Here is a 47,052-nt window from a genome sequence, read left to right as displayed (position 1 = left end):
ATGCTCGACCTGGCTCGACGAACACCAGCAAGCCGATGATCCGCCGGATTACTGCCGCAACCGCGACCTGATCGCACGGCTTCAACACGCAGCCGGCCAACGCTAGAAAGGTCACCACAAATGCGTCTGACGAGTGAACGCAAACGGAACTTATGCCGATAGATTTGCATGCCATGGGACCAGGCAGTTTGGACAATCTATTTCTTCTAGAAGCATTTCTGCTCTTTATTGCGCCCGGGCCAACCAATGCTCTTTTGGTGGCGGGTGCGGCCAAGCGAGATAAGGCGATCGCACTCTTGGTCGCACAGGCCTGTGGATACGGGATCGCAGCAGCCTGCTGGTTTTCGCTGCGACCCTTGCTGCCGTCCGGCGCCATCCAGGTACTCAAGCTGGTCGCAGCCCTATGGCTCGTAATTCTTGGCCTGCGTCTGATAGGCCGCGACCAGATCGACGCATCCGAAGACGGGGATGGCCTTTCTGTTATAGTAACTACTGCCCTCAATCCGAAAGCCTTTATCTATTGTCTGGCAATCGTGCCGGTGGACGCGAGGCCGTACGAACTGGGCTTCTTCTGGATCGTACTCTTGGTGACCACAGCCGCCACCGGGTCAATGTGGCTTTTGCTCGGTAGGCGTCTGAACGGAGCCGGAGAGATGGCAGACAGGGTCGCGGGCGCGGTGCTTATCGCATTCGCCTTGTTGCTGCTTCGACCATTAATAGCGGTAGCTGCGACTTAGGTTCAATGCGGACATTCTTCGAATTCGAATGCTGGGGTCACGCAATGCTGCAGTCCGCAACTAAGAGACAAGCACGACCGACAGCGGCTCCGCGCAGAAAAGGTTATCCTTTACGGCTTTGACGCCGGCGACGTTTTCGGCGGCGACGATGGCTGCCTGGCGTTTGCGTTCATCGAAGATCGCGCCGCTCAGTTCGACGACGCCATTGCCCACCGTGACGCAGATCATTTCCTTGCCGGCCCATTTCTGCGTCGCAAGCTCGGCAATAATTTTCTGACGGATCTGTTCGTCGTCGACGAACGCCGGGCCCGCATCCGGCAGGACGTTGAGCAATGCACGCAGAAGGTCGGTGCGGGTGATGATCCCGACGACTTTTCCCCCATCGACAACCGGAATGCGTTTGACGTGGCGGCGCGTCATGAGTTCGACGATCTCGGCGATCGATGCCCCGGGGGATGCCGTGACGAGATCTTCTGTCATGACCTCCTCGATCCGTCGTCCGTTGGCTTGAACATATTCATCAGCGGCTCGCCCGGGGCTCACAAGAAGCTCCAGCCAACGCGAGCGCTTACGCTTCGTGCCGAGTTCTCCCCGGCGCAAGAAATCACTCTCGCTGACAATGCCCACTAGCGTACCGTCCCTGCGAATGACGGGCAGGCCGCTGATCTTCTTGGAGAGCATCAGCCCGGCCGCTTCGGTGATCGACGCGGACGGCTCTATTCCGACGACCGGTGTCGTCATTATGGCTTCGGCTTGCATACCTGCCTCCTCAAATATCTTCCCCTGATTATCGAGGTCCCTGCGTCGCCTGCCTTGATCTGAGTCACTTTCTGGGTGCAGCAACGTCGGCGGGCCAAACGTCCGGTCTGTCTTATATACGCGCCAGACACATGCAGTGGCGAAGTTTGCATACCAGCGTCATGATCAGCACCTTGGCTCCCGACCAGTTGTCTAGCTGTCGTCCCGATCGATAAGGATCCGCTCGGCGGCTCCGTCGAGATCCTCGTATTGACCGCTCCTCAAGGCCCACAGGAAGCCGGACAGACCCAACGCGCCGAGAAAAAGAGCTACGGGTATGAGATAGACCAGCGTCGTCATGAGGATCGTGCCAATGCGCCGATACTGGGACGTTTGCCGTGCGAACGACCCGTCTCCGGTTGGCTCGCGGCAAAGCCTTGCAGCCTCAGCGCATTGCCAATGACAAGCAGTGACGAAGCCGACATCGCGATTGCCGCGATCAGCGGCGTGACGTGCCCCAGGATGGCGATCGGCACGGCGATGGTGTTGTAGACGATTGCTATGGCGATGTTTTGCCGGATCAGTCGTCCGGCCTTTCGCGAGATGTCGAGGGCAAGGGGTACTGCCGAAAGGCTTTCGCGCAGGAACACGAAATCCGCCGCTTTGCGGCCGACATCGGCCGCCGTGGCTGGAGCGATCGAGACGTGTGCCGCGCCCAGCGCAGGGGTGTCGTTGAGGCCGTCGCCAACCATCAGCACCTTGTGGCCGTCCTTCGACAGCGTTTCGATATACTCGACCTTGCCTGAAGGAAGCAGCGCCGGAACAAAGTGATGGATGCCCAACGTCGCCGCGACCTCGCCGCAGGCAGCTGCGGTATCGCCCGACAGCATTTCCACGGAAATCCGGGCGTTGTTCAATTGCCCGACGGCCGCTCTGGCGTCTGCACGCAGCGCGTCCTCGAAGACAAAGGACGCGACAATGATCCCATCTTTGGTCAGAACCGTTCCGCCGTATCTGCTTTCGCCGCCGGATCGGGCCTTCCACCCGGCCCAGCCGCGCCGGCCAAGCCGCCAGGTGCTGCCAGCGGCGGTGGCTTCGATCCCGAAACCAGGGTGCTCGCTGACGGACTCGAGCTTCGGCTGACCGGCAAAGCCCGCAGAGCCGGCTATGGCCCTTGAGAACGGATGGCGGGAATGCACGGCCATGTCGCCTGCGATGGCCAGCATGGCCGGATCGATGGACGACGCGTTGACGAGCCGGGGCTGTCCGAGCGTAAGCGTTCCTGTCTTGTCGAACACCGCCGTGTCGATCGCCGCCAGGCGCTCCATGGCCGAACCATCCTTGACCATGACGCCGCTTTCGAACAGACGCCGCGCAGCGACCACCTGCACGATCGGCACGGCGAGACCGAGCGCACATGGGCAGGTGATGATGAGAACGGCGATGGCGATCGTTACTGCCTGGTGCCAATCGCCGGTCGCCGCCATCCAGCCAAGGAACGTCACCAAGGCGGTCAGATGGACCACTGGAGCATAGAGCGCTGAAACGCGGTCGGCGATCCTGCGATAATGCGCGCGACCGCCCTCGGCGGCTTCCATCAGCCGGACCATTTCGGCCAGGAAGGAATCCTTTGCGGCGGCTGTTGCTTCGATGGTCAGCGGGCCCGTCAGATTGAGTGTGCCGGCCTGCACGGTTTCCCCTGACGACACGGTTCTGGGTGTGCTTTCACCGGAAACCAGTGAACAGTCGAGATCAGAAAAGCCTCGAATGGTCTTGCCGTCGACGGGAATCCTTTCGCCGGCGGTGACCAGCAGCTGCATGCCCGGTTCGATCTCCTCAACCGGCAGGTAGTCGCGCGAACCATCCTCGCGCAGCACCATGGCGCCCCGCGCCGCCAGCCGTGACAGGCCGTTCACGGCGGTCCGGGCACGCTCGCGCATCACGTGATCCAGCGTGCGGCCGATCAACAGGAAAAACAGCAGCGACACCGACGCATCGAAATAGGCGTGGTCTCCATGGTTGATGGTCTCGTAGAGGCTCATCGCGTAGGCGAGTGAAACGCCAACCGCAATCGGCACGTCCATGTTCATGCGACCGTGACGCAGCGCATTCCATGCCGAGCGGAAATAGATTCCGCCGGCGAAGGCGAGCGCCGGGATGGCGATCAGCGCTGAGACCCAATGGAACAGGTCACGCGTCGCGCCTTCAGCTCCTGACCAGACCGAGACGGAAAGCAGCATGATGTTGCCCGCAGCAAAGCCGGCGACCGCGACGGCGCGGATCAGTTCCGAAAGCGTCTTGTCTTTTTCATGAACCTCGGGGTCGAAAAGATGCGCCGGGTAGCCCAGCAGCTCTAGTGCAGCGACGATGGGAGGAGCCTCGTTCCCACGCCACTGGACCGAGACCCGTTTGGTCGAAAGGTTGACACGAGCGCGCTCGACGCGATCGAGCTTTCCGAGAGCCGTCTCGATCGCCTGGATGCAGGCCGCGCAGTGAACCGTCGGCACCGACAGATCGGTCTGGCGAAGGTCATCGCCAAGCGAGCGGCTTGCCAACCTGATCTCCTGGCTCGATGGCAAGCTGGATGTCGCTCCGCCCAGATCCAGCGCCATTTCAGCGCCCGGCGCACAGCAGCTCATTGCAGTGCTCCCTGAGAAATCATGATCCGGCGAACGTCGCGATAAGGCTCTGCCAGACCGGCATCGGTGTCGACTTCGACGATCCAGACGCCATCCCTTAGCGTGTGCTGCGCGGCAAATTCCTGGCCCGAGGCAGCGGCGAGAGTGACGGCTTTGTCCGCGCCCTCATAGGCAGGATGACGAAACAGCACCTTGACACTACGCAAGGGAACCGGCTTGCCAGCGGCATCGCTGAGACTGTAGCGGACTTCGCCCCAAGAGATCGTCAATTTGCCAATCCAGCCGAGCGCCGCCTGTGCGCGCCCTTCCTCGGCCTTTCGGTTGAATTGCTGGCTGGCCACATAGGTGTTTTCGACGACAAGACCGGTCCAGCTTGTGCTGGCGAATGTCGCCATTGTCAGATTGACTGCGATGACCACACCAAAAAAGGCGAGAATGGTGGCCAGCATATGCCTGCCGGTGAATTCGCGGGTTTTTTGCGTCTTGGCGCTCATCTGGCGATCTCCGGGGCGTTGAAGGTGGCGGTGTATTCGTCCGTTTCGAAACTCGCCTTGTCCTCGACGCGGAATTTGAACGTTTGCGTTGCGCCTCCGACCCGGTCCGCCGGCTGGCGCACGAAAACCTTCAGCATCTTCAGGCGGTCGGGTTCGGCCGCGACGGCGAAGGACCGGTCTGCGGGAAGGTCGATACCAACGACGCTCATTTCGGCTCCCCGCAGGCCCTGCATCGTGACAACGATCGTCCTTTGCTCGGGGATCATGTTGAGCAGCTTTACGGTGTAGCCGTTGCGGATCGAACCGTCGGACAGCGTGACGAATTGCGGGTTGCGGTCGTGCAGAACGTTGACCTCGAGCCGGTCGCGCGTCAGCAGCGAATAGAGCAGCGCAATGCCGACCGCCGACCACGCGCCCATGTAGATGAAGGTGCGCGGCCGGAAGATCTTGCGGATATGGAAATGGGCTAATTTTTCGGAGAATGCGCCGCCGTCGGTCCGGACGAGCGACGGGTTCACCGAGCAAGACCCGCCTGCTATCGCCACCGCCATGTTGGCGTTGTAATCGGACAGCGTCGCATAGGAGATCAGCCCGCGCTCCTTGCCGAGCTTGTCCATGACGCTATCGCAGGCATCGATGCACAGCGCGCAAGTGATGCATTCGAGCTGCTGGCCATCGCGAATGTCGATCCCCATCGGGCAGACGGCGACACAGGCATTGCAATCGACGCAGTCTCCGACCGGCTGCCCCGCGGCCTGGACCTTCTTGGCGTGCCGCGACCGAGGTTCGCCGCGCCAGTCATTATAGGTCACGGTCAGCGAATTTTCGTCGAGCATGGCCGCCTGGATGCGCGGCCACGGGCACATATAGGTGCAGACCTGTTCGCGCATCAGCCCGCCGAATGTGTAGGTGGTTGCCGTCAGCACGCCGATGGTGATGTAGGCGACCGGCGCAGCGGTGCCGGTGAAGACCTCGCCAATCAGCGTTGGCGCATCGGCGAAATAGAAGATCCAGGCACCGCCGGTCGCTGCCGCTATGACCAGCCAGATGGCGTGTTTCGATACACGCAGCACAAACTTGCGCGCAGTCCACGGTCCGGCGTCGAGCTTTATGCGGGCGTTGCGATCTCCCTCGATCGCACGCTCTACAACCAGAAACAGATCGACCCATACGGTCTGCGGGCAGGTATAGCCGCACCAGGCTCTGCCAACTGTGGATGTGATCAGGAAAAGGCCGATGCCGGCCATAACGAGAAGACCGGCCACATAGTAGAATTCCTGCGGCCAAATCTCGATGAAGAAGAAATAGAAGCGGCGGTTAGCAAGATCGATCAGCACGGCCTGATCGGGAGCAAACGGACCTCGATCCCAGCGCAGCCAGGGCGTCAGGTAGTAGATGCCCAGGGTGATCGCCATCACCAGCCATTTGAAGCGGCGAAAGCTGCCCGAGGCGCGCTTGGGGAAGATCTTCTTGCGCGGTGCATACAGCGGCTGGCGGACCTTGGCGGAGTTGACCGCCTCGGCTTCGAGCCGTTCTACCTGCGTATTATCCAGCACCAGTGTCTCCAGTCGCGCAGCTTACGATTTCGGGGCGCGCAGTCGGACTTAGTTGTTTGGCCGGTGCGCGAAATGCCGCGTTGAACTCAAGCTTTGCGGCGGGGCAGCCTGCTGCGCGTTGATGCAAGTCAATCGTCGGACATCGAATGCAATCGAGGCCCGGCGCAAGCCGGGCCTCGTCGCTTGGCTGGCGAAGGGCCGGGAATAGGACCCCCCTCTATTCCCCACCGCCAAGCGAATGGATGTAGACCGCGAGCTCCTTGACCTTGGTCTCACCGAGACGCTCAGCCCAGGCCGGCATCACACCGTGCTTGGGTGCGCGGACCTGCGCGGCGATTGCGGTTTCGTTGGATCCGTAGAGCCAGATCGCATCGGTCAGATCAGGGGCGCCGAGCTCTTTGTTGCCTTTTGCATTGTCGCCGTGGCAGGCCACGCAGTTTTCGGCGAAAACCTTGGCGCCTGGCTCGACCAGTTTTGCATCTTGAACCGGGCCAGACAGGCTGGCGACATAGGTGCTGACCTGTGCGACCTGGTCCCCGGTGATGATCTCGCCAAAAGCCGGCATTTCCGACAGTCGTGTATCCGGGACGGATACGAAGCGTATGCCGTGCGTGATCGTTTGCTGGATCTGCTCGGCCGTGCCGCCCCACAACCAGTCATCGTCATTGAGGTTGGGAAAGCCTTTGGACCCTTGGGCGCCGGAAGCGTGGCACTGCACGCAATTGACCTTGTACGCAGCGCTGCCGGCGGCAACAGCGAATTCGCGCAACGCGTCGTCGCCGGCAATCTCCGAGACGGTTTTCGATTGTATCGCTGCGGCATATTTCGCCTTGGCGATCTCGGCCGCAGCAAGCTCGTTGTTGACGTCGCCGCGGCTCGAATAGCCAAGCACGCCCTTGGTCGCCGAGGTCAGCATCGGCCATGCCGGATAGGCGATGGTGTAGCCGATCGCCCAGACGATGGTGATGTAGAACGTTATGACCCACCAGCGCGGAAGTGGGTTGTTGAGCTCCCTGATACCATCCCACTCGTGGCCGGTGGTAGAGATGCCCGACACTTCGTCGATATGTTCATCGCTCATGATCAGTCGTCCTTCAGAGGAATGCGGGCGGCTTCATCGGCCTGCTTGCCACTCCCGGGACGGAATGCGAAGGCGACCGTTCCGACGAAGAAAAGCGCCATGGCGAGCAGGGCCCAACTGTCGGCGAACTCTCTCATCCAGTGGTAATCCATGGTCCTTCTCCTCAGCGGTAGCCAGCGGCTTCGTCGTAGGTCTTGAAATCGACCAGCGTGCCGAGCATCTGCAGGTAAGCGACCAGGGCATCCATCTCGCTGACCTGTTGCGGATTGCCGTCGAAGTCGCCGAGCTTCGCCTTCGGATAGCGGCCTTCCAGCTCGGATGTGTTGGCATTGGGATCGGCCTGCGCGATCATGTCATCTCTGGCGTGAGCGATCATGTCTTCGGAGTAGGGGACACCGACACGCCTGTTTGCGATAAGGTGCGTCGAGAAGTCCTTCACCTCGATCGCGGTATCCTTCAGGAAGGCATAGCTCGGCATGATCGATTCCGGCACCACCGAACGCGGTTCGATAAGATGCTGAACGTGCCACTCGTTCGAGTAGCGATCTCCGACCCTGGCGAGGTCCGGCCCCGTGCGCTTCGATCCCCACTGGAACGGGTGGTCGTACATCGACTCGGCCGCCAGGCTGTAGTGACCATAGCGCTCGACTTCGTCACGGAACGGCCTGATCATCTGGCTGTGACAGAGGTAGCAGCCCTCACGCACATAGATATTGCGCCCGGCGAGTTCGAGCGGCGAATAGGGCCGCATGCCCTCGACCTTCTCGATCGTGTTGTCGAGATAGAAGAGCGGTGCGATTTCGACGATACCGCCGACTGTCACCACCAGGAGGGAACCAACGAGAAGAAGCGTGGCGTTCTTCTCGATGATCGCGTGTTTGTCCATCAAGCCCATTTTGGCTCCTTATTGTGCGGGCTGAAGGGAGGGGATGGAGGCTGGCATCGGCTCCTCCTCGCGTTGGTAGCCGAGGATAGTCATGGTGATGTTCCAGGTCATGATGACAGCACCGGCGAGATACATCGCGCCACCCACGGCGCGCATGACGTAGTAGGGATGCATGGCGGCCACGGTCTCGGCGAACGAGTAGACCAGGAAGCCCTGCTCATCGTACTCGCGCCACATCAGGCCCTGCATGATGCCGGAAACCCACATCACCGCGGCGTAGACGACGATCCCGAGGGTCGCCAGCCAGAAGTGCCAGGTGACGAGCCGCAGCGAATAGAGCCGTTCACGGTTCCACAGCTTCGGCACCATGTAGTAGATCGCGCCGAACGAGATCATGCCTACCCAGCCGAGCGCGCCCGAATGGACATGCCCGATGGTCCAGTCGGTGTAGTGCGACAGCGAATTGACGGCTTTGATCGACATCATCGGACCTTCAAAGGTCGACATGCCGTAGAAGGCGATGGCCATAACCATCATGCGGATGATCGGGTCGGTGCGGAGCTTGTCCCAAGCGCCGGACAGCGTCATCAGGCCGTTGATCATGCCTCCCCAGGAGGGCATCCAAAGCATGATCGAAAACACCATGCCGAGCGTTTGCGCCCAGTCGGGCAGGGCGGTGTAGTGCAGGTGATGCGGCCCAGCCCAGATATAGAGAAAGATGATCGCCCAGAAGTGGATGATAGACAGCCGGTAGGAATAGACTGGCCGGTTCGCCTGCTTGGGCACGAAATAATACATCATGCCAAGAAAGCCGGCTGTCAGGAAAAAGCCGACGGCATTGTGCCCGTACCACCATTGCGTCAAGGCGTCCTGGACGCCGGAGAAGGCCGAGTAGCTCTTCGAGCCCAGGAGAGACGCCGGCATCGATAGGTTGTTGATCAGGTGCAGCATCGCGATGGTCACGATGAAGGACAGATAGAACCAGTTGGCGACGTAGATATGCGGTTCCTTGCGTTTCAGGATGGTGCCGAGGAACAGGACGAGGTAGGCGACCCACACGATGGTCAGCCATATGTCCACATACCATTCGGGCTCGGCATATTCGCGGCTCTCGGTGATGCCGAGCAGGTAGCCGGTCGCGGCCATGACGATGAAAAGCTGATAACCCCAGAACACGAACCAGCCGAGATTGCCGCCGAACAGCCGGGCGCGGCTGGTGCGCTGCACGACATACATGGACGTGCAGATGAGCGCGTTGCCGCCGAAGGCAAAAACGACGCCGGATGTGTGCAATGGCCGCAGGCGGCCGAAGTTGAACCAGGGCTCGATGTTGAGATCCGGGTAGGCGAGCTGCAGCGCGATGACCACACCCACAAGCATGCCGACAACGCCCCAGAACATGGTGGCGATGGCGCCGTAGCGGATTGGCCCGTCCATGTAGGCAGAAGGATCGACCGATGCGGCCGGCGCAAAGCTGGTGTTGCGCAGGAGGACGATGACAAAGCCAAGCAGCAGGAAGAAAAGCACCCACATGTGCTGGCGAAACGGCTCGTCCACACCGAAGCCGGCGGCCACTAGAGCCACAAACGCGAAAAGGCCCAAAGCGACGATTTCTGTGCCGAACTTCATGACAGTCCCCGATGTCGGATTCCGATGCGCGGACGCCAATCCGCAGCAACACCAATTCCCCGGCTGCATCCTCGCCGCCTTGATCCAAATCAAAGCTGCATGGTTTTGGATTGGGCAGCGTTGGTTTTGCGAACGAGTTGGAGGCGGCCATTGAACGAAGAGAAAGAGCGGGGATCGTCGCTGTTTGAGGCGTGTTATGAGAAATCGACGCTAGCTGGCCAATCCGGCAGAGAGGCAATCCCAAGCGCAGTGATGAAGCGCGCGCACAGGGAGAAACTGCAGCTCTGTGATGCTCTGGAGAAAATCGCGGACGCCTTGCCGAACGTCGATCGCCTGAAGTGCCTTGGCACAGCCAACGCAATCGTCCCATTGTTGCGCAATATTCATCAATATGAAGAAACGATCATCTTCCCAGCCTATGAAGCCGCTACAGGCGGCAATGCCAACCTTGCCTCAACCCGGCGATTGCGCGCCGAACACGTCGAAGATGAATGCTTTGCCGGCGAGGTGACTGAAATCCTGCTGGCGATCGGCCATGGCGAGACAGTCGAGAATGCCGAGGCGGTCGGCTTCATGCTGCGCGGCTTTTTCGAAAGCATGCGCCGTCATATCGCGTTTGAGCGCGAGCATGCCTTGCCGGCGATCGGAATCGTCGATCAGGGCGTAATCTAGGCGCCGGAGCGTCGCTCCAGCCGGCCCAGGCTGTCGATCGTCACATGCCGGTTGTTCTCGATCCGGATCACGCCGTCCGTTCTTAGCCTGGTCAACTGGCGGCTCACCGTCTCGATCGTCAGGCCGAGGAAATCGGCAATGTCGGCGCGTGTCATCGGCAGGTCGAAAGTCGCCGACTTGGCGGTGAGGTCGACCGTGGGATCGATGTTCCTGGCGATCATCAGGAGAAAGCTCGCCACCTTTTCCGAAGCGGTCTTGCGCCCCAGCGTCACCATCCAGTCGCGTGCTTCGTCGAGCTCGTTCAGCGTCTGCTTGAGCAGGCGATGCTCGAGTTCCGGCGATTCCTTCATCATCCGTTCGATGGCGGCCTTCGGAAACGAACACAGGGAAACGGCGGTTGCGGCTTCCGCGTTGATCGCGCTTTCCACCTTGAACGGCCGTCCCAAAAAGTCGGGCGCAAACTGGAGGCCGACGATCTGCTGGCGTCCGTCCGAAAGGCTCTTTGTCAGCTTCACCACACCCGAAAGCACATTCGAAAAGCTGTCGACGGTCTCGGCGTCGCCAATCAGTTCGATCCCCGGCTCGATCTTGTGCCTCGATGAGGTCTTGGCGAGCCCGACCAACTGGTCGGGATCGAGCGCACCGCAGACGCCGCGATGCCGTGCCTCGCAAGACTGGCAAAGCACAGGAATGTCGGCACTGTGAACGTCCTGCCGCACTGTCATCATAATCGTCCCGACGGATCCAAGGTGCCCGTAAGATAGCATCGGCGGCAGAAAATCTATTGCGGCAGTTTGTCCGCGGAGGGCCTTGACCGAAATCAAGGCGACGGTGCGGATCTGCAGCCAGAATTCAGCCTTGCAAGGATGATGGAAGGCGACATGCGACCGGAAATGGCTGCCAGACTTGGCGAGAATGTCCCCCGCTACACCAGTTACCCGACCGCGCCGCATTTTCATTCAGGCGTTGATGCTGCCGTCTATCGTGGTTGGCTGCAGGGGCTCGATGATGGCTGCGAGATCTCGCTGTACCTGCACATCCCCTACTGCGACAAGCTTTGTTGGTTCTGTGCGTGCCACACCAAGCAGACACGCCATTACGAACCGGTGACCACGTATCTGCGCTCACTGCACGCTGAAATAGCTACCGTCGCCAGTCTTGTCGGAGGCAAGGGCCGTGTGGGTGCCGTCCATTTCGGCGGTGGCTCGCCGACGATGCTCAAACCCGAGGATATGGTGGCGCTGGGAACTGTCCTGCGCAACAGTTTCGAGTTTCTTCCCGGCGCCAAGATCAGTGTCGAAATCGAACCCAACGATATGAACGATGCTCGCCTCGGTGCACTCGCCGAAATCGGCATGACGCGGGCGAGCCTCGGCGTCCAGGATTTCGATCTTAAGGTGCAGAAGGCGATCAACCGCGAGCAGAGCTTTCTGCAGACCAAAGCGGTAGTCGAGGGCGTTCGTTCGCGCGGCGTCGAATCAGTCAATCTCGACCTGCTCTACGGCTTGCCGCATCAGACCCGGGACAGCGTCTCCTCCACCGTGGCGCAGGCGCTGACTCTGGAGCCGGACAGGATGGCGCTTTTCGGCTATGCGCATGTGCCCTGGTTCAAGAAGCACCAGACGATGATCGACGAAGCGTGGCTGCCGAATTCGGTCGAACGCTTCGCTCAATCGCAAATTGCCGCTGGCCTTATGCTGAAGGCAGGGTATCAACCCGTGGGGTTCGATCATTTCGCCAGATCCGGTGATGCGCTGGCCGTTGCGGCACGGACCGGAACCTTGCACCGGAACTTCCAGGGCTATACCGAGGATCGCTGTGAGACACTGATCGGGCTTGGTCCTTCATCGATCAGCCAGTTCCGCCAGGGCTATGCACAGAACATGCCGGCGACCGCCGAATACGGACGCATGGTGGACCAGGGAGGTCTGGCTGCCGTGCGCGGCATCGAGTTGTCGGAAGATGACCGCGTGCGCGGCTGGATTATCGAAAGGCTGATGTGCGATTTCGCCTTCTCGGCGATCGATCTGGTCGAACGCTTCGGCGAAATCGGCCAGAAGCTTCTGCTCCAGGCGAGTTCCGTCGCCCTTCGTGATCCTGCTCGGTTGCTGGAACTGAATGGCGACAGTTTCGTAGTGCCGGTGGAAAATCGTCCCTTTGTTCGCAATATAGCGGCCAGGTTCGACAAATATTTCGAAACCGGTAAAGCCAAGCATTCGGTGGCAGTCTGAGCACCGGCCTGATCAGAAATGCTCCCCGGTCTTGAATGGGCCGATTCGGGTGCCAGCCGCGATCAGATAGGCGGTCGACCAGCCAATGAGCAGAAACCCGTTCACCCCCTCGAGCGCCGCCAGCACGCGCCACCCGTGAGCGGGTACGACATCGCCATAGCCGACCGTCGAAAAGGTAACGGTCGAGAAATACAGTGCGGTTTCGAAGTCGGCAAAGATATCGAGCAATCGGTAGAGCCCTGCCCATAGCCAAACCTCAGTGGTTATGATGGCAAACAGCCCCATCACTACACTGATCATCGCGACTATACGGCTGCGGCGACCGTGCATGCGAAACCGTGCCACCAGATGCCCCATCGCATGGGTAACGGCGATCAGACCGAAGGTATGAATCAGGACCGTCATGCTTATGACGATCGTGCCGACGAAGAGATTGAGGGCCATGCGACGAAATTAGGAATCTCTCGGGGTGCGTTCCTTGCGCGAAATCAAAACCGGCCGAGTTTCGCCGAGGCCAGCCTGTTCGCCACAGACGGTCTCGGCGGGAGCGGGACGAAAGAACATCGCCAGCTTCAGGCTTGTCGCGATCCGCTCGGCTCGGTCGACAAACACCGCCGCCAGCTCCGGAGCGAAGAGTTCAGCCGCCGTCTGGCCGAACAGGCCCTGCCAGATCTCGAAATCGGCCTCGGTAACGTCCTTGAGTTTGAGGTGCGCCGGCACCGGGCGTCCGTGATAATCGCCGCTCTTGAGGATGACGGAACACCAGAAGTCCGTCATTTTCTCGAGATGGGGCTCCCAGTCGCCGGTGATCTCGCGCGCGAAAATCGGCCCCAGACGCTCGTCGCTTCTGACTTTTGCGTAGAATTCGCGGACCAGTTTTCCGACAGACTTTCGATCGACGCCAGTATGGTTCAGAGGCTGTTCCGCGATCGGGCGCGCCCGATCCAAAGCTGATTTCAATGTCATCATGCACTCTTGTTTATGCTGTCAGGAGAAGCCCAGGCGTCGAAGGGCAACCTGCACGAGACTGGGCTGGTCGCGGACAAGCCGGAAACCCAGATTGTCGGGCGGCGTGCCGACTGCGCAACCGCCGCTCTTTCCGTCCCGGATGAAGTTCGACATATAGGTGCGGTGGAACCCCTCAACGACGTGCACGCCGCAATTGTCGATCGAACTCGCGGTCCGCTTACCATCAATATCTATCGTGGCGTGGGAATAACATGTCGAGGTCCATTCCCAGACGTTTCCCGCAATATCCGCTAGGCCTTTTGAATTGGTACCGAAGGACCCTTGAGCCCTCGGCTCTGGATCAGGTTTCCGTCCGAGCGAGGCCTCCAGGCGATACTGTGTCAGCCACCGGCGCGCCGGGTTGTTCGGGTCGCTTTCGCCGCCCTCAATGTCACCTCGGAACCGTTCACTGGCCGCATAGGCCCACTCCACGTCTGTCGGCAACCGCCATGTCCCTCCTGTCCGCGCCGAGAACCACCTCGCGTAGGCTTCGGCATCGAGATAGCTCACACCGGTGACCGGAAGGTGTCCGACATTGCGTGCGTCTGCTGGCTTGCAGGCGCCGTCCGCCACACAACGTCCATATTCCGATACACTGACTTGGTATTTCATGATTTCCAGTGGCGCGTCGATGGAGGTTTGCACGACGGGCGCTGCGACAGGATGGTTCTCCTTGAGGAATTCCCCAGCCTGTGGGTGCTCAAACGAGCCGGGTCCCAGGACCACCAGTTCGCTTACGGCGACCGGTTGGGAGAACTTCAGGGGACTCTCGCCGAACGTATGGGCTATGCCCATGCTGATCAGTGTGGCAGCCGCAATTGTCCCGAAGGTGAAGACAGGGTCGAAGGACATGGCATCAAGTCCGGCTGCGAGTACAACCCTTTGGCTCCGCCGCCGGGTTGCACTGAGGATCGGATCTCCCGTCTACGAGGCGATCGCCTTGGGCGGTTCGACCTGCATCATCAGATCGTCGTCCCAGTTTCCCTCGACGGTAAAGTGCGCGGTCGCGCCGAGTTCGACTGCCTCGATCAAATTATGGTTCACATAGGCGTAGATGCCTGGCTGCAGGAACGTGTAGAGCGCCGCGCCGGCCGATCCGCCACGAATGAACCAGGTTTCCAGGTCTTTCGCGGGAGGGTTGGCGAACTTGCCCTGTTCCCAGACAAAGTCGCCATGCCCGCCGATCAGGTGCGGACGCGTGTCGCGGTTCGCCTGCGAATGAACGATCAATATCGTTTCGCCGACCTTTGCCTTCATGGCATTGTCCCCGGTCAAGGAACCGGCCTTGCCGTTGAACACGACATGCGTCGGGATCAGCCCGCGCATGACCCTCATGGTTTCTCCGTAATTGTCGCCGGCCGACTCGTACTTCTTGAATTGCCCTTGCTCGTCGCGCGGGATGTAGAAATCGTTCTCGCCGACGTAATAGATGCGGTCGTAGCGGACCGGCCTGCCCTTGTCGTCCTTGAGGCCGTCGCGCGGCAGCACCATCACCGCCCCGCTCATGCCCGACACCACGTGCCATGGGATCATCGCGCCGCCGGGTGCGCAGTGGTAGACGAACGTTCCACTCCGGGTCGCCTTGAAGCGCAGCGTGACCTGCTCGCCCGGATTGACCAGCGTCAATTCGCCACCGCCAAGCGCGCCGGTAGCGGCGTGGAAATCGATGTTGTGGGCGAGGGTGCTGGTGTCGGGGTTGACGAGCGTGAGCTCGAGATAGTCGCCTTCATGCACGACCATCAGAGGACCGGGAATCGAGCCGTTGTAGGTCATTGCATTGAGCTGCGTGCCGTCGGCGTCGATAACCACCGGCTTTTCCTCGATCGTCATGATGAATTCGACGACCTTTGGACCGCCCTTGGCGACCTGATCATGAGCATGGACGAACGGCGGCGGGACCATGGTTACCTTTTCACGGGGCAGCCCGGCGACATCCTTGGCGCTTGCCACGGCCGGCATTGCACCAACAGTGGCGACCGCGGCTGCGGTAAGAACAGAACCCAACAAAGCTTCGCGTCTCGTAAGCATTTCCATCTCCTTGGTTTCGGCCATTCGATGTCGTCAGAATAGTCTCGGCTCCGGCCAAGTCTTTGCGCTAACGCAAATCCAAAACGTTGATGCAATTTTCTGTGTTTTGGAGACTGCATGTACCAACGTGGACGCCGAACCGGATGGGAAGCCGCGCCTGAGAGAGGGCAACTCCCATCAGATCGGAGGGCATCGGCTCTGCTGCATGAAATCGGGAATGAAATAGGCCGGGCTGGACCTCTCCCCTGGTCCACCCGGCCTTCCCCCGGCCGCCGAACCGGAGGGGATCTGTGAAAAAGGTTAGTTAGAGGCGGTCTTGGTCACTTCGGCGAACAGTTCGGCGAATACTGGTTTGGCTTTTCCGACCTGCTTGACGGCTTCCGCTGCTGCCAGGTTGATAGGCTTACCGACCACGATCAGTGCGACCATGCCCATGCCGTAGTGTGGAGCGCACTTCACGCCATAGACCCCCTCCTGGGTCACGGTCACGGCAATTTCCGCGTTGGGCTTGCCCTTGAAAGCTTCAGCTCCGTCCGGGATCATGCCCTTGATGCTTTCGGCGTTGTGGGACTTGTCGGTCGGCACGAACTTGATCGTGTCTCCAGGCGCCGCCCGAACAAAGGCAGGCTGGTAGACCATTGAGCCCTTCTCTCCCTTGTTCAGCATCTGCACGACATGTTCTTCGGCATTTGCCGCACCGGCGATGGAGAGCAGGGCGATGGCCGCGGCGATCAGTGGCAATTTCATGGGGGATCCTTTCTTTGTTCATCACGGCATCAACCGTTGCGCTCTTCTACGTGACCGAGAGACTTGGAAATTTGCGCTGGCGCAAATTGGCATGCGAAATGTGCATGGGAGAGAGCTGCCTGGTCTAAGGAGCCGGTCGGCCTTCAAACGGCGGTTCTCGGCTGCCTCACTTGCAAACGTGGTCGAATGAGCATCCCGCCGAATAGGCCCGCGTAGCCGATGAAGGATGCGACCCATAGCGCCGCCGAAATGTGGAGAAGCATCGCTTGCGCCGGTGAGAATGCAGCACCGATGCGAAAGAGGGCCGCAAGCGCGATCGCGACAAAGATCACACAAGTGCCGATGCTTGCCCGCAGTTCGCGACCTGTGTGTCCGAGCGTGGCGCGGGTCATGACGGCGAGCGTCATGCAGGCCACCGCTCCGACGCCGAACGCATGAATGCCGGCTACTGCGGGCACTTTCTCGGGCACGAAGACAGCGAGGCCGGCAATCAGGAGGCCGATCGGCACGAAGGCGAACGCGACATGCAGGATCAGCACCAGAGGATCGCGCAGCGCTCGGTCTCCGGCCCACCGGGCAAGCCGAATGGTATTGAGAATCGCCCCCAAGATCAGCATTGCCCCGGTGCCAGCACTGTCTGGAAGAAAGGCCCAGGCCATCAATCCCGCTGCTGAGAGCGTAATCGCTCCCACGTCGAACCTGCCGAACGGGACCGGAAGCCGTCCCGGTCTCTCGCGCGCCAGCCAATTGCGGGTGAAGGAGGGAATAATGCGGCCACCTATGATCATGATGAGGACCACCGCTGCGCCAAGACCGAGGCGGCGGCCGATGTCGGACACGCCTTGATAGTGCGCCTCGGCATGAAACGTCATATTCGCTGCCAGAAGCACCGTCACAGGCAGAAGGACCTTGAGGTTTCGCCAGTTTCGGCCGGCGATGATTTCTGTTGCGACGGCGGCGACAACCGCGAGAAGAAAGGCGCAGTCTATGACGGCGCCGAGCAACCAGCCTGTCTCCGCCGAAAAGAAGACGACGAACCGTCCCGCGCACCAAAGCAATGCGAGCGCCAGCAGGGGAGGGCCCTGCACGGGAAGACGTCCGGTCCAGTTCGGGATTGCAGTTAGCAGGAAACCCGTCACAACAGCCGCCAGATAACCAAACAGCAACTCGTGGATATGCCAGTCCACGGGCGAGAAGAAGCTGGAGGCTTCGAGCTTGCCGTAGAACAAAGGCAGCCAGAACAGGATAGCTGCGCCGGCCTGCAGGGAACCGAGGAGAAAAAATGGCCGGAAACCGTAAGAGAGAACTGCCGGATAGGCGCTTGGCCGCGTGCGTGGAATTGCCATGATATCCCCTGAAATGAAAGCTACGGGCGGACGTGACAGGTCATGTCGACGGCTGCCACTTCGGTCGTTCTATCCTGGCCTGGCAGACGGAATTTGCCGCTGCGCAAACAAGATCGGGAATTTCAGGAAAGGCGCGCGCCTCTTGCCGCCCATCGGTCGCCCATGAGACATTCTCCGACCAGGCGACCTGGATGCGTTGCCGTGGTCAAGTCGGGAGGAACGGAGTTGGGTAGCCTCGATCGCTCGCTGATTGCCGGGTTGTCTGTCTTTGAAGGCATAGCCGCCACGGATCTCGACCGTATTGTCGGCCAGGCCCGGTCACAGAGGATTGCCAAGGACCACCCGGTGTTCCAGCAGGAGCAGGAAGCACATTCGTTTTTCCTGCTGCTCGACGGACATGTGCGCGTCGTGAAATCGACGCCTGACGGCCACGAGGTGACGGTGCGATACATTAGTCCAGGCGAGTTGATGGGCATCGCCCATGCGCTTGGCCGCACCACTTATCCGGCAAATGCGATAACTGCCGTCGATTGCGTAGTTCTTGCCTGGCCGAGCCGCCTGTGGCCGGCATTCGCCGCCGATTTCCCCAGCTTCAGCGCCAACACCTACAAGGCCGTGGGCAGCAGGCTGTAGGATGCCCATACGCGCGTCATCGAGATGTCCACCGAGCAGGTGGATCAGCGCGTCGCCCATGCGCTGCTCAAGCTGATCAAGCAGACGGGCAAAAAGACCGAGGAAGGCATCCTGATCGACTTCCCCATCTCACGTCAGGACATTGCCGAGATGACGGGAACAACGCTCCATACAGTGAGCCGGCTGCTCTCGGCATGGGAAGACCAGGGATTGGTCAAAAGCGGACGCCAGCGGGTGACCGTGGTCGAACCTCACCGACTCCTTCTAATCGCGGAGGGCCGTGAAGAAAAAGGCTAATCCGGGTCGCCGGCGTTCGTCACCGCCAGCAGGTCGCAACGGAGTTCTTCTTCACTCAGATCGTGCTCCCGTGCCGCGTCAGAAACTGTGTGAAACGAAGCAATCGGGCAGCCGACGCAAAGCATGCCGTGCTGGAGCACGACCCGGATGGCCGCCGGCGACCTACTCATGATTTCGTCCATCGTCGCATCGTCGCTGAATTTGTGTTTCATGCTGCTTGTCCGCGCTTTGGAAGCGGACATATTGCATCCGCTTCGCGGGATGCTGGTTGCGCTGAGACAAAGAGGAAGCAGGCCGATGCACCCTCATCACGGTTGAACGGCGCAGATCGTCGACCGCGTCAGGAACCGCTTCTCCCGCCCGTTGTCCAGCGAGAACATGCCGCCGCGGCCAGGCACCACGTCGATAATGAGGTCGGTATGTTTCCAGGCCTCGAATTGCGACGCACCGATGTAGAACGGCGTTTCGCCGATGTGACCGAGCCGCACGTCATGGTCGCTGACGATGAAGCCGGCACGCGGATAGCACATCGGCGAAGAACCGTCGCAGCAGCCGCCGGATTGATGGAACAGCACCGGACCGTGCTCGGCAACGATCTCCGCAATCAGTTCAAGCGCTGCCGGCGTTGCCGTGACCTTGGCATGCATCGCTTTTTTCGATTTCCAGTTTGGGCGCGGCCCCCTGCGGAGCCGCGCCTGTGAGCCAAAAGGCGATCAGAAGAAGCCGAGCTTCTTCGGGCTATAGCTTACCAGCATGTTCTTGGTCTGCTGATAGTGGTCGAGCATCATCTTGTGGGTCTCGCGTCCGATGCCGGACTGCTTGTAGCCGCCGAAAGCTGCATGTGCGGGATAGGCGTGGTAACAATTCGTCCAGACGCGACCAGCCTGGATCGCGCGGCCGAAGCGATAGGCACGGTTGGCATCTCGCGTCCAGACGCCGGCGCCGAGGCCGTAGAGAGTATCGTTGGCTATCGCCAGCGCTTCGTCGTCGTCCTTGAAGGTCGTAACCGAAACCACCGGCCCGAAAATCTCCTCCTGGAAGATTCGCATCTTGTTGTGGCCCTTGAACACCGTCGGCTTGACGTAGTAGCCGCCCGCCAAATCGCCGGGCAGCACATTGCGGGCGCCGCCGGTCAAAACCTCGGCTCCTTCCTGGCGGCCGATGTCGATGTAGGACAGGATCTTTTCCAGTTGCTCGGACGAGGCCTGGGCACCGATCATCGTCGCCGGGTCCAGCGGATCTCCCTGCACGATCGCCTCGACGCGCTTGAGGGCGCGTTCCATGAACGTGTCGTAGATCGATTCGTGAATGAGCGCGCGGCTCGGGCAGGTGCAGACCTCGCCCTGGTTCAGCGCGAACATGACGAAGCCTTCGATCGCCTTGTCGAAGAAATCGTCGTCCTCGGCGACGACATCCCTAAAGAAGATGTTGGGCGACTTGCCGCCCAGTTCTAGCGTGACCGGGATCAGGTTCTGGCTGGCATATTGCATGATCAGCCGGCCCGTCGTGGTCTCGCCGGTAAAGGCGATCTTGGCTATGCGCGGCGAGGATGCGAGCGGCTTGCCGGCCTCGAGGCCGAAGCCATTGACGATGTTGAGCACGCCCGGCGGCAGCAGATCGCCGATAAGATCGGCCCACAGCAAGATGGCGGCCGGCGTCTGCTCGGCAGGCTTCAGAACCACGCAGTTTCCGGCAGCGAGCGCGGGAGCAAGTTTCCAGCATGCCATCAGCAGCGGAAAGTTCCAGGGGATGATCTGGCCGACCACGCCGAGCGGCTCATGGAAATGATAGGCGACGGTATCGTCGTCGATCTGGGAAAGGCTGCCTTCCTGGCCACGCAAGGCGCCGGCGAAATAGCGGAAATGGTCGATGGCCAAAGGCAGGTCAGCCGCGGTCGTTTCACGGATCGGCTTGCCGTTGTCCCAAGTTTCGGCGCGAGCGAGGAGATCGAGGTTTTCCTCCATGCGGTCGGCAATGCGGTTGAGGACGAGCGAGCGCTCGGCCACGCTTGCGCGCCACCAGGCATCCTTGGCCGCGTGCGCCGCATCCAGAGCCGCCTCGATGTCGTGGGCATCCGAACGCGCCACCTCGCACAGCAGCTGGCCGTTCACCGGCGAGAAGTTCTCGAAGTAGCGGCCGGAGTGCGGCTCGGCCCATTTGCCGCCGATGAAATTGCCGTAGCGCTTGTCGAAGGGCGCCTTGACCGAGCGTGAGAATTCAACCTTGTTCATGTGTATTCCTCCCAAAGCTGACGTCGCGGGATGCGACGCTTCGGAAGAGAGACTTGCGATTTCCGCCGCGATTGTCACCGTGTCGACGACAGTGGCCGAGCGGGATGTGTCGCAGAATTGCGACAGTCAGGCGAGGATTCGAAGGTCAGTGAGACCGGTGGACATCCAGGCGGTTGAGCTTGCGATGAAGCGTCGCGCGGCTGATGCCAAGCGCCTGAGCCGCAGCCGACACATTTCCGTCTGCGCGCGCGAGCGCCCGCTGGAGAACACCGCGCTCCGCTTCGGCGAGAACTTCGTGGCCGCTCTCAGCCCAACCGAGCAGATCGGTTGCGGGCATCGGCTTGTCGAGACAATGTTGGGTAATTCCAAGCGCCAGGCGAGCCGACCGGGTCGCGCCGACCACAAGGTCGTCCGCATCAACGGCGATCAGCGCCTTGTCGGTCACCGGCGCCAAAAGAATTCGCGCCTTGGGAAACGCCATCCTGAAGTTCTCGGCCTCGATCCGACGCACCGCGTCGACCACTGCCACCGAAATAAGACTGGCAAAGGCCTCGGTCAGATCGGCCCGGCAGGAAGAGACGTCAAGCGCGGCCACAAGATTCCCTTCATGATCGTAGATTGGAGCAGTGGTGCAGCTCAGCCCCGTGTTGCGCGTTTGAAAATGCTGGTCGCGGTGGATCGTCAGCGCACGCTGTTCGACCAGACAGGTGCCGATCCCGTTGGTGCCCTGGCTCTCCTCGTTCCAGACGGAGCCGGTCCACAACCCCCAGGAATGAAACGTCTCGTCATCCACAGGCGCGCCGCGCCGTTCTACTGGCACCCCGTTGCGATCGGCGAGCAGGACACAGCACCCGACCCCGCCCACCGCAAAATAGAGTCTGTCGAGGCTCGATTGGGCAGCCCGAATGAGCGGCTCGATGCGTTGTCGGGCCTCCCCCAATTCCGCATCCGTTAGGTAGCGGGGAGGACTGCGATCGGCTGGATCGAGCCGGTGCAAACTGGAAGACCGCCGCCAGGAGGCAACCAGCGCGGACTTCGCCGCCGCGTCCGAAGCGATCGCGGCCTGAATGCGATCGGCATGATGACCGGATAGATCCTCGCCCATGCTATCCTCCCATCCCCGCTTCTTGTCGCACCAGGTTCCGATTTCAATCACCGCGTTGTCAATTCGACAGAAGAACCAGATGGGGTAAATCCTCTATGTTCTCCTGGCAGTTAGTGATTTTGGCCAATCGATAGTCGTTCCTCGCCGGTGCCCCCAAAGCCTACCAGCACGAATTGGGCATTCATTGATCGAGAGCAAAGAGGAACGACCATGACCAGCCGCGGGACCGTGCGGAACAATACGGGAAGCTTTTTGATTTTGGCCCACGAAAAAGTCAATGAAATCAACGGCTTTAATGCATCTTCCGGGCCCACCATTCAGTCTGCTCGATTTCCGGGTTTTTCCCCCGTCTCAGAATAGCAGCGACATTTCCGCGGGCTAGCGCCGGGTAGTTGGCAACACTTGACCACGATCCAAGGGCAGGAGAAGCGATCTTGTGCCTGTTTCTATCCTCTATTTTCGCTCCTGTTCGTCGGCCGGCCGACGACCCCAGCGGCGATCGGCTAGATGCGCTTTTCTGCGCGATCCAGACGGCTTGGGCGTGGACGATGTGAAGCGAGCGTACGGCGCGCCGGAACATCTCGATCCGCTCGAGGGATGGATCGCCGATCCATCCCTCCGCGAGATTCGGGAACCCGCCGGTCCGGCTTCAGTCTGAACCCGGCGCCTCATCGGCTCGGCGTCTACTCGGCTGCGCCGCTCTCGGAAGCCAAGGTCGGGCCGGCTTCAGGCCGCCTGCGCCGGAATGTCCTGCGCAGAGCAACGTAGAAGACCGGCGTCAGGAAGAGGCCGAACAATGTCACGCCCAGCATGCCGGAGAACACGGCCGTGCCGAGCGATTGGCGCATTTCCGCGCCAGGCCCGCTGGCGATCACTAGCGGCACCACGCCCAGGATGAAGGCGAATGCCGTCATCAGGATCGGCCGCAGCCGCAGCCGGCAGGCCTCGACAGCCGCCTCGACGGCGTCAAGGCCACGCTCCTCACCTTGGCGCGCGAACTCGACGATCAGGATCGCGTTCTTCGCCGCCAGGCCGATGAGCACGATCAGCCCGATCTGCACGAGGATGTTGTTGTCGAGACCGCGGAAGGCGACGCCCAAGAGGGCGGCCAGCACGCTGAGCGGGACGATAAGCACGATCGCGAATGGCGTAATCCAGCTTTCGTATAGCGCGGCGAGCACCAGAAAGACGAACAGAACCGACAGGCCGAAGATGAACACCGCCGTGTTGCCGGTCTGCCGCTCCTGGAAGGCGAGTTCAGTCCATTCGAAGGAAGTGCCCTGCGGCAGCGATTCGGCTGCGATCCCCTCCATCAGGTCGAGCGCCGTGCCCGTGGCGACACCCGGCGCTGCATTGCCCTGAAGCGGCACGGAGACATACATGTTGTAGCGTTGCACGAGCGAGGGACCGGTGACGTCGCGGATCTCGACCAGTGTGCCGAGCGGCACCAGGTCGCCGGCCGCCGAGCGCACCTTCAGCTTCAATATGTCGTCGCGATCGATGCGGAAAGCCTGGTCGGCTTGCGCCCGCACCTGGTAGACGCGACCGAAAGCATTGAAATCATTGACGTAGGCCGTGCCTAGATTGATCGACAGCGTCTCGAAGATGTTGGGGATCGGCACGTTCAGCATGCGCGCCTTGTCGCGGTCGATCGCCAGGAAGAATTGCGGGCTGGAGGCCGAGAAGGTGGTGAAGACGCCCATCAACCCGGGCGTCTGGTTGGCCTTGCCGGCGATTTCGTTGGCCAGCGCCAGAATCGGCCGCATGTCGGCGCTGTTGCGCTCCTGGAGCATCATCTTGAAGCCGCCGGAGTTGCCGATGCCCCGCACTGGCGGCGGCGGCAGCGCGATGATGAAGGCCTCCTGGATGCTTTGCAGGCTGCCAAACAGCGTGCCGATGATCTTGTCGGAAGTATCGCCGCTCTCGAGCCGTTCCTCGAAGCTCTTGAATGGCGCGAAGATCACGCCGGAATTGCTGGCGTTGGTGAATGTCGCGCCGTTGAATCCTGCGAAGGCGACGGCATTGGCGACACCCGGCGTCTCGCGGATGATATCCGACGCCTTCTGGATGATTGCGTCCGTTCGGGCGAGCGAAGAGCCCTCCGGTAATTGCACGACGACGATCGCATAACCCTGGTCCATGTTCGGGATGAAGCCACGCGGCACCGTCTGCAGCATGTGATAGGTCGCGTAGAGCAGTCCTGCGAAGACGAGCAGCATGGCGGCAAGCGCCAGAGCCGTGCCGACCAGTCTGTGCACCAGCCACGCATAGCCGTCCGCCATCCTGTCGAACCCGTTGTTGAACCCGTTCGCCAGAGCGCGGCCGAACCTTGCCAGGAAGAAGTTCGAATGTTCCTCGGTGTGCGGCTTGAAAAGAACGCCAGCGAGAGCCGGCGAAAGCGTCAGCGAGTTGAATGCGGAGATCGCGGTGGAGACCGCGATGGTGATGGCGAACTGCAGGTAGAACTGGCCGGAAATCCCGGGAATGAAAGCCGCCGGAACGAAGACGGAGATCAGCACCAGCGAGATCGCGAGGACCGCGTTTCCCACTTCATCCATGGTCTTGTGCGCAGCGGCGCGCGGGGCGAGCCCCAGCCGGATGTTCCGCTCGATATTTTCCACAACCACGATGGCGTCGTCGACAACGATGCCGACCGCCAGCACCAGCCCGAACAGAGTGAGCATGTTGAGCGAGAAGCCGAAGGCGAGCAGCACGGCAAGCGTGCCGATCAGCGAGACCGGTATCGCCACGATCGGCACGATCGCCATGCGCCACGACTGCAGGAACACGATGATGACGATCACCACCAGCAGGATCGCCTCGGCGATGGTGACATAGACCTCGTTGATAGATTCAGCGATGAACTCGGTCGGATTGTAGATGATCTCGTAGGCCAGCCCCTTCGGGAAATCCTCCGAAAGCGCCGCGATGGTCTCCTGGATTTCTTCCGCCGAGGCCAAGGCATTGGTGCCCGGCCGCTGGAAGATGCCGAGCGCCACCGCCGCCTTGTTGTTGAGATAGGAATTGGTGACGTAGTCCCTGGCGCCGAGCTCTATGCGCGCCACATCCTGCAGGGAGATCAAGCGGCCGTCCTCGGTCGACTTGACTATGACGTAGCGGAAGTCGCGCGCGTCTTCGAAGCGCCCTTGCGTGGTGACCGTATACTGGAAGGCCGAGCCGTCGCCAATCGGCGGCGCGCCGATCGAGCCGCCCGACACCTGGACATTCTGGTCGCGCAGCGCCTGGACTACGTCGCCTGCGGTCATGCCGTAGGCGGACAGCTTTTCCGGGTCGAGCCAGACGCGCAGCGAATATTCGCGCTCGCCGAAGATCTGCACGTCGCCGACGCCGTCCAGTCTCAGCAGGACGTCGCGCACGCGCGAACGCGCATAATTCGAGACGTAGAGCTGATCATATGTGTCGTCGGGCGACAGCATGTGAATGACCATCATCAGGTCGGGCGAACTTTTCGCCGTGGTGATGCCGAGCCGGCGCACCTCTTCCGGCAGGCGCGCTTCGGCGATCGAGACGCGGTTCTGGACCAGCACCTGCGCCGCGTCGAGATCGGTGCCGGGGCGGAAGGTGATGGTGAGCGACATCGAGCCTTCGCCGGAGGAATAGGACGACATGTAGAGCATGTGCTCGACGCCGTTGATTTCCTGTTCGATCGGCGTCGCCACGGTCGCGGCGACCGTCTCGGCGTCGGCGCCCGGATAGGAGGCGCGCACCACGATGGTCGGTGGCGCGATTTCGGGATATTGCGCGACCGGAAGCTGCGTATAGGCGATGCCGCCGACGAGCACGAGCACGATCGACAGCACCACTGCGAAGATCGGGCGGTTGACGAAGAAATGGGCGAAGTTCATTGCGTCTGCCCTTCGGCTTCAACCTTGGGCGGCAATGTGGTCATCTCGGGCTTGACGGTGACGCCCGGCCGCACTCGCACCAGCCCGTTGGTTACCACGGTCTCTTCGCCGGTGAGGCCCTCGCGGATAACGCGATAGCCGTCGATGCGCGGGCCGGTGCGGACCGGCTTGGCCGAGATCAGGCCTGCCTTGTCGACAACGAAGACGATGCGGCGGTTCTGGTCGGCGCCGATCGCCTCGTCAGGCAGAAGCACGCCCGGATGCGGCAGCGAGGCGGGCACGTTGATGCGGCCGAACATGCCCGGCTGCAGCACGCCGTCCTTGTTGTCGAAGCGCGCCCTGACCCGCATCGTGCCGGTAGCTTCGTCCAGACGGTTCTCGGCGAAGTCGAGCTTGCCCTTGAACGTCGCTTCATCACGGTCGGCGACACGGACGACAACATCGACGCCGCCGGCGCCCTCCTGCATGACGCCGCCGCGCTCGCGGGCGTCGCGCGCATAAGCGAAGTAGGACCGCTCATCGATGTCGAAATAGAAGTCGATCGGGTCGATCGAGACGATGGTGGTCAGCACGGTCTGGTCGGCCTGCACCAGATTGCCCGGCGAGACGAGCCGGCGATTGACCCGGCCGGAAAACGGCGCCTTGATCTTGGTGAATTCGAGATCGAGACTTGCGTTTTCAAGTGCCGCCTCCGCGCCGTCCAGTTGCGCTTGGGCGGCGAGATATTCGCGGCGGCGGTCGTCCAGTGTCGAAACCGGTATGTTGCCTTCGCGCGACAGGGTCTCGGCGCGCTCGAACTGCATCTTGCTGAATTCGACCAGGGTCTTGGCCGAGTCGACCTGCGCCTGCGCCTGGTTCAGCGCCGCCTTGAACGGCCGCTGGTCGATGGTGAACAGGAGGTCGCCCTGCTTGACCAACGTACCGTCCTGGAAATGGACCTGGTCGAGATAGCCGCCGACGCGGGAGCGCAGCGAAACCTGGTCGACGGCTTCGAATCGGCCGACGAACTCATCGTCCTCGACGATATCGCGCACCACCGGCTTGGCTACCGTGACGACGGGCGCGGGAGGCGCTTCCTGCGCCTGTGCGGCCGGGGCCGCGAGCAAGCCGATCGCCGCGAAGGCCACGGCGGCGAGCCATTTTGCAGGGACGTTTCTGCTGGAGGGGGCGGCCAAAGAATCGTGGCGGAGGCGTGCAGTGTGAACCATGGTTACCCCTCGTAATCGGCTCTTCATGCGAAGTCCGTAACATCTAGGCAGCGGGTGTGCCGCACAAGTCAATTTTTTGAACTGACCACCACAACCGACAGCTTGCTATAGAACAAACATCGAACATCATCAACCTTGACAAGGAAGCGGCTAACCGGGGAGCGCGAACGCAAATCTCGCGTTTATCCGCTGCGTAGGCATCGCCATGCGCTCGAGCTAAAAGCGGATTTGACGAGCCATTGCGCATCCCGACGTCCGGCGGTTCTGTCGGGAGGACTGGTTGAGCCTTTTTCTCCTTCTCGTCGAAAGCACTGGACGCAGACCTGAATCAAGAATTCTGTCTTCGAAAGACCTCCATGCAGTGCGTGCGGTGATCGGAGGCAACGACGTGCGAATAGGCGGGTTTTTTGACCCATTGCCGACTTTGCTTGCTGCCGGAATGAATGTCCGGTTGCCGAGACAACTTGCGCCGCTCACCTGCCCCTGGGTGCTTGTGATGACATGATACCGATGACCGCTGACCCGCAAAACACGTCGCTCTCCGGGCTGGGAACCGCACGGCTCGCGGCAAAGGAGGAACGCTATGGCGGTCGTGGCACCGTCGTGGGCACCGAGGCGCGATCATGTCCGTGACGTGCAGTGCTCCAGCGACGGTGCTGGCGATCTTCCGATGGTTGTGCGCACACTGCCGGGCGGCTTTCGCCATGGGCTTGGGATCTCGCCTCCGACGTTTGCCGGTTTCACCTGCCGAAAACGGACCCGTCGCCTCCTACAATTGTAGCGAAGCGACCCGGACCGAGCCCGGGCGCCAAGCCCCGAAGTTGATTGGGCAGCGCCGCGGCCAACTCGACGCCCCAAGCTCCGTGAGGTTATCGTTTCCGACCGCACCAAGGTCGGGCTGACTACACAACCCCTCGACGGGCCGCGAAGTAGCAGGATCTATCGCTACTCAGTCAGCCTGCCGCTGCGGTGCCCGAGCGCCTGCCTCGCAGCATACATGGTCGGTGAGCGCTTGCCCGGAAGGTTGGCCTCCAGAACAAGCTGTTCGACAAATCCTTGGTTAATTTCAATCTCCACGCATTGGTCGAGTTTATCAACGATCCAGACAGCATAACCTGCATCTTCTTTCAATTTGTAGTCAGAGTCATCCTTTGGAATCTCCAATTCTGGGAACTTATTAACTAGCATTATCTTGGGTTTTGGCAGGTCAAATGTATGACCTTCGTAGGCGTAGCCGACAATCAACCCGCAAGAAAGCTCTTTCTCTGGCTTGCTGCCCAGCATATATGTTTGTGCAGTCACAGTCACAACGGCTGTGCCAAATTCCTTTATATCCAATTTAATACTGAAGCTGGCTCTTATCGGTATACTAGGCAAGTTGCCTTGGCCGAGCATTATGCCGCGGCGGACCTTATTCGATGTGGCTTTCTTAAGTACTTCTTTCGCTGCGTTGACTTCCCGTTCGTCGGCGCTAACGTCATGTGCTGTTTGGACATAAATGTTGGTGTTCGAGATTTCGCTGGCCTGTCCGGGAATGGAAATACCAATTTCCGCCTCAATTCCGTAGAGCCTGACCTGCGTTGCATTGTATGCACCGTTGGGGAATGTCAGTGTCGGACGGTGATAGTCGTCACTCATGTCAGTCCTCCTCGCTTTGACAATTCAGTTCATGAAATTTCTCGCCACCTGAAGTTTTCCTCGAACTTAGCGCCCAGCGCTGGCGCGATGCGGCTGCCGGCTTCGGCAATGGCCATCGCGGCATTCTCAAATGTCAGATCGTCCGCATCGAGGCCGGACCAGGCCCGTGCGAGAGCCAGCGCCACGTCGTCCCGCGCGCGGGTGAGCGCGCTCTTGAACAGGAACGGCCTTGCACGGAAGGCCAGCGCTGTGAAATCCGAGATGCGGTGCATGGCGGCCTCGTCGATATCCCTGATGTCGATTTCGAGAAGCCGCTTGTCGGCTAGTCCATCACCCACGAGATTTGCGTGGTAAGTGTCTACGATCGTATCGAATACCGCCCCCGTGAAAGGCCGCGACCTGTCATGGATTTCGTCGGAGACTTCAGACATGCGGCGCGAATTGCTGGCGAGGCGAATCTGCCGGTCACCGATCAGTTCGGCGATGCGGTTGAGTTCGTTCAGGACGAGGAGGTTGCCGTTGCTGTGGCGGAGCAGCCGGTCGAGACCGCTGTCGAAATGCAGGAAGGACAGAAGCGACGTTATGTCGGCGCTCGCCTCATGGAACGACGCGAAGTCGCCGGTCTTCAAGCCATTTGCCGGCACTCCAAAAAGGGAAAACAGAATCGCGTGGCCGACCTCATGCGCAATCGTATCGAAGTTGAGGGCATAGGGATAATTTCGACCGTCGGGCGCCCTGTCCACGCCGAGTTCCAGATAACCGTAGCCAGACTGGGCGTTGTTCCAGTCGACCCACGGAATGATCTCCAGCCGCTCATAGGTTTCGGCGAAGTACCAGGTAATCGGCCGCCCAAGGTAGCTTTCCCAGATGTCCAGGACCCGGCTGACTGCCCCGAAGGCGTGTGCCGCCAGGAACTGACGTGAATTCAATGAAATCCGGTCGAAGTGACCGTCGTAGGCGGGTTCCGCCGACGGGAAGACCTCGCCAACGAAGGGCGGCAGATAGGGATACTCGTAAGGTTCCTTGTCGAGGAGCGGATCGCGGACATAGATGCGATGGTCCTCCGGACCGGGGCGTAACCGGCCCGGCGGGGTCGATATCCAGACGGTCTCGGGTGTGCCGTAATTGGCAAGGTGGGGCACCTGCGGAAATAGCAGGAAGCGCGTGCCGACGGAGCGACTTTCATCGTTGGATCGATCGAGCGTTCCTAGTAGCTCAGCCCCTCTCATTTTAATACATTAGCAAAATCTTACGTATTGTAAATTGAGATTGAGAATTCTCGCCCTGATGCTTTCAAATCTCTAACCCGGCTTCGTCGAGATCCTTAAAGAAAGCCGCCGTCAATTGGAAATCTGGCAGGGGTGCAGGCTCCTTGAATAAACCGTGATCCAATAGCCGGAGTGCATCACGCGCATCCTGCTTCTTTTGCTGAACGAAAGCTGCGGCGAGGATCTCCTGATATTTCTCGACAACGAGATCACCTTCGCATGACAAGGCGTCACCGACCATGCGGGCGAGCGTGCGCTCGCGAAAATTGAGAGCTCGCGCGGCGCGCTCCAGGCTGGTTCTGTATTCAGCCGAAATGATGCCTCGACGGCAGGCCCTGCGAACAGTCATGCGAAGATCGATCAGCGCGTGGGTTATGGGCGCGGAGTTTACCCCCCATGGTCCGTGCAGCACGGCCACTGCATCGTCAGGCGCAAACGCAAAACGACGATACCACCGGTAGATGAGCCCCACTCCCTGCATGTATGGAAAGAGTTCCGCAGCGCGAAGAGCCCCCATGCTCGCCGCGCCTATTACCGGAACACCTTTCGCTATTGCCCAAAGGATTTCCTTGTGCCGGACCGCCGGCTCCGACTGAAAGCCGCCGTCGATGATGACTATCGCACTCGGATCAAAATGCTGCACGGCCGCAATGATCGAACCCTGCACAGCCGGCGGAAGGCAGATCGCCTCCACCACTTCCAGCACTTCGCCCTGTGACAGGGTGGGACCGGCAAAGACCAGCTTGGGACGCATTTGCCTAGCCATGCAACAGCGGCGTTAAGGCCGGTATGACGATCCTTACGACTGACAGGTCGCCGAGCGGTCTCGTATCGAGCTGAATCATGTACACTGTATCGATTCCTGCGCCCTCGATCTGTGCGAGAAGAGCGGACATCCTATTTCCGGCGCTGGTGTAATTCTGCCCGGCAATCGCATGGAAATGTACGTCGCGAGGGCCGTCGGACAGGAGGCGTCGGTGCGCCGCAATTTTTTGCCAGTCGGGATATTTTGGATAGGACGCGCGTGTCAGGTCATCACGGGCGCCGGAGATCGCCGTCAGTCGCGACTGCGCCGCCTCGTAGATTGCGTGAACGATCGCGGACGCGGCATCGAAACCTGCAGCCGAGCCCTCTGCCGGATGGTGAAGAATTGCAGTTTCCGGCGGCCGATCCTCCATGAGATGGCACCAGATCACCGGTAGTCCCAGCGGTGAGGGGGCGTGCCAAAGCCCGACCAGCAGGCCTTTGGCTTCCAGGCTTTCGAGAAGGCTCGCAACTGTCGGATCGTCGATCGTTCTCGGGTCAATTCGACGGCGCTGGAAAAAGCCATGGATTCGCTCCGCCCGCGTGAGTGCGTCGCGCTCGATGCATTCCATTATCCCGTGCAGAATAGAGTCCGTTTCCTCGAAGGAGGCCGCCAGGCCGGACGTCGATGAAGCGAAGATTTCCTCGTGGGGCCGCGGCGGGAACACGTAGGCAGTGTGTACAAGCTCGAATGGGACCCAATCCTGCAGACCACCCTTGAGGATATTCTCGGCATGAATCCAAGCTATCTCCCTGCTGCGCCAGCCCGGGTCGACACCTGGCTGGAGATGGGCTTCGAATCTTTCAGGAGGAATATTCAGGGAGTCTGCGGAGGCCGCGATGGGGTCGTAGTGCGCCAAGCGCTCGGCAAAGTAGGACTCTGCGGCCTCGAGAATGGCCGATACCGCAGCTTCGGTTCTGGTCGGCCCCTTGCCTTGCGAAACGGAATTTAAAAGGGAGAAAGGCCTGACCGCCTGAACCACGGGTATGTCGAGCACGTCGAGACCTGTGATGTCTGCAATCCGTGTGATGCCCAAGAGCTCGCGCATCGTCATTAGCCGCATGAGTGCTTCGCGCGGCGGAGGACCCGAGCGCTCGTATCGTTCCAGCATGGAGGCTCCCGATCTCCCAGCCGCGCAGGCTAGTGGCGCAGGCTTGGTTCTAGATTGACGAACAACGCCGCACCTTGCTCGATGGCTGATTTCGCCAGGTCGACGCGACTGCGGTACTGCCGGGATAGTTCCTCTGATACGCCCCATGTCCTGAGCATCTCGTATGCATTGAGCAGGATTGGCACCGCGTTTTGTTCATCGGCGGTAGCCAGGCTTTTGGAGAGCGCGGCAACAACCTCCATGCCTGAGGAACCTCTAAGTAGAAGGAGATGGGCCTTTCGCCGATAGAGTTCGGCGAGCCAAGAAAGACTGCCACCTGCTTCGGCTTCCGCAGCCGCGGAAGAGACAAGCGTAAGGGCCTCGTCAGTCTCGCCTGTCCGGGCCAGAAGTTCCGCCAGCATGCCGTAATAGACAGGATAGTCTTCCGGCGTCTGGAGTTCGCCGTGGATCGCGAGGCCCTCTTTGATCTGGTCCCTGCCTTGCTCTACCCGAGCAGCATTTCCTTCGCACCAGCCTTCGAGAATTTGCGCCAAGGCGGCAAGGGAGGGCAGATGGTGGCGCTTCGTCAATTCGCGGATATCGGCGATGACGCCTCGCAGCGCCGAGAAATCGCGGCGATAGCAATCAAGCATCGCTTCGTTGATGTAGACATGGGCGATACTACCAACATGCGCCGTTTGCATTGCCCAGCGCCTGGCTTCAGCCAACGACCGAACTGCGCTTGCGGCCCGGCCGGTAAACCATTGAGAGAGACCCCTATGCGACAGGCCGCAGACTCTGGCGTCGTGGCCGCCGAACAGAGTGGCATTCCCTGCCCTTTGGCCCGTCCCATAGAGCGCAAGTCCTTCGTCGACCGCCGCGATGCAGTTCTTGTGATGCCCAAGATTGAATTCGATTGCCCAAACGCAGTGTCTGGCCTGAAACTGCACTTCGGGGTCGTCGACATCCCTGAGGTCGGTGAGGACGGCCCGTGCGCGTTCCCCGTCGATGGTGGGGCCGGTGAACCACCAACCCCAGTAGATCGGAAACCACTTCGCACGCTCGGCGAGTGGCCGCCGCCTGGCGATCTCTACCCCGTCCTCGTAAAGTTTGCGGGCCGGCAGCGAGTTTGGACCTTCCGTGGCTGTAAGTATCGGCCCGAGCGGCATCATCGCGGCGAGGCGCAAAACATCCTGCTTGTCCGGCCCTCTCACTCGCTGGCAAAGGGTCATGGCATGGTCGAGAATCTGTCTCGCCTCGGCCATTGCAGAGCGGACGTAACTTTCCCGGCCGGCTGCGATGAACTGATCGATCGCTTCCTCGATAAGGCCAGCGCGTTCAGCATGGTCTGCCAGTTCAGCCGTACCCAGCCACGGGGCCAGATTTCGGTCGCGGCCGACAGCGGAGAAAAGCGACTGATGGAGGGCCTGCCGTCTCCTCCGCAGCAATGCATTGTAGATTGTCTCCCGGATCAGGGCATGACGAAATCCATAGTCGGGCTCGCCGGAAGGCCTGACCCGGATCAGGAATCCCGCCTCGATGAGGGTGTCCAGTGCATTCCCGATCGTCTCGTCACTGTATTCCGGCAACAGCTTCTGGAGCAATTCCAGATTGAAACGATTGCCGGCGACGGCGGCCGCTCGTGCCACATCCTTTGCAGGGCCCAGGGCTTCCAGCCTGGCTTGAAGGATGCCTTCAAACACCGATATTCGGCTCGATGAGCCGGCCGGCGCAAGGCGATCCGTTATGGAGGCTGCATTCTCGGCGATCCATTGGCAGATTTCCTCGATGAAAAGAGGCACGCCCCCGGTTACCTCCTCCACCATGCTAATGAGTTCCGAATGCGCGGCTGACCCGATTTCCGGCCGCATGGCCATGATCGCCTGTCGCGTTTCCTCGCGATCGAGCGGCTTCAGAGTAATATGCGGCAAGTCCCGGAACCCTAAATAAGTCCCAGGTCGCGCAGTCATTATGAGAAGCACGGGCACCCTATGGATGAAGAGTGCAAGTTCCGCCAGCAATTGCCTCGACGTGAGGTCGATCCAATGTATGTCTTCGACAACCAGGATGAGTGGTCCGTGTTCGCATATGGCTTCTATGCTTCTGCGAACTGCCCAGGCGGCTTTCTCCCGGATGACCTTGAGATCAGCCTCCTTCAGACCGGGATTCGACCCTTCAGCCCCAAGTAGAAACGAGAAGATGTCGACCACTTCGTCATCGTGAACGCTTTGATTTGCGAAGACCTGCGCTACGTCTGAAGTCTCCAGCCGACCCTCTTTGCCAGCCAGGTCACTCCGAACATTTTGCAGCAGAGGATAAAGGGCCGAGTGGGAGCCGCCGGGCTGACATTGAAAAAGCAGCAATTTTGCCCGCTGAAAGCGTGTCCTCTTGCGGACTTCATAAAGCAGGCGAGACTTGCCGATACCGGCCTCACCCTGAACTAAAATGGCGCCGCCCTTGCCGGCGACGGCATCATGCCAACATGCGGCGATGGTGGCCAGTTCGTCCCCACGGCCTATAAACGTATTGTTCAAGCGCCCGAAGGCGAAGAAGCGGTCAACGTCCCGCTTGTGGCTGATGGCACGCCAAATCCGCGCCGGCTCCGCGAAACCCTTAATAACGTGAATGCCACGAAAACTGAAAACGTGGGACCGCCGCGCCAGATTTCGGGTCTCATCGGACACCAATATTGCATCCGGCTGAGCCATAGCCTGGAGCCGCGTCGCCATGGCCAAAGCAGGGCCGGTGACGCTGGCATGCGCCGGGTCACCGCCGTCCCCGTGAACGAGGGTCATGGATGTGGCAATCCCGACCCGAACATGTAGGTCCGTATGGTCTTTCTCCAGCCCGACCCGCTTGCACGCTTCAATGATTTCGAGTCCTGCCCGGATCGCTTGCGAAGCCGCGTCCTTTGCCTCCATCTCTGCTGGAAAAAGTGCGACACCGCCGTCGCCGGCCTCGCTGTCGACAACGCCCGAGCACGAAGAGATTGCCTGTCTTGCCGCACGCCGAAAGGCCGACATCAGTTCTTCATAGTCCTCGATATCCAGAACTGCGAGCAGGTCGGTTGATCCGACCAGATCATAACAGAGAGCTGTCATAACGCGCCGCTCGCTGCGAACGTCGGACACACTACCGTCGACCTTGCTCAGAACGCCCTTGGCAAGGGCCACGATTGGAGGCTCTACTCGACCCTTTTCCGACATGCTACGGTGCCTTGGCTGGCGGAGTGGGAGCGATACTATCAAATGCGCTAATATTCACCAGAGCGCTCGGACGACCCTCATCATAAGCGATACTCGGACGATGTGCGTCACGCTCGCTGACCGCCGGTTAGCCTGATGGCATCTTCTCGAACGTCTTCAACCCGGTTTCCATCGTGTCCCAGGGGAGGGCCCGGATACCGTACGTCACCACGGTCGGATTGAACCTTGCCGGATCGTCAAGGCTTGCTGCATGGATCGTTATCGGGTCCGGCATGGCGGTGTACGTCAGGTAGACCGGGGTTCCGCAGACCGGGCAGAAGGAATGGATTTTCACATTCCCGTTGTCCGCCGCGACACGCCACTCCGTTGTCGTGCCGGTGATCGTCACGTCCGCTCGCGACGAAAACGTCAGATAGGATCCATGACCGGTGCCGCTTCTTTTCTGGCAATCACGGCAGTGGCAGTGGTTCTCGAAGATGGGGGTTGCCTTAGCCTCGTAGCGAACCGCGCCGCACGCGCATCCGCCGGTGTAGAGAGTGCTCATGTGCTCGGCTCCCTGTTTCGCGGTCAGGCCGCCCGTTCGGACGCGCGCGGCTTCGCGAAGACATCGATCGCTTGACCCGTTTCGAGGACGGATTTCAGGCTGGAGAGGACGATCGGCCAGCCGCGCTTGATGCCGTTCGCCATCCCGCTGCCGGCTTCGAGCTCGTCATGGGTGACGGTCAGCCGGACCATGGCCTTGTATTCCTCGACCTCGAAGGTCACCCGGCTGTAGCTCGCCGGATCGGACGCCTGCGAAGCGTTTGCCCAGGTGATGACGAGACGGGTCGGCGCGGAGACCTCGATGACTTTGCCGACGAGCTCGACGCTCCGCTCATCATTGGCGCGGATATGCTCCCAGCTCGAACCGGGCTTCCAGTCAGAGACGTTCTCGTGGCCCCAGTAGCGCCGTGCGAGGTCTGGTTTCGTTATGGCCTCAAACACCTTTCCCGGCGTCGAAACGATATAGTAAGTAAAGCTGATCGCTTCCTTGGTCATTGCTAGGCTCCTTTTTGTTTCACGAGCATAGGTAGATGGGGGAACCGCGATCGTGTGAGTGACAATCGTGTCGCGAATGGCTTCTGATATGACAGAAGGTTGATGCATGATGCGCTGGCACCTTGCTCATGGACGGCATCTCGATCTTGGCGCGAGTTCGTTGCTGATGGGGATTTTGAACGTCACGCCCGACAGTTTTTCCGACGGGGGAGAATTCGATCGGCCGGAGCGGGCGCTCCAGCAGGCGCGGCGCATGATCGGCGAGGGTGCGGCGATCATCGATGTCGGCGGCGAGTCCACCCGGCCCGGCGCCGGCGCCGTTTCGGCGCGCGAGGAACAATCGCGCATCCTGCCGGTCGTCGAGGCGCTGTCGTCCGACGGCGGCAGCCTCGTTTCGGTCGACACCTATCGGGCCGAGACGGCGCGTCTGGCGGTCGCGGCGGGCGCACATATCGTCAACGACGTGCATGGCTTGCAGCGCGAACCAGACATCGCGCACGTCGCGGCGGAAACCGGCGCCGGTCTCGTCATCATGCACACCGGGCGCGACCGCGAAAAACTGGCGGATGTGATCGCCGACCAGTTCCTGTTCCTGAACAGATCGCTGGAGATCGCGCGCCATGCCGGCATCCCGGATGATCGGATCGTGCTGGACCCGGGCTTCGCCTTCGCCAAGGATGGAGAGGAAAACCTTGAACTCATGGCTCGCTTCGGCGAATTGCGCGCTCTCGGTTTTCCATTGCTGGTCGGCACGTCACGCAAGCGTCTTGCCCGTCACCTGGTCGGCGGAACTGACGAGGGGCGCGACGTCGGCACAGCGGCGACAAGCGTCATCCTGCGGTTGAAGGGCGCTTCGATCTTTCGCGTGCACAATGTCGCGGTCAACCGCGATGCGCTGGCTTTCGCCGATGCGGTGCGCGAGCGCGAGACCGTGGAATAGAAGAGCGCGTCAGGCGGGCTCGGTCACGACGCCGATCCGCCGGTAGACGAATTGTTCGTCCTTCGAAGGAACTGCCGCAGCACGCTGGGCTTCGTCGATTAGCATTGCCATGCGCGCATGGATTGGCGATTTCGCGCAAGCCGGGTCCGTCGCGGCGGCATCGCCGGCGATCGCCATCGCCTGGCAGCGGCAGCCGCCCCAGTCGATTTCACGCCGTTCGCAGCTGCGGCAGGGCTGCTGCATCCAGTCGGTGCCGCGAAAGGCATTGAATGCTGGCGAATCGGTCCAGATATCGGCCAGGCTGCGCGGTCCAAAACGCTCGAAGCTGAGCGATGGGATGGTCTGTGCGGCATGGCATGGCAGCACGGTGCCGTCCGGCGTCACCATGAAGGCGTCTCGCGCCCAGCCACCCATGCACGGCTTGGGATAGATGGCGAAATAATCCGGCGGGACGAAATCGATGTTCATGATGCCGGTCAGCCGTTCGCGTGCCGCCGCGACGATCTCCGCCTGCCGTTCAACTGCATCGCGCTCAGGCATCAGTTGATCGCGATTGGTCAGCGCCCAGCCGGCATACTGCACGTTGGCGATCTCGAGCCGCTCCGCGCCCAGTGAAAGCGCCAGATCGATGAATTCCGGCACCTCCTCGATGTTGTGGCGATGGATCGGCGCGTTGATGGTGAGCGGCAGGCCGGCCGCGCGAGCCCGGCGTGCCGTCTCCAGCTTCTTTTCGTGGCCGCCTTTGTGGTTGCCGATGCGGTCGGTGGTCGCCGGCCGTGCGCCTTGAAAGCTCAGCTGCAGATGGTCGAGCCCGGCTTCGGCAAACGCCTCGATGCGGCCTTCGGCAATGCCGACGCCGGCGGTGATCAGGTTGGTGTAGACCCCGCGCGCCGAAAGCCCGGCGATCAATTGCTCGAGGTCGCGGCGCAGCGTCGGTTCACCGCCGGACAGATGCACCTGGAGAACGCCGAGATCGGCCGCCTGTAAGAACAGGTCGAGCCAGGTCTGTGTGTCGAGTTCGCGATTGGCCTTCAGCAATTCGAGCGGATTGGAGCAATAAGGGCATTGCAGCGGGCAGCGATGCGTCAGTTCCGCCAACATGCCGATCGGAGGGAGAAGGGGCTCGCTCATAGCTTCACCAGCAGCTTGTCCGACCATTCCTGCAGGAAGGCGACGACGTCGGCGGCCACGGCCTCCTGTTCGGCGTCATATTCCGCCGCAAGGTCGGCAATGATGTGGCCGACCGTCGATCGCCCATCGCAGCGGCGCAATATGTCGAGGCTGATGTCGTTCGGCCAAAATATTTTTTCGGGCGAAAGCACGGCGAACGCCTGCCGCACCGGGTCGTGCTGTATGCGCACGTGCTTCGGCAGCGATGGCACCGACTGCGGCGACACAATGGCTCTTTCGCGCAGCGCCATCATAGGGCTGCCTCCGGACGAAAGGCGCCGGGCGGTATGTTTCCCGACTCGCCATAGGCGTGTTGAAGCGCGTCGAGCATGGCCCAGAGTATATCGCATTTGAACACCAGCGCATCGATCGCCTGCTGCTGGCGTTCCGCCGTGTCGGCATGGCCGAGCACGTAAGCGAGGGCGAAGTCGGCGTCGCGCGAGGCCTGTTCGGGCCGTCGGCTGAAATAGGCCAGCGTATCCTCGGTGATGTAGTCGTATTTGGCCAGCATCGCCGGAACCCGCTCGCCGATGATGAGCGGCGAGAACATCTCGGTCAGCGACGAGGCGACCGCCTCGAACAGCGTCCGGTTCGTGCAAAAGGAGAGGTAGGCGCCGACCGCGAAACATGTCGCCGGCAACGCCAGCCTTTCGCTCTTCACCGCATCGGCATCGAGACCGAGCGAGGTCGCCAGATGCAGCCAGCGCGCAATGCCGCCGCTCCAGCCGTCCTCGCCGTCGTGGTCCTCGATGCGCTTGCGCCAGGCGGCGCGAAACGCCGGATCCTCGGCATGTGCGAGGATCATGGCATCCTTGCGCGGAATGACGGCCTGGTAGCAATAGCGGTTCAGCGCCCACGCCTGCATCTCGATCCTCGACAGCGCACCGCTGGTCATCCTGTGATGGAAAGGGTGGCGGTTGTGATAGCGCTCGGCACCGACCTGCCGCAGCACGGCTTCGAGCTCGCTGGAGGACAGGCCGTTCCTGGCCGCGTCGTGGAAATCACTCAAAATTCCATCTCCATCCCGTCGCGGGCGACTTCCCAGCCGGCCGCCTTGACCGCTGCGTGCTCGGCGGAATTCTCGTCCAGGACAGGGTTGGTGTTGTTGATGTGGACGAAGACACGGCGGCCGATCCTCACATCGGCCAAGCCGGCGATCGAGCCCGCGTCTCCCGACATTGCCAGGTGCCCCATGCGCGCACCGGTTTTTTGGCCGACGCCGGCGGCAATCATCTCGTCGTCCGTGTAGACCGTGCCGTCGAACAGAAGGCAGGCGGCATCGGCTAGGCGCGTGCGCAGGGTCGCGTCGATGCGCGCGCAGCCCGGTATATAGAAGACGGAGCCGCGATTGCCTGCACCGGCGATACGGACGCCGATCGTGTCGCCGGCGTCGGAGCTGAAATTGCCCTCTGGCTGACTTCTTTCCTCGAGATAAAGGGCTATCTTCCCGGGCACGGGAAAGCTCTCGACAGCCACGCCGGTGTCGTGGCCGTCTGCGTCGTAGATCGCCAGTTCTTCCGCCGGCGGCAAGATGCGTCGCGGCACGAGCGACGGATCGAGAACATTGAAAATCGAATTCGCCTCCAGCGTCGCCAGAACCTGTGTCGTTGCATAGATAGCGAAAGCCTGCCGCTCACGCAGGCTGAGCAGGCCGGCGACATGATCGACATCGGCATTGGTCAGCACCACCGCACGGATAGGCGTCGAACGCAGTGGCGCATCGTGCGCGGGCTGCAATTCGGGCGTTTGCGCAATCTGTTGGCGAATATCGGGCGAGGCGTTGAAGAGAACCCAGCCGGCCCCGTCCACTGACGCGGCGATGCTCGATTGGGTCCGCGAATGCACGCCGGCCATCCCGCTGCGCGCCGCGCGGCTCAGGTGATAGTTGCAATTCCATTGCGGAAAGCCACCTCCTGCCGCCGAGCCGATGATCTTCAAGCGCATTGCAATGCCCGCTCTGCGGCTTGTTCAACCAGCAGGAAATTTTCGGCCGTGAATCGCTTCGCGCCCGCATTGAACGCGTCAACGCCTTCCACGAAGATCTCACGCGGCAAGAAAGTGCGTGTCCCCGTTGCCAGGGACACGCACCTCTGCGGCCTACTTCTTGGGAGGAATTTCAGCAGGCAGATACCGCGAAATTTCGAAGCCCGCAGCAACTTGGCACATGGTCGGTTTTGTCCAGCTCTTCTTCATGGCATTTCTCCTCTTCTACCAGCCCGAAGGGGCCGATCCTTTTCTCAGTCAACCATTGCTGGGCACCATTGCAATGGCTCGTCCATCAGCTCTCAAAATGGACAAATGAAACGGTAGGTTCTGAAAAATCGAAAAACAAGACGTTCGAAAATAACAATGCTCATGCTTCAATTGCTGATCACGTAAGGCTTCTTCTCCTCCAGCGGAAGGTTTGCACCTTCCCATCCATCGGCGCCGAGCGGATACCAGATCACCGAACTGTAGCCCCATTCGACGGCCCGTTTCGCGGCATTCCAGGACATCCAGCAATTCGTCATGCAATAGAACAGGATAGCGCGCGACTTGTCGGCACCGGCTTCGGCCGCGAGGCCTTGGCGAAAATAGCTGGCGGTCTCCTCGGAGATAGCGCCGTAACCGACGTTGGCCAGCCAGATGCTGCCCGGGATGTCCTTTCTGATCGCCTCTCTCCAAATCGTTCCTGCCGGCAAATTGGCCGGCTTCGGCGTGTTCGGCATGACGTCGAAGAACACCGCCTTCTTCTCCCGCCACAGCGCCTCGGCCTCTGCCGTCGTCACCACGCTCGCACCTTGCAGCGTCTGCGGCACCGGCGCCCGATATTCGTCCATCCGGTAGCCGCCGGGCTCGGCGATATCGCCAGCCCACATCGGTTCGGTCAGACTGAGAAGGCCCGCAGCGACCAGCAAAATCGTCTCCTTTCCCTTCATACCGGCATCGTCATTGCGTGATCGGATTATCGTGTTCGTCGATCAGCGGCACATTGTAGTCCAGCAGGATCCTGTTGATCTCCGCCTGGTTTTCCCTGATCACCCGGTTGAGCGACCGCTTCCATTCCTGGTCGGATGGACGCACGCCCATGGTGATACGATAGGACATGCGCGAGCCGGTTTTTTCCTTCACCAGCGGAACGATCGTGAGGTCGGCGCCGAGTTCCTTAGCATAGTAGCCTGCCATCGGTCCCCAAATGACCGCCGCGTCGATCTTGCCGGCGAGCATGTCCTTGATCATGACCTCCCCCATGGAAGGGGTGAGGCGCGTATCCACCGCCAAGGGATAGATTTTTGCCGTTCGCAAGAGCTTGTTGGCAGCCATGTTGGCAGTCGGCGGCGTGCTTTCGACGACACCGATCTTCTTGCCGGTGAGTTTCGGATCCTCGATCGTCTCGACGCCTTCCATGCCGTTGCCCTTCGGGTGCACCAGCACATAGGAGGAGCGATAGTAGGCGTTGGTGTTCTGCACCAGTTCATCGCCCTGGGCATAGCCCATGATGATGTCGCATCGGTTGGCCGCCAGCGTGTTGCGCACGAAGCCGGCGACAAGAGGAAACCACGTGTAGGCGACGGACTTCCGACCGGTTTTCGCTGCAACCAGTTCGGCCAGCTTGTTTTCGAAGCCTTCGCCGCTCTTGTCGGTGAAAGGCATGTTCGAAGGATCGGCGCAGACGCGCAGAATATCGGGGTCGACCAGTTCTCCTGCGGCACCAAGGCCGGCGTCCTGCGCCTGGGCGTTCGAAGGCGGCAAGGCGAGTGCGCCGACGATCGACAGCACAAAACGCAGCTTCAACGCATCACGGCCAGTCATATCATCCACCCATACAGGATGCTTCGGCATCCTTCGCTGCTTGTGGCTTGTCTGCTTTCTTCGGCGGTCTGCCGCGGGGCGCCGCACCGTCGGCGCGGGCGCGGAGGTAGACGTAGAGATCGTCCATGTAGCAATAGACGTTCTTGTTGTCGCCAAAGGCAGGCATGACATTCTCCTTGCCGCCGCCGACATTCTTGCGGCCTTCGGCGACAATCGAGAGGAACGTGCCGTAATCCATGGTTTTCAGGCTGTTGACCAGGGCCGGCGCATAGCTCGAACCGGTGCCGTCCGGTCCGTGACAGACATGGCAATCGGAGTGATAGCGGCGATAACCGCTGAACGTGTACCAATCCACGGTTCCGTTTTCGATCTTGTAGGTCGGGTTTCCGTCCGCGTCGAAATGTTTGCCGGCCTCTTCCGTCACCGCCTTGGCTTTTTCCGCGCTGTCCTCGGCCTGCGCGAGACTTGAGCTTGCCAGAGGCAGCAGAGCCAGGGCGAGGGCGGAAATTACAATGCGAACGGACATTCAGTATCTTCCTTCATTTGCCACGGACACGGGCTTTTCTGTCGTGAAGCGGCATTGATCGATGTTTTGGGGCGCGGCGAAATCGAGAGCCCGGTCCTGGCTTCCCGGTGATCCGGGCTCTCGCTTTTCAAGCCTTGGTCTTTTCACAAGACCCGAGGCGTGTGCCTAAGGTTCCCGTGTGTCAGTCCGGGAGACCGAAGACGGTGAGCTGACCGCCCAGCGTCGTGTAGTCGGCCAGTGCTGCGTAGCCACCGACCGCTCCCAGACCAGCAGTCCCAACGACCGCAGTCTCGTCGCCTTGCTCACGGCCCTGATCGACGGCGCCATGCCAGGCAGCGGCGTTTTCGGGCGAAAGCAGTCCACCTGCCAGACCGATACCGGCCCATCCGCCGACGCCGGACAGAACGGCGATGTACTGCTTGCCGCCATGCTCGTAGGCCGTGATGTTGCCGATGATGCCGGACGGGGTCTTGAACTTGTAGAGTTCATTCCCGTCATGATCGACCGCCTTGATGTAGCCCTCGAGCGTGCCGTAGAAGACGACGTCGCCGTCGGTTGCCAGCGCGCCCGACCACACCGAGAACTTCTCGGGTTTCGACCAGACGATCTCGCCCTTGGCAGCATCCCAGGCAATGAAGTTGCCCATGTGGTCGGCTCCAGGGGGAGGATACATCGACACGGTGGCGCCCACGTAAGGCTGACCGGCAGTGTAGCTCACCTTATAAGGCTCATAGTCCATGCAGACATGGTTTGTCGGCACGTAGAACAGGCCGGTCTTCGGCGAATAGGCCGCCGGTTGCTGGTCCTTGGTTCCAAGCGCCGCCGGGCAGATGCCCGTCGTGTTGGTGTCTTCGCCGTTCGCCTGGGTCGAATATTTGGCCACGACCTGCGGGCGGCCATACTGGTCGCTGCTGGGGTCCATGTTGACTTCCGTCGCCCAGTTCACTGCCGGATCGTATTTCTTGGCGACGAGAAGTTCGCCACTGGCGCGATCCATGGTGTAGGCAAAGCCATTGCGGTCGAAATGCACCAGCACGTCGCGCTTGGCGCCGCCGACCTCCATGCCATCGACGAGAATCATCTCGTTGATGCCGTCAAAGTCCCATTCGTCATGCGGGGTCATCTGGTAGAGCCATTTGGCAACACCAGTATCCGCATCGCGAGCCATGATTGTCATGGACCAGCGATTGTCGCCTGGGCGCTGGACCGGGTTCCATGTCGAGGGATTGCCGGTACCATAGTAAACCAGGTTCAGCTTGGGATCATAGGAATACCATCCCCATGTCGTGCCGCCGCCTGTCTTCCACTGCTCGCCTTCCCAGGTGTTCGTGCCGGAATCCTTTCCGACAGGTTTGCCGAGATGGGTGGTCTTCTCGGGATCGATCAGGGTGTCTGCGTCCGGACCTTCCGAATAGGCTTTCCAGGCGAGCTTGCCATCTGCCAGATTGTAGGCGGCCAACCAGCCGCGAACGCCGAATTCAGCGCCGGAGACGCCGACCAGCACCTTGTCCTTGACGACTACGGGTGCTGACGTGCCGGATTCGCCCTTTCCGCCGTCGGTCTGCTCGCCGTTCTTGACTGACCAGACGACCTTGCCGGTCTTGGCATCGAGCGCCACGACGGTGGTGTCGGCCTGGTTTAGAATGATCTTGCCGTCACCATAGGCGACGCCACGATTGACCGTGTCGCAGCACATGATCCCAATAACATTGGGGTCTTGCTTGGGCTCGTATTTCCAGAGGATCTTTCCGTCATTGTTGAGATCGAGAGCATAGACGGTGTTCGGGAACGGCGCGTGGACATACATCACATCGCCGATAATCAGCGGCCCGCCTTCATGGCCGCGCAGCACGCCAGTGGAGAAGCTCCACTTGACCTGCAGGTTCTTCACGTTGTCCTTGGTGATCTGGTTAAGTTTGGAAAAGCGGGTGTTGGCGTAGTCACCCGTCTGCATCACCCAGTCCTTGGGGTTTTCGGCCATTTTCATTAGTTCTTCATTGGCCGACGTCATGTGGACCGCGCCGAACGACATGAGCGCCGCGGTCGTTAGTAGGTAGGCAGTTTTCGCAAATACACGCATCAAAGTCCTCCCAGGGTTCACAATGACGAATCGTCCGTTGAGCCCACGAGGGCTTGCCCAAGCGATTCATGTGGGGGAAGTATTTCCGGCAGCGTGTCACGACCTAAGCCGAATGAGCAGAGGGCACCGTTACTGCCCATCCCACTTGGCCTACGAAAGACTGTCGCCGCTCCCTAATGACGGTGACGCCCTTGAAGCCGGAAACAGGATGAAGCTATGTCATCCCCAAGCGGAAGGCAAGAAAAATCACTTCCGTCTATGTTGCACTGCAATATAGAGAAATAGATATGAAAAAACTCATACAGAAAGCTATTGATCGACTGTGAATGAGGCTGGATTTATATAAGTTACCCAATTTTGCGTATTTTTTGGACGGAATGTATTAAGTTTTATTTATGAATATTCATTGGATCGTGTGAAATTAAGTATGCGCGTGTCGCTCGGGGTGCCGATAGTGGAGGAGACATGAAATGAAGGTCGGCACCGGGATTCGGAGGGGGTGATCGTGTCGTCGAGGAGGCCTTTTGCCGGCCGGCACGGCCCTGCTCCTTTGGTACTATACGGCCTGCATGAGAACTTGACTGGCGTGGTGGCACGAGGCCAACTGGTGCTGTGATCCGTCTCGATCCATCGGGCTCGATCTGTCACGTCCGGGCCAAACGGAGGGTTTCCCCATGCTCAGATATGTCGGCTTTTCGACCTTGCCGCTGTTGCTTACATCGGCCTTGGCCTTCGCCAATCCGGCCGGCGCCGCCGGCGATTACCCGACGGTGACGGTTGTCGACTATGTGCTCGGCTGCATGCAGACGAATGGCCAGACACGTCGGGCGCTGGAGAGCTGTTCCTGCTCGATCGACGTCATCGCCTCGATCCTTCCGTTCGAGGATTATGAAAGGGCCGAGACCTTCAAGAGCATGTCCCTGACGACAGGGGAGCGTTCGGGACTGTTTCGCGAAAGCGCGCCGGCAAAAGCCGCGAGCACGGAACTGAAGCGCGCGCAGGCGGAAGCCGACGTGCGCTGCTTTTAAACAAACGCGTTGCGCACGCGGCTTCAGAGCCCCGTAGCCTCCAGTGGCCATTGATTGCGAAATACCTTGCCATCCGTATCGATAGCTTCGACCTGGATTTGGCCATTGCCGTGCGCCGTGAAATCGAATCGGAAATTGGGATCTTCCGAAATCGATATTCCACCTTCCATCGAGAGAATCGGCCGGTCTGCCTGCGAGATCGATAGTTTCTGAACAAAATGCGCGGGGATGAAATACTGGGTCAGCGGGTTGCGCTGCAGGCCCGAATTGTTCGGGTGCCGGATCATCAACTGCAATTCCTGTGCCTTTGTCATCGTCTCTTGAGGCGGGAATTGGCGCAGCTTCATCTGCCCCATCGTCGCCAGCGCCTCGTCCTGGTTCTTGACCGCCGGGGCCGAGCATCCGCCCGATGCCTTGACGAACGTCTGGGCCATGTGGAGCTCGCCACCCTGCGTTTCTGCTATGGCACGCAGATAGGAATAGTCGTTGACGCGCACACGCGTCGACAGATGCGTCACGCCGGCGTCCTTGCCGATCTGGAACGTCGCCGCCACCGGTGCCGGATTGACGTCGATGATCAAGGTGACGGATTTGATGCCGTCAGGCGCCTTGGCGGGGTCGATATAGATGTCGACGGGCACGATGGCGGCATCCTGCGCCCGCTTCGGCGCCTCGATCCTGACGACGCCGCTATCGACCAGAATTGCCCGATCGCCGAACACGTCGCCTTTCAGATCCTGCCAGATTCTGTCCGAAGATGCTGTTGTTTGCTGCGCGTTGGCGGCTCCGGAGGAACCAACGAGCGTGCCGACGGCCAAGATGATCGCGGCGAAGATGGCCGCGAGCGGCAAGGCGAGCTGCCGGCTCCGGTAAGCGTGGTTCTGCATTTCGATGCCTCCACCAATGTCAGAGAGGTGGTGCCCAGGCTGATATCGAGGATAAGCCCTTGACGATGTGTTGGCAAATCGATCGACCTCGTCCACGTCCAGCGCTTGTCGTGCGGTCTATTCCCATTCGAGTTCGGCAAAGGCGGCGGTTGCATTGCGCTCATTATACTCGTCGAATAGACGCCACTTGCCCCGTTCGCTTGCGCCCGCGGTCTTGACGGACTCGCTGAGCGGCATCCCGTCGGCGATCGCCCTGCGAATATCGCGCGCCAGAACCTCGAAATAGCGCCGCTCCGCCGTCAGCGCCTCCGGCCAGTCGGCCGGCACCGGGCCATGACCCGGCACGGCGCGCGCGGCGCCGATCGCGGCGAGCGCATCCATCTGGCGAAGCCAGCCAAGCAGCGATCCGTCGAGCGTCGGCAAGGAACCGACGAAAACGAGACCGCCGGCAA

Annotated in this window: 45 protein-coding genes and 2 pseudogenes; 8 read left to right on the top strand and 39 right to left on the bottom strand. The window is 60.6% G+C overall.

Annotated features, from left to right (window positions below):
* Both EOB36_RS35165 and EOB36_RS15865 read left to right on the top strand, forming a co-directional pair.
* Positions 1-106, top strand: a 106-nt coding sequence (locus EOB36_RS35165) for a DUF6455 family protein (RefSeq protein WP_245467817.1), incomplete at its 5' end; no start/stop codon positions are given.
* An 82-nt stretch (positions 107-188) separates the two neighbouring features.
* Positions 189-737 carry a hypothetical protein gene (locus EOB36_RS15865; protein ID WP_126105373.1) on the top strand — a complete coding sequence of 183 codons (549 nt, stop codon included), beginning with the start codon at positions 189-191 and terminating at the stop codon, positions 735-737.
* Between the two features lie 60 nt (positions 738-797).
* Here the strand turns inward: EOB36_RS15865 and EOB36_RS15860 are convergent, their stop codons facing one another.
* The 9 genes from EOB36_RS15860 to ccoN form a co-directional block, all read right to left on the bottom strand.
* The gene (locus EOB36_RS15860; protein WP_128285200.1) at positions 798-1,496 is read right to left on the bottom strand and encodes a CBS domain-containing protein; all 699 of its coding nucleotides are present in this window, start codon (positions 1,494-1,496) and stop codon (positions 798-800) included.
* 192 nt (positions 1,497-1,688) lie between these two features.
* Entirely contained in the window at positions 1,689-1,835 is a 147-nt protein-coding gene (ccoS, locus tag EOB36_RS15855; RefSeq protein WP_095488967.1) for a cbb3-type cytochrome oxidase assembly protein CcoS, read from the bottom strand.
* Positions 1,832-4,114 (bottom strand): cation-translocating P-type ATPase, encoded by a 2,283-nt coding sequence (locus EOB36_RS15850; RefSeq protein WP_128285199.1) that lies wholly within the window; start codon positions 4,112-4,114, stop codon positions 1,832-1,834. The genes ccoS and EOB36_RS15850 overlap by 4 nt, the downstream gene beginning before the upstream one ends.
* Positions 4,111-4,608 carry a FixH family protein gene (locus EOB36_RS15845; protein ID WP_128285198.1) on the bottom strand — a complete coding sequence of 166 codons (498 nt, stop codon included), beginning with the start codon at positions 4,606-4,608 and terminating at the stop codon, positions 4,111-4,113. Before EOB36_RS15845 ends, EOB36_RS15850 begins: the two co-directional genes overlap by 4 nt.
* Positions 4,605-6,164, bottom strand: a complete 1,560-nt coding sequence (gene ccoG, locus EOB36_RS15840) for a cytochrome c oxidase accessory protein CcoG (RefSeq protein WP_126105378.1) — start codon at positions 6,162-6,164, stop codon at positions 4,605-4,607. Before ccoG ends, EOB36_RS15845 begins: the two co-directional genes overlap by 4 nt.
* A 217-nt stretch (positions 6,165-6,381) precedes the next feature.
* Positions 6,382-7,245: a cytochrome-c oxidase, cbb3-type subunit III gene (gene ccoP, locus EOB36_RS15835; protein WP_128285197.1), complete on the bottom strand. Its 864-nt coding sequence runs from the start codon at positions 7,243-7,245 to the stop codon at positions 6,382-6,384.
* 2 nt (positions 7,246-7,247) lie between these two features.
* Positions 7,248-7,397, bottom strand: a complete 150-nt coding sequence (locus EOB36_RS15830; RefSeq protein WP_065009122.1) for a CcoQ/FixQ family Cbb3-type cytochrome c oxidase assembly chaperone — start codon at positions 7,395-7,397, stop codon at positions 7,248-7,250.
* An 11-nt stretch (positions 7,398-7,408) separates the two neighbouring features.
* Positions 7,409-8,140 (bottom strand): cytochrome-c oxidase, cbb3-type subunit II, encoded by a 732-nt coding sequence (gene ccoO / locus EOB36_RS15825; RefSeq protein ID WP_095488972.1) that lies wholly within the window; start codon positions 8,138-8,140, stop codon positions 7,409-7,411.
* A 9-nt stretch (positions 8,141-8,149) separates the two neighbouring features.
* Positions 8,150-9,760, bottom strand: coding sequence for a cytochrome-c oxidase, cbb3-type subunit I (gene ccoN, locus EOB36_RS15820; protein WP_128285196.1), 1,611 nt, complete (start codon positions 9,758-9,760; stop codon positions 8,150-8,152).
* 252 nt (positions 9,761-10,012) lie between these two features.
* Here ccoN and EOB36_RS15815 point away from each other — a divergent pair, with 252 nt between their 5' ends.
* Positions 10,013-10,432, top strand: a complete 420-nt coding sequence (locus tag EOB36_RS15815; protein ID WP_126107382.1) for a hemerythrin domain-containing protein — start codon at positions 10,013-10,015, stop codon at positions 10,430-10,432.
* Here the strand turns inward: EOB36_RS15815 and EOB36_RS15810 are convergent.
* Positions 10,429-11,157 carry a Crp/Fnr family transcriptional regulator gene (locus tag EOB36_RS15810; RefSeq protein WP_126107383.1) on the bottom strand — a complete coding sequence of 243 codons (729 nt, stop codon included), beginning with the start codon at positions 11,155-11,157 and terminating at the stop codon, positions 10,429-10,431. The genes EOB36_RS15815 and EOB36_RS15810 overlap by 4 nt on opposite strands.
* Before the next feature lie 156 nt (positions 11,158-11,313).
* Here EOB36_RS15810 and hemN point away from each other — a divergent pair, with 156 nt between their 5' ends.
* On the top strand, positions 11,314-12,663 hold the full coding sequence (gene hemN / locus EOB36_RS15805; RefSeq protein WP_128285195.1) for an oxygen-independent coproporphyrinogen III oxidase: 1,350 nt from the start codon (positions 11,314-11,316) through the stop codon (positions 12,661-12,663).
* 12 nt (positions 12,664-12,675) lie between these two features.
* On the opposite strand, the gene EOB36_RS15800 is transcribed toward hemN, so the two are convergent.
* The 6 genes from EOB36_RS15800 to EOB36_RS15775 all read right to left on the bottom strand — a co-directional run bounded on the left by EOB36_RS15800 (position 12,676) and on the right by EOB36_RS15775 (position 17,792).
* Positions 12,676-13,107 carry a potassium channel family protein gene (locus EOB36_RS15800; RefSeq protein ID WP_127205142.1) on the bottom strand — a complete coding sequence of 144 codons (432 nt, stop codon included), beginning with the start codon at positions 13,105-13,107 and terminating at the stop codon, positions 12,676-12,678.
* A gap of 9 nt (positions 13,108-13,116) precedes the next feature.
* A complete protein-coding gene (locus EOB36_RS15795) occupies positions 13,117-13,629 on the bottom strand; it encodes a group III truncated hemoglobin (RefSeq protein ID WP_245467816.1) in 513 nt (170 codons plus the stop codon).
* Positions 13,630-13,650: 21 nt separating this feature from the next.
* The gene (locus EOB36_RS15790; protein ID WP_095488976.1) at positions 13,651-14,523 is read right to left on the bottom strand and encodes an SUMF1/EgtB/PvdO family nonheme iron enzyme; all 873 of its coding nucleotides are present in this window, start codon (positions 14,521-14,523) and stop codon (positions 13,651-13,653) included.
* Positions 14,524-14,595: 72 nt separating this feature from the next.
* The gene (gene nirK, locus EOB36_RS15785; RefSeq protein ID WP_128285194.1) at positions 14,596-15,699 is read right to left on the bottom strand and encodes a copper-containing nitrite reductase; all 1,104 of its coding nucleotides are present in this window, start codon (positions 15,697-15,699) and stop codon (positions 14,596-14,598) included.
* Positions 15,700-15,999: 300 nt separating this feature from the next.
* Positions 16,000-16,446, bottom strand: coding sequence for a pseudoazurin (locus tag EOB36_RS15780; protein ID WP_095488977.1), 447 nt, complete (start codon positions 16,444-16,446; stop codon positions 16,000-16,002).
* A 143-nt stretch (positions 16,447-16,589) separates the two neighbouring features.
* Entirely contained in the window at positions 16,590-17,792 is a 1,203-nt protein-coding gene (locus EOB36_RS15775; RefSeq protein WP_128285193.1) for an NnrS family protein, read from the bottom strand.
* A 225-nt stretch (positions 17,793-18,017) separates the two neighbouring features.
* Between EOB36_RS15775 and EOB36_RS15770 the strand changes: the two are divergent.
* A pseudogene (locus EOB36_RS15770) lies at positions 18,018-18,722 on the top strand (Crp/Fnr family transcriptional regulator).
* Here EOB36_RS15770 and EOB36_RS15765 read toward each other — a convergent pair.
* The 13 genes from EOB36_RS15765 to EOB36_RS15700 form a co-directional block, all read right to left on the bottom strand.
* A complete protein-coding gene (locus EOB36_RS15765; RefSeq protein WP_128285192.1) occupies positions 18,719-18,934 on the bottom strand; it encodes a DUF1858 domain-containing protein in 216 nt (71 codons plus the stop codon). The pseudogene EOB36_RS15770 and the gene EOB36_RS15765 sit on opposite strands and share 4 nt — an antisense overlap.
* 96 nt (positions 18,935-19,030) lie before the next feature.
* On the bottom strand, positions 19,031-19,369 hold the full coding sequence (locus EOB36_RS15760; RefSeq protein ID WP_127292052.1) for a DUF779 domain-containing protein: 339 nt from the start codon (positions 19,367-19,369) through the stop codon (positions 19,031-19,033).
* A 66-nt stretch (positions 19,370-19,435) separates the two neighbouring features.
* Entirely contained in the window at positions 19,436-20,953 is a 1,518-nt protein-coding gene (adh, locus tag EOB36_RS15755) for an aldehyde dehydrogenase (protein ID WP_128285191.1), read from the bottom strand.
* Between the two features lie 145 nt (positions 20,954-21,098).
* Positions 21,099-22,058: a helix-turn-helix domain-containing protein gene (locus EOB36_RS15750; RefSeq protein WP_126105387.1), complete on the bottom strand. Its 960-nt coding sequence runs from the start codon at positions 22,056-22,058 to the stop codon at positions 21,099-21,101.
* Positions 22,059-22,741: 683 nt separating this feature from the next.
* The gene (locus EOB36_RS15740) at positions 22,742-25,924 is read right to left on the bottom strand and encodes a multidrug efflux RND transporter permease subunit (protein WP_128285190.1); all 3,183 of its coding nucleotides are present in this window, start codon (positions 25,922-25,924) and stop codon (positions 22,742-22,744) included.
* Complete coding sequence (locus EOB36_RS15735) at positions 25,921-27,132, bottom strand: efflux RND transporter periplasmic adaptor subunit (RefSeq protein WP_245467814.1); 1,212 nt, start codon at positions 27,130-27,132, stop codon at positions 25,921-25,923. Before EOB36_RS15735 ends, EOB36_RS15740 begins: the two co-directional genes overlap by 4 nt.
* A gap of 945 nt (positions 27,133-28,077) precedes the next feature.
* Positions 28,078-28,770 carry a hypothetical protein gene (locus EOB36_RS15730; protein ID WP_126105389.1) on the bottom strand — a complete coding sequence of 231 codons (693 nt, stop codon included), beginning with the start codon at positions 28,768-28,770 and terminating at the stop codon, positions 28,078-28,080.
* A gap of 29 nt (positions 28,771-28,799) precedes the next feature.
* Positions 28,800-29,912, bottom strand: a complete 1,113-nt coding sequence (locus tag EOB36_RS15725) for a hypothetical protein (RefSeq protein WP_245467812.1) — start codon at positions 29,910-29,912, stop codon at positions 28,800-28,802.
* A 151-nt stretch (positions 29,913-30,063) separates the two neighbouring features.
* Positions 30,064-30,792, bottom strand: coding sequence for a TfuA-like protein (locus EOB36_RS15720; protein WP_164547140.1), 729 nt, complete (start codon positions 30,790-30,792; stop codon positions 30,064-30,066).
* 4 nt (positions 30,793-30,796) lie between these two features.
* A complete protein-coding gene (locus EOB36_RS15715; protein ID WP_164897531.1) occupies positions 30,797-31,954 on the bottom strand; it encodes a YcaO-like family protein in 1,158 nt (385 codons plus the stop codon).
* A 29-nt stretch (positions 31,955-31,983) separates the two neighbouring features.
* The gene (locus EOB36_RS15710) at positions 31,984-35,106 is read right to left on the bottom strand and encodes an AAA family ATPase (protein ID WP_164897530.1); all 3,123 of its coding nucleotides are present in this window, start codon (positions 35,104-35,106) and stop codon (positions 31,984-31,986) included.
* Positions 35,107-35,266: 160 nt separating this feature from the next.
* A complete protein-coding gene (locus EOB36_RS15705; protein ID WP_128285187.1) occupies positions 35,267-35,683 on the bottom strand; it encodes a GFA family protein in 417 nt (138 codons plus the stop codon).
* 23 nt (positions 35,684-35,706) lie between these two features.
* Positions 35,707-36,177 (bottom strand): SRPBCC family protein, encoded by a 471-nt coding sequence (locus EOB36_RS15700; protein ID WP_128285186.1) that lies wholly within the window; start codon positions 36,175-36,177, stop codon positions 35,707-35,709.
* Between the two features lie 106 nt (positions 36,178-36,283).
* On the opposite strand from EOB36_RS15700, the gene folP reads away from it, so the two are divergent.
* Positions 36,284-37,117 carry a dihydropteroate synthase gene (gene folP / locus EOB36_RS15695; protein ID WP_128285185.1) on the top strand — a complete coding sequence of 278 codons (834 nt, stop codon included), beginning with the start codon at positions 36,284-36,286 and terminating at the stop codon, positions 37,115-37,117.
* Positions 37,118-37,126: 9 nt separating this feature from the next.
* Here folP and pqqE read toward each other — a convergent pair whose 3' ends face one another.
* From pqqE to pqqB, 4 genes are read right to left on the bottom strand one after another with little or no spacing between them, the layout of a single operon-like run.
* The gene (pqqE, locus tag EOB36_RS15690) at positions 37,127-38,248 is read right to left on the bottom strand and encodes a pyrroloquinoline quinone biosynthesis protein PqqE (protein ID WP_127205139.1); all 1,122 of its coding nucleotides are present in this window, start codon (positions 38,246-38,248) and stop codon (positions 37,127-37,129) included.
* Positions 38,245-38,541 (bottom strand): pyrroloquinoline quinone biosynthesis peptide chaperone PqqD, encoded by a 297-nt coding sequence (pqqD, locus tag EOB36_RS15685; RefSeq protein ID WP_095488993.1) that lies wholly within the window; start codon positions 38,539-38,541, stop codon positions 38,245-38,247. The genes pqqE and pqqD overlap by 4 nt, the downstream gene beginning before the upstream one ends.
* Positions 38,538-39,296 (bottom strand): pyrroloquinoline-quinone synthase PqqC, encoded by a 759-nt coding sequence (gene pqqC / locus EOB36_RS15680; protein WP_128285184.1) that lies wholly within the window; start codon positions 39,294-39,296, stop codon positions 38,538-38,540. The genes pqqD and pqqC overlap by 4 nt, the downstream gene beginning before the upstream one ends.
* Positions 39,293-40,231, bottom strand: coding sequence for a pyrroloquinoline quinone biosynthesis protein PqqB (gene pqqB / locus EOB36_RS15675; RefSeq protein WP_128285183.1), 939 nt, complete (start codon positions 40,229-40,231; stop codon positions 39,293-39,295). Before pqqB ends, pqqC begins: the two co-directional genes overlap by 4 nt.
* 220 nt (positions 40,232-40,451) lie before the next feature.
* Between pqqB and EOB36_RS34395 the strand changes: the two genes are divergently transcribed.
* Positions 40,452-40,589, top strand: coding sequence for a hypothetical protein (locus EOB36_RS34395; protein ID WP_164547143.1), 138 nt, complete (start codon positions 40,452-40,454; stop codon positions 40,587-40,589).
* 58 nt (positions 40,590-40,647) lie between these two features.
* On the opposite strand, the gene EOB36_RS15665 is transcribed toward EOB36_RS34395, so the two are convergent.
* The 4 genes from EOB36_RS15665 to EOB36_RS15650 all read right to left on the bottom strand — a co-directional run bounded on the left by EOB36_RS15665 (position 40,648) and on the right by EOB36_RS15650 (position 44,685).
* Positions 40,648-41,205, bottom strand: a complete 558-nt coding sequence (locus tag EOB36_RS15665) for a PQQ-dependent catabolism-associated CXXCW motif protein (protein ID WP_128285182.1) — start codon at positions 41,203-41,205, stop codon at positions 40,648-40,650.
* Positions 41,206-41,215: 10 nt separating this feature from the next.
* Complete coding sequence (locus EOB36_RS15660) at positions 41,216-42,079, bottom strand: quinoprotein dehydrogenase-associated putative ABC transporter substrate-binding protein (RefSeq protein ID WP_164897529.1); 864 nt, start codon at positions 42,077-42,079, stop codon at positions 41,216-41,218.
* A 1-nt stretch (position 42,080) separates the two neighbouring features.
* Complete coding sequence (locus EOB36_RS15655) at positions 42,081-42,605, bottom strand: c-type cytochrome, methanol metabolism-related (RefSeq protein WP_095488998.1); 525 nt, start codon at positions 42,603-42,605, stop codon at positions 42,081-42,083.
* A 181-nt stretch (positions 42,606-42,786) separates the two neighbouring features.
* Complete coding sequence (locus tag EOB36_RS15650) at positions 42,787-44,685, bottom strand: methanol/ethanol family PQQ-dependent dehydrogenase (protein ID WP_095488999.1); 1,899 nt, start codon at positions 44,683-44,685, stop codon at positions 42,787-42,789.
* Positions 44,686-45,359: 674 nt separating this feature from the next.
* On the opposite strand from EOB36_RS15650, the gene EOB36_RS15645 reads away from it, so the two are divergent.
* A complete protein-coding gene (locus EOB36_RS15645) occupies positions 45,360-45,713 on the top strand; it encodes a hypothetical protein (protein ID WP_095489000.1) in 354 nt (117 codons plus the stop codon).
* A gap of 23 nt (positions 45,714-45,736) precedes the next feature.
* On the opposite strand, the gene EOB36_RS15640 is transcribed toward EOB36_RS15645, so the two are convergent.
* Together EOB36_RS15640 and EOB36_RS15635 are read right to left on the bottom strand one after the other, a co-directional pair.
* Positions 45,737-46,600, bottom strand: coding sequence for a quinoprotein dehydrogenase-associated SoxYZ-like carrier (locus EOB36_RS15640; RefSeq protein WP_126105405.1), 864 nt, complete (start codon positions 46,598-46,600; stop codon positions 45,737-45,739).
* 117 nt (positions 46,601-46,717) lie between these two features.
* A pseudogene (locus EOB36_RS15635) lies at positions 46,718-47,052 on the bottom strand (MBL fold metallo-hydrolase); the annotation flags it as partial.

This window comes from Mesorhizobium sp. M6A.T.Cr.TU.017.01.1.1, from assembly GCF_004023115.1.
Lineage (GTDB): Bacteria > Pseudomonadota > Alphaproteobacteria > Rhizobiales > Rhizobiaceae > Mesorhizobium > Mesorhizobium mediterraneum.
The sequence above is the reverse complement of the archived record's forward strand: the minus strand, read 5'-3'. Positions and strand labels throughout refer to the sequence as shown.

Coding starts and splice junctions, on each gene's coding strand:
- pqqD (WP_095488993.1), bottom strand. CDS start 38,541: ATGATGGCGCTGCGCGAAAGAGCCATTGTGTCGCCGCAGTCGGTGCCA.
- EOB36_RS15760 (WP_127292052.1), bottom strand. CDS start 19,369: ATGCATGCCAAGGTCACGGCAACGCCGGCAGCGCTTGAACTGATTGCG.
- EOB36_RS15815 (WP_126107382.1), top strand. CDS start 10,013: ATGAAGCGCGCGCACAGGGAGAAACTGCAGCTCTGTGATGCTCTGGAG.
- EOB36_RS15700 (WP_128285186.1), bottom strand. CDS start 36,177: ATGACCAAGGAAGCGATCAGCTTTACTTACTATATCGTTTCGACGCCG.
- nirK (WP_128285194.1), bottom strand. CDS start 15,699: ATGCTTACGAGACGCGAAGCTTTGTTGGGTTCTGTTCTTACCGCAGCC.
- EOB36_RS15640 (WP_126105405.1), bottom strand. CDS start 46,600: ATGCAGAACCACGCTTACCGGAGCCGGCAGCTCGCCTTGCCGCTCGCG.
- EOB36_RS15860 (WP_128285200.1), bottom strand. CDS start 1,496: ATGCAAGCCGAAGCCATAATGACGACACCGGTCGTCGGAATAGAGCCG.
- EOB36_RS15765 (WP_128285192.1), bottom strand. CDS start 18,934: ATGAAACACAAATTCAGCGACGATGCGACGATGGACGAAATCATGAGT.
- EOB36_RS15650 (WP_095488999.1), bottom strand. CDS start 44,685: ATGCGTGTATTTGCGAAAACTGCCTACCTACTAACGACCGCGGCGCTC.
- EOB36_RS15660 (WP_164897529.1), bottom strand. CDS start 42,079: ATGACTGGCCGTGATGCGTTGAAGCTGCGTTTTGTGCTGTCGATCGTC.
- hemN (WP_128285195.1), top strand. CDS start 11,314: ATGCGACCGGAAATGGCTGCCAGACTTGGCGAGAATGTCCCCCGCTAC.
- EOB36_RS15750 (WP_126105387.1), bottom strand. CDS start 22,058: ATGGGCGAGGATCTATCCGGTCATCATGCCGATCGCATTCAGGCCGCG.
- EOB36_RS15850 (WP_128285199.1), bottom strand. CDS start 4,114: ATGAGCTGCTGTGCGCCGGGCGCTGAAATGGCGCTGGATCTGGGCGGA.
- EOB36_RS15810 (WP_126107383.1), bottom strand. CDS start 11,157: ATGACAGTGCGGCAGGACGTTCACAGTGCCGACATTCCTGTGCTTTGC.
- pqqB (WP_128285183.1), bottom strand. CDS start 40,231: ATGCGCTTGAAGATCATCGGCTCGGCGGCAGGAGGTGGCTTTCCGCAA.
- EOB36_RS34395 (WP_164547143.1), top strand. CDS start 40,452: ATGGTCGGTTTTGTCCAGCTCTTCTTCATGGCATTTCTCCTCTTCTAC.
- EOB36_RS15780 (WP_095488977.1), bottom strand. CDS start 16,446: ATGAAATTGCCACTGATCGCCGCGGCCATCGCCCTGCTCTCCATCGCC.
- EOB36_RS15795 (WP_245467816.1), bottom strand. CDS start 13,629: ATGACATTGAAATCAGCTTTGGATCGGGCGCGCCCGATCGCGGAACAG.
- EOB36_RS15845 (WP_128285198.1), bottom strand. CDS start 4,608: ATGAGCGCCAAGACGCAAAAAACCCGCGAATTCACCGGCAGGCATATG.
- EOB36_RS15790 (WP_095488976.1), bottom strand. CDS start 14,523: ATGTCCTTCGACCCTGTCTTCACCTTCGGGACAATTGCGGCTGCCACA.
- folP (WP_128285185.1), top strand. CDS start 36,284: ATGATGCGCTGGCACCTTGCTCATGGACGGCATCTCGATCTTGGCGCG.
- EOB36_RS15740 (WP_128285190.1), bottom strand. CDS start 25,924: ATGAACTTCGCCCATTTCTTCGTCAACCGCCCGATCTTCGCAGTGGTG.
- EOB36_RS15665 (WP_128285182.1), bottom strand. CDS start 41,205: ATGAAGGGAAAGGAGACGATTTTGCTGGTCGCTGCGGGCCTTCTCAGT.
- ccoP (WP_128285197.1), bottom strand. CDS start 7,245: ATGAGCGATGAACATATCGACGAAGTGTCGGGCATCTCTACCACCGGC.
- ccoN (WP_128285196.1), bottom strand. CDS start 9,760: ATGAAGTTCGGCACAGAAATCGTCGCTTTGGGCCTTTTCGCGTTTGTG.
- EOB36_RS15655 (WP_095488998.1), bottom strand. CDS start 42,605: ATGTCCGTTCGCATTGTAATTTCCGCCCTCGCCCTGGCTCTGCTGCCT.
- ccoS (WP_095488967.1), bottom strand. CDS start 1,835: ATGACGACGCTGGTCTATCTCATACCCGTAGCTCTTTTTCTCGGCGCG.
- ccoO (WP_095488972.1), bottom strand. CDS start 8,140: ATGGGCTTGATGGACAAACACGCGATCATCGAGAAGAACGCCACGCTT.
- adh (WP_128285191.1), bottom strand. CDS start 20,953: ATGAACAAGGTTGAATTCTCACGCTCGGTCAAGGCGCCCTTCGACAAG.
- pqqE (WP_127205139.1), bottom strand. CDS start 38,248: ATGAGCGAGCCCCTTCTCCCTCCGATCGGCATGTTGGCGGAACTGACG.
- EOB36_RS15645 (WP_095489000.1), top strand. CDS start 45,360: ATGCTCAGATATGTCGGCTTTTCGACCTTGCCGCTGTTGCTTACATCG.
- EOB36_RS15735 (WP_245467814.1), bottom strand. CDS start 27,132: ATGGTTCACACTGCACGCCTCCGCCACGATTCTTTGGCCGCCCCCTCC.
- EOB36_RS15730 (WP_126105389.1), bottom strand. CDS start 28,770: ATGAGTGACGACTATCACCGTCCGACACTGACATTCCCCAACGGTGCA.
- EOB36_RS15720 (WP_164547140.1), bottom strand. CDS start 30,792: ATGCGTCCCAAGCTGGTCTTTGCCGGTCCCACCCTGTCACAGGGCGAA.
- EOB36_RS15775 (WP_128285193.1), bottom strand. CDS start 17,792: ATGGCAATTCCACGCACGCGGCCAAGCGCCTATCCGGCAGTTCTCTCT.
- EOB36_RS15800 (WP_127205142.1), bottom strand. CDS start 13,107: ATGGCCCTCAATCTCTTCGTCGGCACGATCGTCATAAGCATGACGGTC.
- EOB36_RS15705 (WP_128285187.1), bottom strand. CDS start 35,683: ATGAGCACTCTCTACACCGGCGGATGCGCGTGCGGCGCGGTTCGCTAC.
- EOB36_RS15715 (WP_164897531.1), bottom strand. CDS start 31,954: ATGCTGGAACGATACGAGCGCTCGGGTCCTCCGCCGCGCGAAGCACTC.
- EOB36_RS15830 (WP_065009122.1), bottom strand. CDS start 7,397: ATGGATTACCACTGGATGAGAGAGTTCGCCGACAGTTGGGCCCTGCTC.